This is a genomic window from Moraxella sp. CTOTU46711, from assembly GCF_031975715.1.
Taxonomy (GTDB): domain Bacteria; phylum Pseudomonadota; class Gammaproteobacteria; order Pseudomonadales; family Moraxellaceae; genus Faucicola.
The window spans coordinates 749,729-807,399 of the sequence record NZ_DALYMP010000001.1; the positions used below are offsets into that span (position 1 = coordinate 749,729).

Annotated in this window: 47 protein-coding genes (2 of these 47 running past the window's edge); 24 read left to right on the plus strand and 23 right to left on the minus strand. The window is 42.8% G+C overall.

Features of this window, described 5'->3' with window-relative positions; all coding sequences use genetic code 11:
• Positions 1 to 204 carry the 5' portion of a glycosyltransferase family 4 protein gene (locus tag RTJ53_RS03245; protein ID WP_312275812.1) on the minus strand. It extends 1,323 nt beyond the left edge of the window, so only the first 204 of its 1,527 coding nucleotides appear in the window; the start codon lies at positions 202 to 204; its stop codon lies beyond the left edge, outside the window.
• A 301-nt stretch (positions 205 to 505) separates the two neighbouring features.
• Between RTJ53_RS03245 and tusD the strand changes: the two genes are divergently transcribed.
• From tusD to RTJ53_RS03260, 3 genes are read left to right on the plus strand one after another with little or no spacing between them, the layout of a single operon-like run.
• Positions 506 to 946, plus strand: coding sequence for a sulfurtransferase complex subunit TusD (gene tusD / locus RTJ53_RS03250; RefSeq protein ID WP_409418134.1), 441 nt, complete (start codon positions 506 to 508; stop codon positions 944 to 946).
• A 30-nt stretch (positions 947 to 976) separates the two neighbouring features.
• Positions 977 to 1,309 (plus strand): hypothetical protein, encoded by a 333-nt coding sequence (locus RTJ53_RS03255; RefSeq protein WP_312275814.1) that lies wholly within the window; start codon positions 977 to 979, stop codon positions 1,307 to 1,309.
• Positions 1,310 to 1,314: 5 nt separating this feature from the next.
• Positions 1,315 to 1,635 (plus strand): TusE/DsrC/DsvC family sulfur relay protein, encoded by a 321-nt coding sequence (locus tag RTJ53_RS03260; protein WP_312275815.1) that lies wholly within the window; start codon positions 1,315 to 1,317, stop codon positions 1,633 to 1,635.
• Between the two features lie 9 nt (positions 1,636 to 1,644).
• Here RTJ53_RS03260 and RTJ53_RS03265 read toward each other — a convergent pair whose 3' ends face one another.
• On the minus strand, positions 1,645 to 2,169 hold the full coding sequence (locus tag RTJ53_RS03265) for a tRNA (cytidine(34)-2'-O)-methyltransferase (RefSeq protein WP_203171730.1): 525 nt from the start codon (positions 2,167 to 2,169) through the stop codon (positions 1,645 to 1,647).
• A 290-nt stretch (positions 2,170 to 2,459) separates the two neighbouring features.
• Here RTJ53_RS03265 and RTJ53_RS03270 point away from each other — a divergent pair, with 290 nt between their 5' ends.
• Entirely contained in the window at positions 2,460 to 2,600 is a 141-nt protein-coding gene (locus RTJ53_RS03270) for an entericidin A/B family lipoprotein (RefSeq protein WP_312275816.1), read from the plus strand.
• 87 nt (positions 2,601 to 2,687) lie between these two features.
• Here the strand turns inward: RTJ53_RS03270 and RTJ53_RS03275 are convergent, their stop codons facing one another.
• The 3 genes from RTJ53_RS03275 to glpK form a co-directional block, all read right to left on the minus strand.
• Positions 2,688 to 3,377, minus strand: a complete 690-nt coding sequence (locus tag RTJ53_RS03275) for a TetR/AcrR family transcriptional regulator (protein WP_224053714.1) — start codon at positions 3,375 to 3,377, stop codon at positions 2,688 to 2,690.
• Positions 3,378 to 3,397: 20 nt separating this feature from the next.
• Positions 3,398 to 4,405: an endonuclease/exonuclease/phosphatase family protein gene (locus RTJ53_RS03280; RefSeq protein WP_312275817.1), complete on the minus strand. Its 1,008-nt coding sequence runs from the start codon at positions 4,403 to 4,405 to the stop codon at positions 3,398 to 3,400.
• A gap of 380 nt (positions 4,406 to 4,785) precedes the next feature.
• A complete protein-coding gene (gene glpK, locus RTJ53_RS03285; protein ID WP_312275818.1) occupies positions 4,786 to 6,384 on the minus strand; it encodes a glycerol kinase GlpK in 1,599 nt (532 codons plus the stop codon).
• A gap of 310 nt (positions 6,385 to 6,694) precedes the next feature.
• On the opposite strand from glpK, the gene RTJ53_RS03290 reads away from it, so the two are divergent.
• Positions 6,695 to 9,358, plus strand: a complete 2,664-nt coding sequence (locus tag RTJ53_RS03290) for an AAA family ATPase (protein WP_312275819.1) — start codon at positions 6,695 to 6,697, stop codon at positions 9,356 to 9,358.
• A 19-nt stretch (positions 9,359 to 9,377) separates the two neighbouring features.
• Here the strand turns inward: RTJ53_RS03290 and RTJ53_RS03295 are convergent, their stop codons facing one another.
• From RTJ53_RS03295 to ftsY, 3 genes are read right to left on the minus strand one after another with little or no spacing between them, the layout of a single operon-like run.
• Positions 9,378 to 9,902, minus strand: a complete 525-nt coding sequence (locus tag RTJ53_RS03295; RefSeq protein WP_312275820.1) for a methylated-DNA--[protein]-cysteine S-methyltransferase — start codon at positions 9,900 to 9,902, stop codon at positions 9,378 to 9,380.
• Between the two features lies 1 nt (position 9,903).
• Entirely contained in the window at positions 9,904 to 11,025 is a 1,122-nt protein-coding gene (locus tag RTJ53_RS03300; RefSeq protein ID WP_312275821.1) for a DUF4268 domain-containing protein, read from the minus strand.
• Positions 11,026 to 11,028: 3 nt separating this feature from the next.
• Entirely contained in the window at positions 11,029 to 12,243 is a 1,215-nt protein-coding gene (gene ftsY, locus RTJ53_RS03305) for a signal recognition particle-docking protein FtsY (RefSeq protein ID WP_409418129.1), read from the minus strand.
• A 320-nt stretch (positions 12,244 to 12,563) separates the two neighbouring features.
• On the opposite strand from ftsY, the gene RTJ53_RS03310 reads away from it, so the two are divergent.
• On the plus strand, positions 12,564 to 14,078 hold the full coding sequence (locus RTJ53_RS03310) for a M16 family metallopeptidase (RefSeq protein WP_312275822.1): 1,515 nt from the start codon (positions 12,564 to 12,566) through the stop codon (positions 14,076 to 14,078).
• Between the two features lie 82 nt (positions 14,079 to 14,160).
• On the plus strand, positions 14,161 to 15,633 hold the full coding sequence (locus RTJ53_RS03315; protein WP_312275823.1) for a M16 family metallopeptidase: 1,473 nt from the start codon (positions 14,161 to 14,163) through the stop codon (positions 15,631 to 15,633).
• Between the two features lie 39 nt (positions 15,634 to 15,672).
• Here RTJ53_RS03315 and RTJ53_RS03320 read toward each other — a convergent pair whose 3' ends face one another.
• Positions 15,673 to 16,611, minus strand: coding sequence for a D-Ala-D-Ala carboxypeptidase family metallohydrolase (locus RTJ53_RS03320; RefSeq protein ID WP_312275824.1), 939 nt, complete (start codon positions 16,609 to 16,611; stop codon positions 15,673 to 15,675).
• Between the two features lie 331 nt (positions 16,612 to 16,942).
• On the opposite strand from RTJ53_RS03320, the gene rodA reads away from it, so the two are divergent.
• Both rodA and RTJ53_RS03330 read left to right on the plus strand, forming a co-directional pair.
• On the plus strand, positions 16,943 to 18,088 hold the full coding sequence (gene rodA / locus RTJ53_RS03325) for a rod shape-determining protein RodA (protein ID WP_312275825.1): 1,146 nt from the start codon (positions 16,943 to 16,945) through the stop codon (positions 18,086 to 18,088).
• Between the two features lie 414 nt (positions 18,089 to 18,502).
• Positions 18,503 to 19,087 (plus strand): septal ring lytic transglycosylase RlpA family protein, encoded by a 585-nt coding sequence (locus tag RTJ53_RS03330; RefSeq protein ID WP_312275826.1) that lies wholly within the window; start codon positions 18,503 to 18,505, stop codon positions 19,085 to 19,087.
• A gap of 112 nt (positions 19,088 to 19,199) precedes the next feature.
• On the opposite strand, the gene RTJ53_RS03335 is transcribed toward RTJ53_RS03330, so the two are convergent.
• From RTJ53_RS03335 to leuA, 5 genes are all read right to left on the minus strand, one after another.
• The gene (locus tag RTJ53_RS03335; RefSeq protein ID WP_312275827.1) at positions 19,200 to 20,387 is read right to left on the minus strand and encodes a vWA domain-containing protein; all 1,188 of its coding nucleotides are present in this window, start codon (positions 20,385 to 20,387) and stop codon (positions 19,200 to 19,202) included.
• A 9-nt stretch (positions 20,388 to 20,396) separates the two neighbouring features.
• On the minus strand, positions 20,397 to 21,299 hold the full coding sequence (locus RTJ53_RS03340) for an AAA family ATPase (protein WP_312275828.1): 903 nt from the start codon (positions 21,297 to 21,299) through the stop codon (positions 20,397 to 20,399).
• Positions 21,300 to 21,448: 149 nt separating this feature from the next.
• Positions 21,449 to 21,904 carry a hypothetical protein gene (locus RTJ53_RS03345; RefSeq protein ID WP_036601603.1) on the minus strand — a complete coding sequence of 152 codons (456 nt, stop codon included), beginning with the start codon at positions 21,902 to 21,904 and terminating at the stop codon, positions 21,449 to 21,451.
• A gap of 66 nt (positions 21,905 to 21,970) precedes the next feature.
• Complete coding sequence (locus RTJ53_RS03350; RefSeq protein ID WP_065263882.1) at positions 21,971 to 22,291, minus strand: YcgL domain-containing protein; 321 nt, start codon at positions 22,289 to 22,291, stop codon at positions 21,971 to 21,973.
• A 206-nt stretch (positions 22,292 to 22,497) separates the two neighbouring features.
• Positions 22,498 to 24,228 carry a 2-isopropylmalate synthase gene (gene leuA, locus RTJ53_RS03355; RefSeq protein WP_312275829.1) on the minus strand — a complete coding sequence of 577 codons (1,731 nt, stop codon included), beginning with the start codon at positions 24,226 to 24,228 and terminating at the stop codon, positions 22,498 to 22,500.
• A 164-nt stretch (positions 24,229 to 24,392) separates the two neighbouring features.
• On the opposite strand from leuA, the gene RTJ53_RS03360 reads away from it, so the two are divergent.
• A complete protein-coding gene (locus RTJ53_RS03360; protein ID WP_312275830.1) occupies positions 24,393 to 24,851 on the plus strand; it encodes an Lrp/AsnC family transcriptional regulator in 459 nt (152 codons plus the stop codon).
• Between the two features lie 137 nt (positions 24,852 to 24,988).
• Here RTJ53_RS03360 and RTJ53_RS03365 read toward each other — a convergent pair whose 3' ends face one another.
• Positions 24,989 to 26,446 (minus strand): alanine/glycine:cation symporter family protein, encoded by a 1,458-nt coding sequence (locus RTJ53_RS03365; RefSeq protein ID WP_312275926.1) that lies wholly within the window; start codon positions 26,444 to 26,446, stop codon positions 24,989 to 24,991.
• A gap of 162 nt (positions 26,447 to 26,608) precedes the next feature.
• Complete coding sequence (locus RTJ53_RS03370) at positions 26,609 to 27,418, minus strand: hypothetical protein (protein ID WP_312275831.1); 810 nt, start codon at positions 27,416 to 27,418, stop codon at positions 26,609 to 26,611.
• Between the two features lie 477 nt (positions 27,419 to 27,895).
• On the opposite strand from RTJ53_RS03370, the gene ahcY reads away from it, so the two are divergent.
• Together ahcY and metF are read left to right on the plus strand one after the other, a co-directional pair.
• Entirely contained in the window at positions 27,896 to 29,284 is a 1,389-nt protein-coding gene (gene ahcY, locus RTJ53_RS03375; RefSeq protein WP_312275927.1) for an adenosylhomocysteinase, read from the plus strand.
• Positions 29,285 to 29,450: 166 nt separating this feature from the next.
• The gene (gene metF, locus RTJ53_RS03380) at positions 29,451 to 30,293 is read left to right on the plus strand and encodes a methylenetetrahydrofolate reductase [NAD(P)H] (protein WP_312275928.1); all 843 of its coding nucleotides are present in this window, start codon (positions 29,451 to 29,453) and stop codon (positions 30,291 to 30,293) included.
• Between the two features lie 221 nt (positions 30,294 to 30,514).
• Here the strand turns inward: metF and dld are convergent, their stop codons facing one another.
• The 3 genes from dld to mdh form a co-directional block, all read right to left on the minus strand.
• A complete protein-coding gene (gene dld, locus RTJ53_RS03385) occupies positions 30,515 to 32,218 on the minus strand; it encodes a D-lactate dehydrogenase (RefSeq protein ID WP_312275832.1) in 1,704 nt (567 codons plus the stop codon).
• 27 nt (positions 32,219 to 32,245) lie between these two features.
• The gene (locus RTJ53_RS03390) at positions 32,246 to 32,560 is read right to left on the minus strand and encodes a hypothetical protein (RefSeq protein ID WP_312275833.1); all 315 of its coding nucleotides are present in this window, start codon (positions 32,558 to 32,560) and stop codon (positions 32,246 to 32,248) included.
• Between the two features lie 131 nt (positions 32,561 to 32,691).
• Positions 32,692 to 33,864: an iron-dependent methanol dehydrogenase gene (mdh, locus tag RTJ53_RS03395; protein WP_312275834.1), complete on the minus strand. Its 1,173-nt coding sequence runs from the start codon at positions 33,862 to 33,864 to the stop codon at positions 32,692 to 32,694.
• Between the two features lie 540 nt (positions 33,865 to 34,404).
• On the opposite strand from mdh, the gene lldP reads away from it, so the two are divergent.
• The 3 genes from lldP (at position 34,405) to lldD (ending at position 38,157) form a co-directional block, all read left to right on the plus strand.
• Complete coding sequence (gene lldP, locus RTJ53_RS03400) at positions 34,405 to 36,111, plus strand: L-lactate permease (RefSeq protein WP_312275835.1); 1,707 nt, start codon at positions 34,405 to 34,407, stop codon at positions 36,109 to 36,111.
• Positions 36,112 to 36,124: 13 nt separating this feature from the next.
• Positions 36,125 to 36,898, plus strand: a complete 774-nt coding sequence (locus tag RTJ53_RS03405) for an FCD domain-containing protein (protein ID WP_312275836.1) — start codon at positions 36,125 to 36,127, stop codon at positions 36,896 to 36,898.
• Between the two features lie 110 nt (positions 36,899 to 37,008).
• Entirely contained in the window at positions 37,009 to 38,157 is a 1,149-nt protein-coding gene (lldD, locus tag RTJ53_RS03410; RefSeq protein ID WP_138019086.1) for an FMN-dependent L-lactate dehydrogenase LldD, read from the plus strand.
• A 265-nt stretch (positions 38,158 to 38,422) separates the two neighbouring features.
• On the opposite strand, the gene exaC is transcribed toward lldD, so the two are convergent.
• Positions 38,423 to 39,934 (minus strand): acetaldehyde dehydrogenase ExaC, encoded by a 1,512-nt coding sequence (gene exaC / locus RTJ53_RS03415; protein WP_312113780.1) that lies wholly within the window; start codon positions 39,932 to 39,934, stop codon positions 38,423 to 38,425.
• A 197-nt stretch (positions 39,935 to 40,131) separates the two neighbouring features.
• Between exaC and RTJ53_RS03420 the strand changes: the two genes are divergently transcribed.
• The 6 genes from RTJ53_RS03420 (at position 40,132) to RTJ53_RS03445 (ending at position 49,931) form a co-directional block, all read left to right on the plus strand.
• Positions 40,132 to 41,307, plus strand: a complete 1,176-nt coding sequence (locus RTJ53_RS03420) for a helix-turn-helix domain-containing protein (protein ID WP_312275837.1) — start codon at positions 40,132 to 40,134, stop codon at positions 41,305 to 41,307.
• Between the two features lie 400 nt (positions 41,308 to 41,707).
• Positions 41,708 to 43,075, plus strand: a complete 1,368-nt coding sequence (gene bioA, locus RTJ53_RS03425) for an adenosylmethionine--8-amino-7-oxononanoate transaminase (RefSeq protein ID WP_312275838.1) — start codon at positions 41,708 to 41,710, stop codon at positions 43,073 to 43,075.
• A 275-nt stretch (positions 43,076 to 43,350) separates the two neighbouring features.
• Positions 43,351 to 44,211, plus strand: coding sequence for a 16S rRNA (uracil(1498)-N(3))-methyltransferase (locus tag RTJ53_RS03430; protein WP_312275839.1), 861 nt, complete (start codon positions 43,351 to 43,353; stop codon positions 44,209 to 44,211).
• Positions 44,212 to 44,213: 2 nt separating this feature from the next.
• Positions 44,214 to 46,058: a putative bifunctional diguanylate cyclase/phosphodiesterase gene (locus tag RTJ53_RS03435; RefSeq protein WP_312275840.1), complete on the plus strand. Its 1,845-nt coding sequence runs from the start codon at positions 44,214 to 44,216 to the stop codon at positions 46,056 to 46,058.
• 150 nt (positions 46,059 to 46,208) lie between these two features.
• Complete coding sequence (locus RTJ53_RS03440; protein ID WP_312275841.1) at positions 46,209 to 48,002, plus strand: acyl-CoA dehydrogenase C-terminal domain-containing protein; 1,794 nt, start codon at positions 46,209 to 46,211, stop codon at positions 48,000 to 48,002.
• A gap of 144 nt (positions 48,003 to 48,146) precedes the next feature.
• A complete protein-coding gene (locus tag RTJ53_RS03445; protein WP_312275842.1) occupies positions 48,147 to 49,931 on the plus strand; it encodes an acyl-CoA dehydrogenase C-terminal domain-containing protein in 1,785 nt (594 codons plus the stop codon).
• 59 nt (positions 49,932 to 49,990) lie between these two features.
• Here RTJ53_RS03445 and RTJ53_RS03450 read toward each other — a convergent pair whose 3' ends face one another.
• The 3 genes from RTJ53_RS03450 to clpB form a co-directional block, all read right to left on the minus strand.
• Entirely contained in the window at positions 49,991 to 50,233 is a 243-nt protein-coding gene (locus tag RTJ53_RS03450; protein WP_312275843.1) for a hypothetical protein, read from the minus strand.
• 200 nt (positions 50,234 to 50,433) lie between these two features.
• Positions 50,434 to 51,009 carry a dCTP deaminase gene (dcd, locus tag RTJ53_RS03455; protein WP_007116249.1) on the minus strand — a complete coding sequence of 192 codons (576 nt, stop codon included), beginning with the start codon at positions 51,007 to 51,009 and terminating at the stop codon, positions 50,434 to 50,436.
• A gap of 106 nt (positions 51,010 to 51,115) precedes the next feature.
• The gene (gene clpB / locus RTJ53_RS03460) at positions 51,116 to 53,713 is read right to left on the minus strand and encodes an ATP-dependent chaperone ClpB (RefSeq protein WP_312275844.1); all 2,598 of its coding nucleotides are present in this window, start codon (positions 53,711 to 53,713) and stop codon (positions 51,116 to 51,118) included.
• 673 nt (positions 53,714 to 54,386) lie between these two features.
• Between clpB and RTJ53_RS03465 the strand changes: the two genes are divergently transcribed.
• The 3 genes from RTJ53_RS03465 to RTJ53_RS03475 all read left to right on the plus strand — a co-directional run.
• Entirely contained in the window at positions 54,387 to 55,550 is a 1,164-nt protein-coding gene (locus RTJ53_RS03465; protein WP_036605031.1) for a zinc-dependent alcohol dehydrogenase, read from the plus strand.
• A 166-nt stretch (positions 55,551 to 55,716) separates the two neighbouring features.
• Complete coding sequence (gene otsB, locus RTJ53_RS03470) at positions 55,717 to 56,445, plus strand: trehalose-phosphatase (protein WP_312275845.1); 729 nt, start codon at positions 55,717 to 55,719, stop codon at positions 56,443 to 56,445.
• Positions 56,433 to 57,671: the 5' portion of an alpha,alpha-trehalose-phosphate synthase (UDP-forming) gene (locus tag RTJ53_RS03475; protein ID WP_312275846.1), read on the plus strand. It continues 177 nt past the right edge of the window; only the first 1,239 of its 1,416 coding nucleotides appear in the window; its start codon is at positions 56,433 to 56,435; its stop codon lies off the right edge, out of view. Before otsB ends, RTJ53_RS03475 begins: the two co-directional genes overlap by 13 nt.

Here is a 57,671-nt window from a genome sequence, read left to right on the forward strand (position 1 = left end):
GCGCATGATTTGATAAACGCTTGAGGCTACTCCATTGATATCAGGCAACCACGTTTCAGTCACCAAAGCGATATGCAGTGATGGCCTATTGTCATGAAAAAGCGTGCCTGCAACTTGAGTTGAGAGATTGATGTGATTTGCTGACGTCGTCTGAGTGTCAGACGAAGCCTGGTACAAATTAGTATTTACAGTGTTGTCACTCATAGTATGTTATCAACCATTATAACCGACTGCTTTGTTTGACTACAAAAGCCGTTTCGGTAAATTAAATCAATCCTTTGTATGGGTTAAGCTTATAAGCCGCCATTGACAACCTCATGTCAATTTGATAACAGTTTGATGACAATTGCATCGCACCTATTACAACTGTCACACCTATCGCAGCTATTACAAGTATCGCAAATAGGGGTCGATTTTGCTAAAATAGCGAGCAGATTGCAGCTTTATAGATTAATTTATAGATGGTTAAATGACTGATTTGATAAATACATCGAATAATACCGCTATGCCCAATACTTCGACGTTGGATACACCGATTGTGATGCTGATGACACATGCGCCTAGTCATCCGCTCACCAAACGAGCGCTTGAATGTGCCCAATTGCTATGTGCAAACGATGGTAAAACAACCGATGAGCAAAACCCGTTGACTACTACCGATTTTAAAATTTTCTTATATAGTGATGCGGTGATGTTGGCCAACCGATTAATTTGGCTGCCAGATGATATCGAAAATCTGGCAAAAAACTGGCAACACTTTGCTATGAGTCATGATTTAACCATTCAAGTGTGTGTGAGTGCCGCTTTGGCTCGCGGGGTGACAGATGCTGACAATGCGACTAGACATCAGCTACAAGGTGATAATTTGGCAGATGGCTTTGAATTGGTCGGTTTGGGTGAATTAGCCATGCATCTGCACAGGGCAAAAACGGTTTATCAGTTTTAATTGGGATGGGTTTAGCGATAGCGATTTACTATGAAAATTATCATTAATATTCACGCTGACACGTTTTTGCTTTGTCATGAAGCCTTATCAATGGCGTTCGCGCTAGCGGCGTTTGACCACCAAATTCAGCTGACTATCGGTCATGGCATGCTAAACTTACTACTTGATGCGCCCACAGGCAAGCTTGCCCATATGCTGGCATCCCTTGATATGTATGATATGCCGCCCGCTTGGCTAGCGCTAGCAGATTTTGATAGATTCAAAGCATGGCAAGCGAAGCTATCAGCAGACTTTGATTGGTGTGCTCAAGTAGCGCTACAGCCAACCACAGCGCCTAATTTTGATACCACTTTTGACTTATAAATATTATGACCCAACTTCCCGAACTTGACCAAGACGGTCATTTGATAGCTCATCAAACCTGGACACCAGATATCGCGCAACAATTGGCGAACACGCTGGATGTCACGTTAACCCCTGAGCACTATCTAATCATAGACGCAGTACGTCAATATTATGATTTATACAGCCATCCACCGACGACCCGTCCTTTAATCAAGTTTTTATCTAAGCAATTGCCCTCATTGGCGATTGATAACACCAAACTGCAAGCCATGTTTAACACGGGTCTTGTCGCGCGTCATGTCAACCGCATTGCCGGGTTGCCAAAACCTGCAAATTGCTTATAAATTTTGAGGTTATTTAGGGTCATAAGGGACGAGATTGTCATAACCGATACTGTGACCATTATCACCGCCAAACCCCTGTTGACGCCAAACTTCAAATAATGTAATTGCCACGCTGTTAGACAAATTCAGACTGCGAGAGGTCGGCAACATAGGCAAACGCAACCAGTTATCTTGCCCAATTGCCGCGCGAATTGGCTCGGGTAATCCCGCCGTCTCTGACCCAAATACCAGAGCGATATTTGCCACTTGCGTAAAATCTTCATCATATAAAGGTTTGCTAAGCTTGGTGGTCAAGGCAACAATTCTTTGTACCCCACTTTGGCTTAGACTGTCTTGTGCATCCTGCCAATTGGCATGTACTTTAACATTTGCCCATTCATGATAATCGAGCCCTGCTCGGCGTAATTTTTTATCTTCTAACTCAAACCCTAGTGGCTCAACTAAATGTAGGGTTGCGCCCGTATTGGCGCATAACCGAATAATATTGCCTGTATTGCTTGGCATTTTGGGTTCAACTAATACCACATGAATCATGTCGACATCCTTAACCAGATTAAAATAGAACAGATTGAAATAAAAAAGCGCTAAATGCGAAGATTAATTTACAAAAAACCTATACTTATTGCGTAAATTTAAGTTTTTTTTACAACTTGATAGTTTTGGTTACATTAACGCTATAGCGACGTTAGACTAACCTGCATTACCATGGCTCTACCAAGCATGTTTTACTTTATTTTAACTTTTATAAGTCAATAAAGTCGCATGATTTAACCTGGTAGCTAAGAACTGTTAAAAAATAATGGATATATCTGAGGAAATTTAAAATGAAAAAATTAATCGCTGCATCAATCGCTGTTATGTTTGCTGTCACGGGTTGTAATACAGTCAAAGGTTTTGGTAAAGACGTATCAAAAACAGGTGACGCAGTAACCAATACCGCACAAAAAACTGAAAGCAAAATCTAATCGTAGATTTTCTGTTTAATTAAAAAAACCCATCTCGCTGATGGGTTTTTTATTGGCTATCGATTATAACCCTAGTAGGTTATAAAACTAGCCGTTTTTTGGCAAATTTTCAGGTAAATAACAACGTAGATAAGCAATCACCGCTGTAATCGCTTCTTGGCGATAGGTATCGGTAATTTCTTTTTCTGAGCGATAGGCTAAAATAAAAATACCATTGATAATACCGTATGCGACTAACAATTGCTGATGAATGGTTTCTAAAGCCGGCATTTTATAATGCTCAGACAACTTATCATACACCATTTGGCTCAGGCTTTTTTCGATTTCACTACCAAACGCATTGCCCTCAAAATCTGGGGTATTGGTCTCATAAATCAAACGGGCAACCGTTAAATCGGATTGAATAATATCAACGCCTGTCTCAATCACTGTGGTGATATAGGCCTGCCAGCGACTAAATTGTTTGGCATCGACTTTTTCAAGCTTGTTAAAGATTTCTATCGCATTTAAAAAACGTAATGCCAAAAAAATCGCTTCAACGTTTGGGAAGAAGTGATATGCCGAGGCTCTGGGAATGTCCGCTCGTTCACACACATCAGCCAAACTAATCTCACTGACAGGTCGGGTCGCGCTCAACTCTTTGGCAGCGGCTAATAATTTTTGGCGACGCAAACGACCTTGCTGGCTTGTGAATTTGAATTTGTTAGGGACTAAGCGGCGAGCGAGCTCAGAGTCCACCAACACATCCTCAATTTTTTCATCATAAGCGCTTGACATATTTCCTCTCTATCGACTGATTATGAATAAAGTTTAATTTGTGCCCGTACCAATCCATGATCGGTTGGGCGTTGTTCTACAATAAATTTGAGATGATCGTTAAAATAATCAACTTGTAATACTTCACCGATGTTAAATTTACTATCAGCTAAAAATTGTTCAGATACCAAAATTTGGTCAAGCACTTCTGGCATACCTTGGTGGATATGGGTGTACGCCACATCCTTCAGCCAGTGCATACGGCTTTGTACCGTAGAGGCATCATACAGCACGATATCCCGCATCGACTTATCATAAAATACTTCGCCCGATTCGCTTAAAAGCTGACAAGTGACACTTTGCATCACATCATTCATATCCCCTAACAAAATCAGCGGATGGTTGTTTTGTGACAGTTTTTCGATGACCACTTGGCGAATGCCTGCCGCTTCCGCTGCCCGCATACAAAGACTGCGCAGCTTGGCGCGGACTCGAATTAGCGGATCATTGCGATCTTCTAATGGCTCGCCTTGCGCGTTTTCTAAAAACTCAGGGCGTTTACTTTTTAGATGCGCCACAATCACGGTGACTACCATGCCATTTGGCAATCTGATGTCGGCAATCAGCGGGGGACGATTAAATTGTTGATAAAGCCCAACATCAGGAACGTCTAACAACGCAATCGCAGGCATCTGCGTGAGCAATTGCGTATTAACAATCTCAAAACGTGATACCAAACCTACGCTAGGAGTACCAATTGCGCCTCGCCCTTGGGTTAATGGACTGTCTACTTGATTACTGGCTAACGGCACAGTGACATGATAGTCATTTAGACCAGCTGCATGACATAAGTCAATGAGTGCTTGCTCATCCCAAATTTCTTGGCAACCAATGATATCAGCTTGCAATTGACGAAAAATGGGGGCAAGTGCATTAATCTTTTGTTGATATTGCTGCGGCGTATACGCGTCTTGGTTTCGATAAAAAACCCGATTGGGTAGTGCAAAGTTAAGTAAATTTGCCGTAGCGATAACAAATTGATTGTCCACTGTCGTATCCTTAATGTTTAGTTACCATTTATCCCTGCTTGCTTATACTAACATTGTCCAAAAAAATTTCCTGACTTTCATCTTCGTAACTTTTATCATAGTAACTTTCATTACTGTCAACACAGTGTCGAATTTTGAAGCATTATACATTTTTTTATTCAATTTCTACACAAAAAATCACTATTTTTAGCTAAAATTTGCTGGAATTTTTAAGCAGGGTTTAAAAATTGGGTACATAAAGTGCTTTTTTTTACTTAATGCACTTAATTGCTAACGAAAATCACTCTCGTGTCGAGTCTTTAAAAAAATTTTCAGATATTTAACTATTTGTTTTTACATTATTTTTATTTTTTTAGAGCCATGTTAGTGATTTTCTTGCTTTAATTTTGTTCGTTTAATAGTTGATTAATATAAAACTGCCAACGCTCCACGATGGCTTGGCGCTCAGACAATGCCATCTTAGGCTCAAAGATACGATCTAACTGCCAACTTTCACCAATGCTAGTGTCATCATATAGCCCCACCGCTTGCCCTGCCAATAATGCCACCCCTTTTGCGGTACTCTCAGTGGTCGTCGGTCGCAGCACAGGGACATTGAGTATATCGGCTTGAAATTGCATTAAAATATTGTTATTGGCAGCGCCCCCATCTACGCGCAGTTCATGCAGCGGCACAGGGCTATCTTTTTGCATGGCGATTAACACATCATAAGCTTGTAGCGCAATCGCTTCTAAGGCGGCTCTAGCGATATGCGCTTTGGTAGTGCCGCGTGTCAGCCCGATAAGTCTTGCGGTAGCATCTGCTCGCCAGTAAGGTGCGCCAAGCCCGGTAAAGGCAGGAATCAGGGCCACCCCTTGGCTATCTGGCACTTGTGCTGCCAAGGTTTCAATGTCCTCACTGCGCGCTATCATACCTAAATTATCGCGTAACCACTGCACGATGGCACCTGCCATAAATACACTGCCTTCAAGCGCATATTGTGTTTGCGTGAGACTTGTTTTTTTATTTCGTTGTAAATTTTGTAAAGGTTTTAACAAGTTGGGTAATTTACCTGAAGGTTCATGCCGGTTAGGTTGACGAGTGTGATTCGCCTCTGTGGTTTGCCAAGCGACGGTGGTGAGTAACTGCTGATGACTGACACAGGGCTTATCGCCGGTATTCATTAATAAAAAACAGCCGGTGCCATAGGTGGATTTTGCCATGCCAGCCCGGTTACAGCCTTGCCCATACAATGCCGCTTGCTGATCGCCTAGCACTGCCGTAACTGGGATTTGTTTGCCAAACATCCCTTGTTTGGTGACCCCAAAATCGCCATCCGATGGCTTGATGGTAGGTAACATGGTTTTGGGAATATCAAATAAATCCAATAATTCATCAGACCAGTCGCCTGTTTGCAAAGACATCAGCATGGTACGTGACGCATTAGTGATATCAATGCTATGCTCGCCTGTCATGTTAAACAGTAGCCAACTATCCACGGTACCAAAAGCCAACTCACCTGCTAGTGCTTGTTGGCGAAGCTTAGGGTTTTGGTTTAACAGCCATACGATTTTGCTGGCACTAAAATACGGATCTATACGTAATCCGGTAATTTGCTGGATTTTGGCGTCAAAGCCTTTATCACGCCAGTCTCTGCACCACTGATGGGTACGTCTATCTTGCCAGACAATGGCGGGTGCGACTGGCTTACCCGTCTTTTTATGCCAAATTATGGTGGTCTCACGTTGGTTGGTGATACCGATGGCTGAAATATCTGTCGCCAATAATCCTGCTTTGGCAATCACTTCTTGGGCGGTACTAATTTGGGTTTGCCAGATGTCATTGGCATTTTGCTCGATAAACCCGGCTTTTGGGGTAATTATACCCAGCGGCTTTTGGGCGATGGCGATGGGTGTTAATTGGTTATCAAAGATGATACTGCGGCTTGAGGTAGTGCCCTGATCCAGCGCTAAAATAAATCCGTTTTCTGTTTTAGCCATGTTGTTGTCTCAAACGATTGTGTTAAGCGTCAATATGTTATCTTAGCAAATACTTACCCATCAACTTTTATATTACTGCGGCTGAAACCTTAAGGCAACGATTCGCGAAAAAATAGCCATTGATTTTATCAACAAAAAACCACATCATACTGATACTTTGTTACCACTTACCAAAACCTATCTGTTAACTATAAGTGACCCTAAACTTTAGACTTCAGACCTTATACCCTAAGCACTGTCACTCTAACTGTCACTGTCATTGTTTATCTTTCCCACTACCGCTTTTTAATGCGTTGATGAAACTTGTTTTATGAAAAATACCCTTGCAAAATCTGTTCGTACTACCCCTGTGACTTCAAAATCCTCTTCTATCATTACCGATACCATCAAATCTGACAATTTACAGCCTGTTGCAATCTCGCACTTGCGCCGTTATACCGACCCAGCGACCTTGCCAAAAGATAGCCACCATACCAAAACCCTTGAGATTGGCTTTGGGCAAGAGCGCGCCTGTAAAGCGATTGCCACTGCACTTGACATCAATGCCAATGGTTATCATATCTTTGCTGCAGGTGAAAACGGACTGGGCAAACGCACCTTAATCACTCGCCTGCTACAAGCTCACGCCAAACAAAAACCCACACCCAATGACTGGGTGTATGTGCATAATTTTGTTGATGCGCGCACCCCGATTGCGCTTGACCTGCCTGCTGGCATGGGCAAGCAATTAGCGGAAGATGTCAAAACCTTTTGGCTAACCACCAAGCGTCAGCTCAATCAGCGTTTTCGCAGTGAGCACTATCAAAGTAAGGTAGAAGCCATAAAGAATGAAATTAGCCTTCGAGAAGAACAGGTCTATAATGCGCTGCATGAAGAAGGCAAACAGTATTCACTTGCATTGGCGCTGCGACCTTCGGACAATAAACCGATTTTTATCAAATCTGATTTTAGTGACAACCGAGCCGATGGCAATGACAATGACAGTTACAATGATATTGAGCCAAGCGATGGTTATTTATCAGTCAAACCTGCTAATAAATTGGGTCGCCAAAAATCCAGTGGCAAAGCACCAGTTTTACCACTTAAGGCCAATCAAACGTCTAGCACCACAACTAGCGCCTCTAATAATACCTCGAGCGCAACCAATCAAGCGAGCTTTGGCTTAACCCCAAAGTCGCCGTATGTTGCCAATTATCAAGATAAGAACCATATGCAAAAACGCTTGAGCCAACTGACCGTTGAGCTTGAGCAAATTGAAGATGAAGCCAATCAGACCCTGCAAGCGCTACACCATTCATTGACTCGGCGTACCTTAAAACCTCTGATGGAGCCGTTATTTGACAAGTATGAAGCCTTACCAAAGGTTCGTAAGTATTTGCAAGACGTACATGACGATATCGTCAATCATGTAGAACGAATCATCAATGAAGATGATGAAGAGTTTTTGCCCAGCCATTTCTCGCCATTGCCCGCGCGTTATTTTGTCAATGTGATTGCAAGCCATGCGCCCGATCAAGGCGCACCGATTGTGTTTGAAGACTTACCCACCCATTTAAATTTACTCGGTCATGTCGAGCAAATTACCCATTTGGGTACCGTGTCAACGGATGTCAGTCTGATTCGCGCCGGTTCACTGCACCGTGCGAATGGCGGTTATTTGGTGCTTGAAGCAACTAATTTGCTTGAATATCCGTATGCGTGGCAAGGTCTCAAACGCGCGCTGCAAAGCCGTCAAATCAAGATGTCGAGCCTTGAGCAAATGCTGACACTGACCGGCAGTATCAGCCTTGAGCCACAACCGATTAAACTTGATGTCAAAGTTATTTTACTCGGTGAGCCAGACTTGTATTATGACCTGCTAGATTTTGAGCCTGAATTTAATGCCGTATTCAAAATCCGTGCAGATTTTCATGATCGCGTGGTACGCAGTCACGCCAACGAACAAGCGATGACCGCCAAAATTGCCGATATGATAAGCAAATACCAATTGCTCACGTTTGATAACACCGCGTTAGCGTGTTTATTGGATTATCTCAGCGAGCAAGCAGAAGATCAGCATGAGTTAAGCCTACATGGGGATAGATTGGCGCAGCTCTTACTCGAAGCCAATCGTCATGCAGTCATCAATCAAACAGAGCTTAGCCCTGAAAACACAGTAACCGCTAGCCACGTCCGCCAAGCCATTGAGGATATTCGCCATCGCTCGGGATATTTACGGCAATTGTTCTGGCAAGAACTAGAAAAAGGGCAACAGCTGATTAGCACCCAAGGCAAAGCGATTGGTCAAATCAATGCGCTGACAGTCATCAGCTACGCAGATAGTGAGTTTGGCATGCCTGCCCGATTGACAGCGTCAGTGCATCACAGTGCCGCGCACGCCGATATTGTTGATATCGAGCGCGATGTGGATTTAGGTGGCTCTATCCATGCCAAAGGCGTGCTGATTATGAGCAGTTACCTAAAAGCATTGTTTGCAGAAGACCACACGCTCAACTTTACTGCATCGCTGGCTTTTGAACAAAGTTATGGCGGTATCGATGGCGATAGCGCGACAGTAGCCGAAACCTGCGCGCTACTGTCTGCTCTATCGCAAACTCCCATCAATCAAAGCTTGGCGGTTACAGGATCGATGAACCAATTTGGTCAAGTTCAAGCGGTCGGCGGCGTCAATGCCAAAATCGCCGGGTTTTATGATGCGTGTGTCGAGCAAGGCTTGACGGGTAAACAAGGGGTGATTGTGCCCAAAGCCAATTTGGCGCAATTGATGCTGCGTCAAGATATCATCGATAGCGTGACGGCAGGTAAATTTACCATCTATGCCGTAGAGCATGTCAATGAAGCCATGTATCTATTGACGGGTCTAGCACCGGATGAGATGACCAAAAAAGGCAAGTATCGTAAAAATACCGTTTATGGTCGTATTTATGAACGCTTAGAAACTTGGGAAGAAAAAGACGCAGATGATAAAGAATAACGCCTCATTGGGTTATTGTTTATCGCTGATAACTTGCTTGCTCTATATCAAGCAATGTTTGCTTAATCTCAATACCACCGGTATAACCACCTAATTTGCCATCGCTGGCAATCACGCGATGGCAAGGAATGATGAGACTTAGTGGGTTGCGGCCATTGGCTTGCGCGACTGCGCGAAAGCCTTTGGGATTATCCACTTGTAGCGCAAGCTGTGCATAGCTGATTGTTTGACCGTAAGGAATTTGTCGTAATACTTGCCATACTTTTTGCTGAAAGGGTGTGCCTGTGGCTATGGCGATGGGCATATCAAACACTTGTCGCTGTCCATTAATATATTCGTCAAGTTGACTGATGGTATTTCGTAAGACTTTGGCATCGTCATCCACTGAGTCAGCCAAATCTTTGCTTTGTATATAGTGCGCTTGTGCAGTTAATTGTTGTAGGATTTTTTGGGTTTGCCAATCAAGCGCGATAAGACAACCCTTATGTGCGACAAGGGTAATTGTTGGTAATTTGATTGATAGTTGATAGTTTGTGGTAAGCATTTTATAAGACAAATTTATCTAGAAGTGATTTAAGAATTTTCTGCATTTTATAACTTTCTTCAATCAAAAATTCATTTGCACCCCGCCATTCAGACTTGTCTGAATATCCAACTGCTTCGTTTGTGATAATTATAAAACTATATACAGTTTCAGGATAACGCTCCCAATTAACAGGATATTGAAATTTTGATTCGATTTCTTCTTTATGCTGATATAAATAGTCGAATATTTTTAAAGTGTCTTCTTTATTATTACCTTTTATTTCAACTCTAATTTTTACAGATTCCTTTGTAATTACAACACTTATTCCGACACCATTTCCTAATTTAGTACCTAACCAATTATCTTTACTTGGTGTCCTATTAGCATATAAATTTTCAGCATTTGATAAAGTCGCATTGATAAATTGCGACCAAAAACTTATTAGTACGCTTTGTTTATTATTTTTGATTTGAATGTCTTCTTGTTTTTTCTCCGCAATATCTATCATAAAGCTTTCAACTTCGGGTACAGGAATAATTTGCTGAGTATCAAAGAAAAAGTCATTATTAAATTTAAAAAGTTGGCATTTTATACAACGGATATTAATACCAAAATTCATCAGCCATAATACAGCTGATGTTACTTCTTGACGGAATTCAGCAGCGACTAAAATGATTCGTTGCGAAGTTTCATTGGGATTTAATCCAATATCATCTTCTGTGCTATCGCTAAGAAATTCATTTATTTTTTGTTTAGCGCTTGCAATATAATCATCAGAGTTTTGGCTATCATATTTTCTAAGATAGTCAGCAAAAATATTTATGATTTTCTCATCTGTAAGTCGAGAGCAATAAGATGCATATTTCACAGACTGCCATACAACATCTTTACCAGAACTATCCGTTTTATTTTCAATAATGACTAAATTACCACTTTTATCTAACGCCAATAAATCTAATCTTTCAGACGTATTGTCAAACCCGTTAAATTCTTTTTGAATAATTAATAATGGCTCGCCAAGACATTCTGGATTGCTCACAATCCATTCTTGCAAATCTTGGCGCTCTCTAAAACCCACTTCACTAAATTGAATTTTATCAATATTAGTCATCTGCTTATTAGCAATATTTAAGTGATACATGAGTTACTCATCTTTTTCAAACAGGGCTTTGACAAAATCATCGGCTTGAAATGGGCGCAAATCATCAATTTTTTCACCCACGCCAATAAAACGAATCGGCACATTGGTGTTTTCAGCGATATTAAATACCACGCCGCCTTTTGCCGTACCATCCAATTTGGTGACGGTCACGCCTGTCAGTGGCACTGCCTCATTGAAGATTTCTACTTGATTTAGGGCATTTTGTCCTGTACCCGCGTCAAGCACAATCATGGATTCATGCGGCGCTGTCGGATCGGCTTTTTGCATGACGCGAATCACTTTTTTCAGCTCTTCCATCAAATTGGTTTTATTTTGTAGACGCCCTGCGGTATCGGCAATCAGCACGTCAATGCCACGGGCTTTGGCAGATTGAATGGCGTCAAAAATCACCGAGGCACTGTCTGAGCCATGACCTTGGGCGACAACAGGGATATTATTGCGCTCCCCCCAAACTTGCAATTGCTCGGTGGCTGCCGCACGGAACGTATCACCCGCTGCTAACATCACTGATTTGCCTTCAGCTTGCAGGCGTTTGGCAAGTTTACCGATGGTGGTGGTTTTACCCACGCCATTGACCCCAACGACCAAGATAACAAACGGTTTTGTGCTAGCATCCACCACCAGCGGCGCAACTTTGGGCGTCAAGATATCGGTTAGTTCTTTTTGCAGCGCTTTATACAGTGAATGCGAATAAATCAAATCACCGCGGGCAGTGGCTTCGGTCAAGTTTTTGATAATGCGATTGGTGGCATTCACCCCAATGTCGGCGACCAACAGTTGATCTTCGACTTCTTCAAGTAGCTCATCATCAATTTCTTTACCACCAATCAAAATATTGGTTAAGCCTTCGGTCAAGTTTTTACGACTTTTTGACAAGCCTTGCTTCATGCGGCTAAACCAGCCGCCTTTTTGTTCAGGTTCTGCGGTTGGCTCAGCCGTATTGGCAGATGGCTGCTGTGTGGGTGCAGGCTGCCCTTGATGTTGGCTTTGCGGCATTGGTGACACAGATTGGGATGTCGCAGGTGTTTGTAGCGTTGACGTTTGGGCGGCGGCGTCAGCGATACGCGGCGTTTCAATAATTGGCACATCTTGCACAGGCAGATTGGGCATCGTAGCATCATCAAAATTAGTCGGTTGGTTATTAAAATTAATTACCACCTTATTAGAAGCATTGTTATTAAATTGGTTGCTACTCATATTATCGCCTATGGTTAAATTTGTCATTAAAATATCGAGATGTATAAAATTATAACAGTGTTTGTTCGCAGTTTGAAATAAACATGCTGTCAATCCCTTAAACCCATAGGATGTGTGGTATGGGAAAAAACTGTCCGTTTACAGCTTGTTGCGCTAAAAGCTTGAAGCTCGTATCTAGTCATACTTAATCGTGCAATGGCCTTTCAAATAGCAATCAATGCCAACATCCGTTATCATGGTTTATCTTTTACAATGCCTGCAAACCCCCTTGCACCACAATCAGAAAAACCAGATTAAAGATTAAAAATTAAAGAGAAACTATGTTAAACCGAAACCCTGTGTCAAAGCCTACATTTTTTAACCTTACCATCCTCGCTTCCGCCCTGACCTATACGCTCAGTGTATCAGGTTGCAGCACTGCGCAGACCATCACAGCCAAAACCATGGCGACCAAAACCACCCCGACTGTAGCGAATACGCCTATTAACGCGCACCCAACTGCTAACGCGGTAACTGATACAAACCAGCAAACGCCGAGCCCCACAGATTTTGACAGCGATAGGGCAGCAACGCGCCATGAATATACGCTGGCAAATGGCTTAAAGGTGATTATTAAAGAAGATCACCGCTCCCCTGTGGTGATAAGCCAACTATGGTATCGCGTGGGTGCCGCGGATGAACCCACTAACTTAGGCGGTATGTCGCATTTGCTTGAGCATATGATGTTTAAGGGGACAAAAGACGTGTCCTCAGCAGATTTTGAACGCCTTATTGCCAAATTTGGCGGTAGCAATAATGCCTTTACCAGCTATGACTACACCGCATATTATGAAATTTTCCCTGCCAATCGCTTAGCACTCGCCTTAGAGCTTGAAGCCGATCGGATGACCCATTTACAGCTAAAAGACAGCGACTTTACCGCTGAGCGCCAAGTAGTGATGGAAGAGCGCCGCCAGCGTACCGATGATAACCCAAACGCCCGCGCCTATGAGCAGTTTAGCAAAATGGCTTACCCCAATAGTCCCAAAGGAGAATCTGTCATTGGCCCCATGGCAGAAATCGAATCCATTGGGTTAAACGACCTAACCGATTGGTATAAAACATGGTATGCACCCAACAATGCGACCTTAGTAATCGTGGGCGATGTCAATCCCACAAACGCCATCAATGAAGTCAAAAAATACTTTGACGATAAAAAACCGCAAACTCTGCCAACGCGCCCCAGTGTGATACAGCCAGGCTTTCGTGGTTATCAAGAAAAAACCACCCAATTACCCGTACAAGTGCCTATGGTCATGATGGCGTTTAACGTGCCCACGCTTACCACAGCAAAAGAACCCAAAACCGCCTATAGTCTATCGCTACTAGCCGATGTTCTCGATGGCGGTCTATCTGCACGCCTAGAAAAACGCCTAGTACGGGAAAAACAGCTACTAGCCTCAGTCGGCAGTGGTTACAGTGCCTTTAGTCGGGGGGACGGGCTATTTTTAATCCAAGCCACCCCACGAGATGGCGTTACGCTTGCCCAAGCCAAACAAGCAATCATTGCTGAGATTGACGCGCTCAAAACCCAATCGATTGCACAAAGTGAACTGACCCGTGCCAAAACCAACACCATGACCAGTTTGATATATAGCCAAGATAGTATCAGCGGACAAGCGCAGATGATTGGCAGTCTAAATAGCATTGGGCTTGATGATCGGATGGTGTTTAACCTACCCAAAACCTTAGATAGCATCACAGAAAGTGACTTACACGCTGCCGCTAGCAAATATTTGGTTAACGACAATCTAACCGTGCTCAATGTGGTAAAAGAAAATAAACCCAATAAATAACTATAAAACCAGTAACTTAACTTATCCTGACTTAATTTGCCCTCATTGCTGTCAGACCATCCTTAGAATTTTGAGAAAAAAAATGAAACCACGCTTAGCTAAAATCTTATTACTAATGACCACCATTGCCACGCAAGGAGGCTATGCTGAACCTGCCACCCATAGCGATGCTCACAGTAGTGGCAATGTTGACCCCAATGCACCCATTGCCGCTTTAGATAAATTAACCAGCCTAAAAACCACAGCGCCGTTAAAAGTGACATTACCCGATATCATCCACTTTACGACGGATTCGGGTACCCCAGTCGCTTTGGTACAAACCCATCATTTACCGATTGTGGATGTCAGTGTGTATTTTAATGCAGGCTCAGCTCGCGATGAAGCCATTAAAAAAGGCGGTTTTGGGATTGCCAGTCTCACCGCGAGTATGCTAGATCAGGGCACACGCCATAAAAGCGAAGATGAGATTGCCGAGACCAGTGAGCAGCTTGGGATTGATTTATCTGCCCGTGCTTATAAAGATATGTTTATTGTGAGTTTGCGCAGTCTATCCGATGAGGCGCGTTTATCCCCTGCGCTTGGTTTAATGAGCGATATGATGACCCAGCCTACGTTTCCAAACAAAAATTTTGAACGTACCAAAGCCCAGTATTTAATCAGCCTACAACAAGCCAAAGAAGACCCAGATAGCATCGCAAGCAACGCCTTTGCTGAGGCGCTTTACGGGAATCATCCCTATGCCCACCCCACTCAAGGTACGGAAGACAGCATTGCCAAAATCAATGCCACCGATCTCAAAGCTTTTAGCCAGCAGTTTTTGGTGGCGAAGAACGCGAATATTGCCATTACAGGTGATATCAGTATTGAGCGCGCGCGGGCGCTTGCCAATCAGCTAACCGCTCAAATGCCTGTTGGCACAGCTGCCCCAAAGCTTGCCGATGCCAAGCCTTTGAACGCCGCTAAAACGATTCATATCCCCTTTGATAGCACCCAAACCACCGTCTTAATGGGGCAATTGGGTCAAAAACGCGTGGCGGATAGCTTAGGCTTGCAGTATCAAACCAACTTTGCCATTGCCGATGAAATCGTCGGGGGCGGCAATTTTCAAGCCAGATTGATGGAAGACATCCGTAAAAAACGCGGGCTCACCTATGGCATTTATAGCAGCACCACACCGATGCTTTCCCAAGGTAGCTATACCATTAGTTTTTCTACCCGTAACCAAAAGTCGCAAGAAGCAATTGAGGCGACCAAGCAAGTCATCAACAATACGCTAGAAAAAGGGGTAACGCCAAACGAATTGGCTTTAACCAAAGACAGTCTAATCAACAGTTTCCCCACCAGCTTCGCTAGCAATGCCGCCATGAATGCCACAGTTGGTATGATGGGGTTTTATCAGTTGCCAGATAGTTACTTGACCGATTACGTGACGCGCGTGCAGCGCGCCGACCTTAACGCTGTCAATCAAAGCTATAAAGACCTCATTGACCCTAACAAGTTTTTGATTGTGACAGTTGGTAACGCCACGCCAAACACAACAAAAACCGCTAAATAGCCCATGTTAAAGCTTAACGGGTTAACAGTTGCGACAGGGTTAAAAACGGCAGGGTGATGAGCTTGAGCTATGGCTTGCGCCCCATTTTCGAAAGCCTTGCGTATCAAGATGCACCGAGCCTGTCGGATACAAGCCGAGTCCAAAATTATAGCTTTGCCCGTTGGACTGCCAAAACTGGCAAAGTCCATCAAAGGTGCTTTCTATCGCCCATTTGTTGGCTTCGTTTTCAGGTACCCAAATATCAATTGCGCCATTGGTCATGTGCTTACTCTCGCCTGCACCGCCGGCGCAATCATTTAATGCAGGGTTTCGATACACGGAGCGTATTACTGTCGAATACGGCAAATAACCTTGTTTTTGCAGTTGCTGGAGCATTTGCAGGGTGGGCACGATATTTTGCCATAGTGACGCAGGTGGCACTTCATACGGCTCAAAACCGCAGCGCCGTGCATCTCTGGCACTCGTAATTAACTGATCCATCGGCGGAATGGTACCTAATTGGCTTTGCAAGTAATTTTGATAAGCCAACACTTCTGATTGCTGATAACTGTGGCTAGCCAACCAATCCTTAAAATCTGCATCATTGGTATAGACAACGTTACTATTGTATCGTGTGCTATTTTTGAGCGCGCCATAATCTGTTGTAGGTCGGGTTGTGTTTTGACGGTTGAGAATAAGACCGCGCATGTTGTCAGTCTGCGTGACAGTGGTATTTTTAGGGTTTGGCTGGGTTTGACGAACGATGGTCGTAGTAGGTTTTCGGTTATCGACGGGTGTGACGGGATGATTACAGGCGATAAGCAATGTCATTATCATCCCTGAGCCAACAATGCCTGTTAAAATCTTAGTTTTGGTATTCTGAGTCTTGGTAGTGTTGATATTCTGGGTATTGGCACTCTCGGGCTTGTCATACTTTGCTGTTTGCGCGTTGTCTTCGATAATGCTTGGTTTATTTTTGGTCTTGTTTTGATGTGTCATGGACTGCCTATTCACGTTTCGTCAAAATGGAAAAACACCACGGACTTATGAGCAACTGTCAAAAAAGTCGGCTTGATACGCTTAGGTAATCATGCCTACTTGATAATTATTTTCACTTAACTTAATTTCTACTTAATAGTTATGTTCACTTCATAATTAAGCTTAATTAATAGCTCACTTAATATAGTGACTTATTTCTACGAAACAAGTGTTATAAACTATTACATTATTAAGACTACCAAAATCACATTAAGCCATATAAACTATTGAGCCTATTTTTGTGTCTTTTTACAGACTTATTGTCACCGGGTTAATTCGATGTTTGGTGTGTATGGTAGATAAGATTGGACAGTACCGTTTTTCTAGGCAAGCTCATCACTTTGGTAATGACAGTCTACCCTCCTTTTGGCAGCGCGTGCATTTAGACCCTTGGTTATTGATGCTATTGTTTGTCACCGCTTTGTTTGGTTTAGCGATTTTATATAGTGCCTCTACTCAAGACATGGGAATGGTCATCCGTCAAACCATTAGTTTTACCATCGCGTTTGTGGTAATGATTGTCATGGCACAAATCCCGCCCAGTCTTTACCGTGATTTTACCCCGTTTTTTTATGTGGGTGGCGTGGCGTTACTGATATTGGTCAAAATTATTGGTGAGGTGCGTCTGGGTGCGCAGCGCTGGATTGATATTCCTGGGTTTGGTAGCGTGCAGCCGTCAGAATTTATGAAGCTTGGCATGCCGATGCTCACTGCTTGGTTTTTATCCAAACGCGACTTGCCGCCAAGTTTATCGACAGTGCTTATCACGCTGGTGGCGATTGGTATTCCAGTGCTACTAATTGCTGAACAGCCCGACTTGGGTACCTCTTTATTGGTGGCGTCTAGTGGCTTATTTGTGCTGTTTTTATCGGGTTTACCTTGGTGGATGATTGGCTCTGCGGTGGCGCTGTTTATTCCCTTTGTTTTTGTGGCTTGGGAATACCTGCTACACGACTACCAGCGCAAACGCGTATTAACTTTGCTGGACCCTGAAAGCGATGCCTTGGGGGCTGGATGGAATATCATGCAGTCAAAAACCGCGATTGGCTCAGGGGGACTCACAGGTAAAGGCTACTTGCAAGGCACACAATCTCATCTACACTTTTTACCAGAAGGTCATACCGATTTTATCATTGCAGCTTTTTCTGAGGAGTTTGGCTTAATTGGTGTCAGTTTACTGATGTTCCTGTATTTTTGTATTCTATGCCGTGCCTTATTTATTGCTTACTCCAATACTGCTGTCTATAGCAAATTACTCTCGGGCGCGATTGCCATGTCATTTTTTGTATATGTGTTTGTAAATGCCGGCATGGTGGCAGGCATTTTGCCAGTTGTCGGCGTTCCTTTGCCATTTATCAGCTACGGCGGTACTGCGTTAATTACTTTGATGGCAGGATTTGGTTTAGTGATGTCAATTGCCTCGCATAATGCTAAATAACTCTTAGACTATTTTCGAAACTATTTTGTTTGTAAATAACCTATTTATAAACAATTCTTTATGTAACTGGGTATTTTTAAATGTAAAAAACGTAAAAGAGTTAGCATAAAAGATATCCTTTTTTATGAGTAGTTTTAAACAATTATGATGGTAAAACTTAATAGTTTTACCGTTTATCTATTTTTTTATACCTTTTATCTAAATAAATCGTGATTTTAATCACGTAATTGCTTATTGTGGGTCATCAAGATTGAACAATTACATACCGAAACAAAGTAAAATTTGTAAACTAATTGTTAAATCTAATAAATTTTCTTGGTGCCCTATAAGCGATTTGTATGCATGACTTACAAAGGCTTATGCGCTCCCAAATATGAGGCGCTCATTGTAAAGAGCGATTGTTCAGAGGTCATTATGTCAAAGCGTCAATTGAATTTAGCTAATGTAGCGACGTTACTTTGCTTTTGTGGCGTAACGGCGCTTAGCTCAACTACCCAAGCAGCCACGAGCAATTTAGATCACGTACTTAATGAGTTAACCCGCCAGCACAACAATGCATCAGACTTAGTCAAATCAGCCCGCCAACCTCGTAACCTTGCCTTAGACAGCCAACTTATCAGCCAAGACACTTCACAAGCTAGCAAAGATTCAGACGTGTTAGAGCGTCTTTCTGCTGTTGCATCAAATACGGTCAATCGCTTTAGCCAAACGGGTGTCGCCTCTTGGTATGGTCGTCAATTTCAAGGTCGCAAAACTGCTAGCGGTGATACTTTTGATTCCAATTCATTGACTGCGGCGCATCGCTCATTGCCAATGAACTGTTATATTAAAGTAACCAACAAATCAAACGGCAAAAGCGTTGTGGTAAAAGTCAATGACCGCGGTCCATTTTCAAGCCATCGCGTATTAGATTTATCGTATGCCGCTGCCAAACAAATCGGCTTAGCAAGCACGGGCACAGGCAACGTCGTTATTGAACGTGTGGGCGGCCCAAACTAATGTTAGCTGACTAGCATCTTTTAGCTTGATATCAGCTTTTAGGTGACTATTAGCCGGTCATCACAAAAAAAGCATGAAATTGATTCATGCTTTTTTAATTGCCTTAACAATACTACCGCGCCAAATACTTGGTCATATCTTCAATACCATGCAAGGTCATCGGGTACATATGACCTTGCATGATATCTTTGATTAAGCCGATGGTCTGGGTGTATTGCCAGTAGCTTGGTGTCTCAGGGTTGAGCCATGCGACTTTGTCAAAGTGACCAGTTATACGTCTTAGCCACGCCTGCCCCGTATCTTGGCTCATATACTCAACGCTGCCGCCGACAGATAATAACTCATAAGGCGACATTGCCGCATCACCGACAAAAATCACCCGATAATCACTGCCGTATTTGTGTAGCACATCCAATGTGGGCACGGCACTGGCATTACGGCGGGCATTTTCTGTCCAAACATACTCATACACGCAGTTATGAAAATAAAAAAACTCAAGCGTCTTAAACTCGTTTTTAGCGGCAGCAAATAAGCGCTCACACGCTTCGATATAGCTATCCATGCTACCACCAATATCAAATAGCATGAGCACTTTGACACGATTACGGCGTTCGGGACGCAGTTGCACATCGAGCATCCCTTTTTGCGCGGTTTTCTTGATGGTTGAGCCAATATCCAGCTCATCAGCCGCCCCATCACGGGCGAATTTACGCAGTTTTCGCAGTGCCATCTGCATGGAGCGGGTTTCTAGCTGGTTATCGGTGTCCAAATCTTGATAGCGCCGTTCTTCCCAGACTTTAACGGCACTACGTTTTCGGCTTTCGCCGCCTACTCGTACGCCTTCAGGATGGTCACCATACGCGCCAAATGGCGATGAGCCGCCTGTACCAACCCATTTGTTACCGCCTTGGTGTCGCTCTTTTTGTTCTTTTAGGCGTTCCTCTAGGGCTTGCATGAGTGCTTCAAGCGAACCATATTTTTTGAGTAGGCGCCGCTCGGCTTCCGTAAGATTGTTAGGGTCAAGTTTGAGTTCGAGCCATTCTTTGGGGATACTACCCAATTTTGCCATCAGCTCGTCAATATCGAGTGTATCAATACCTTCAAAATAATCCGCCATCGCACGGTCAAATTTGTCAAAGTATTTTTCGTCTTTGACCATACACAGACGAATCAGCTCGTAGAATTGCTCACGGTCGGCAAACACAATGCCTGTTTCTAGCAAAGCATAAAGATCTAGCAATTCACGGGTGGAAACTGGCACGCCGTAAGTACGTAAGGTATAAAAAAGATTGATAAACACACCAATCCCCTATCGACTACGACGCAGCATAAAGCCCATACGTTCAAGTAAACTCAAGTCATTTTCATTTTTGAGCAACGCCCCCGCCATGGGCGGTAAATTATCGCTTGGGTTTTTCAACCGCTCAATCGCATTTTGACTGCCCGCTTGCAAATCATCGGCCATCAGCAAACTAATCCAATCTACCAATTCAGAGGTGGATGGCGGTTTTTTTAAGCCTTTGACTTCACGCAGACCGTAGAATACCTTGAGCGCTTCATCCACCAAGTCTGCCTGTAGATTGGGGAAATGCACATCCACAATTTCGCGCATGGTTGCTTGGTCAGGAAAATCAATATAATGAAAAAAGCAACGACGCAAGAAGGCATCAGGCAGTTCTTTTTCATTGTTTGACGTGATAATGACAACGGGACGATGATCGGCGGTAATCGTTTCGCCAGTTTCATACACATAAAACGACATTTTATCGAGCTCATGCAGCAAGTCGTTGGGGAACTCAATATCCGCTTTATCAATCTCATCAATGAGCAGTACCACACGCTCAGGACTGGTAAATGCTTGCCATAGCTTGCCCGCCTTGATGTAGTTGGCAATATCATACACGCGGTCATCGCCCAATTGACTATCGCGCAGTCGTGATACTGCATCATACTCATACAAGCCTTGTTCGGCTTTGGTGGTTGATTTGATGTGCCAAGTTAACAGTGGCATACCTAAACTTTTTGCCACTTCTTCAGCCAGTAGCGTTTTACCCGTGCCAGGTTCCCCTTTGATTAGTAACGGTTTTTGCAATCGAATCGCAGCGTTGACGGCAAGCTTTAGGTTGTCAGTGGCGATATAACTATCCGTGCTTTTAAAACTGCTTTGGGTCACGCTATTTTGGATGGCAGCATTTGGCTGATGGTCAGACATAAAAAAAACCTATGATAATCGTCAAAAATGGGTTTCAGACTATCATAAGTTTTAGGGAAAGTTAAGCTATAAGTAAAAGGTTAAGCTGTAAAAGATTAAGCTATAAAAAGTTAAGCCGTAACAGCTTGTTGGCTTATGACCATCATAACTTAGCGGCTAGGCTGACTGATATTGGCGTTATTTAGCGCATGTTTTTTGTTGGTTTTATCAATGCCCATTCGAAGAATTTGCCAAATAAAACCCAAGATACAGCCCACTGTAATCACAACCATAATTGGTAGCAACCCATTAAAGATAATTGCTGGATCTTTGAGCAAAATCCCATAAACCACTGAAATACTCGCTGGTGCGATGTCAGGCGGGGTGCCAAGGGAAGTGGTTGGCGTGAGCAAAATCGCAAATAGAATAATCCAACTTAAACCTGCAAGCGTTTTTGGCAAAATCCGTACCACTAAAATCCAAAGCAGTAATACGACAATTGAAAATCCCACATAGGCATATAAGGGTAATTTGTCTGGCGGCACACCTTGAACCAGCTGCGCCCACCAAATGATGATTTCGCCTAGCACATTACCGATTTGGTCGAGTGATAAAAATGCAAACATAATTTTGCCTTGCCAAAAATAGATAGATTATTTTAGCATGATTCAAATCATTTGGTTAAAATTTTGCTACTGCCACTTGTTCTGCTGTGCTTCTGCCATATTCAATTTTGCTTGGCGTAACAACACATCTTCAGGCGGCATTTGCACAAAATACCCTTGGCTTTGCAGTTTTTCTAACACTTCTGCTTTATTGACCCGTGCAAGTTTTGGCGTATTCGCCAAATCCAAATGCATCACAAAGGTTTCGCGCCCAATCGCTTGACGAAAATCCTTGGGCAACACTGACAACCAGTCACGAATCTCGTCCGTGTCATTGGGATAATCTGGGCGAGCAATGTACACATACAGGTCATCTTTTTTGCTAAATTTATAAATATCGCAATGCATCATACAACTCTATTCTTACTGTAAAATTTAAAGTGCCTCTATCATACCATAAAATAGTATGTCTGGAATTGTACCCGTTTTGCTATCAGTCGCTTTTACCATTAGCTTGGGCATGTTACATCTTAGGTCATAAAAAAAGAGCAACTAGGGCAATTGCTCTTTTGGTGATAAAAGCTACTGATAAATTTGCTATTTATAAAAGCTAATTAATGATGCTCAGTATCGGCAATCTGCGCTTGTGCCAACGCAGACAAGGCGGCTTTTAACATCGCTGATACGGTGCTTGAGCAAGTGCCGATACCTGAATAAATCTCACCTTCAATATTTAACTGTAAGTAAGCAACGGCATTGGCATCACTGTTGTTTTGGGTAAGCGGGCTTTGACTTTCCACCGTTAACGCATGCTCTGCATAGTTGATAACGTGAATATTTTTGTTCAATTTGGCAGAGATGGCATTGATAAAGGCAGACAACGGACCATTACCATTACCGACGACGTCTATGATATCATCCCCCATGCGCACAGAGCCTGTAAAGCTTACTGAGCCAGCCGTGTTTTTGATTTCATAATCTTGCAACGCCAAAGTAGATTGGTTTAAATAGGTGTTTTCAAACACGCTAATAACATCATCTGAGGTCAACTCTGTCTGGCGATTTTCGGCTTCTTGCTGAATGACACGGCTAAAGTCAATTTGCGTCCATCGCGGCAAATCAAAACCAAAGTCACGTTGCAAGATATAAGCAACACCGCCTTTCCCTGACTGGCTATTGATACGCACGACATCCTGATAGCCGCGTCCAATATGAGCAGGGTCAATCGGCAAGTACGCCACATCCCATAAGCCTTGGGTGGTTTCGGCATTTTTCTCGTTATAATCTAGCGATTTTTTAATGGCATCTTGGTGCGAGCCACTAAAAGCGGTAAATACCAATTCGCCCACATAAGGATGGCGTGGATGAATCGGTAACTGATTGCACTCACTTACCACTTGGGCGATTTCGCTCATGTTACTAAAATCAAGCTGTGGGTCTACGCCTTGGCTGTACATATTCATCGCCATAACCATGATGTCCATGTTGCCTGTGCGCTCGCCATTGCCAAAAAGCGTGCCTTCAATCCGGTCAGCCCCTGCCATCAAACCCAACTCACTAGCAGCCACAGCACAGCCACGGTCATTGTGGGTGTGAAGGCTCACAATCACATGCTCACGCATGGGTAAGTTTTGGCAAAAATATTCAATCTGATCGGCATAAATATTAGGCGTTGAGCTCTCTACTGTTGATGGCAAGTTAAAGATTACTTTCTGACCTAAGTCCGGGCGCCAAACTTTACACACCTCATCACAGATTTTGACCGAAAAATCGACCTCGGTTTGTGAGAAACTCTCAGGAGAATATTCAAAAATCCATTCGGTTTCAGGGTATTCTTTCGCCAACTCACGCAACAATGTCGCGCCCTCAACCGCAATCGCAATGATGTCATCATAATCTTTTTGATACACTTTTTCGCGCTGCACTTTTGAGGTTGAGTTATACACGTGGACGATGGCACGTTTGGCACCCTTCAACGACTCAAAGGTACGGCGAATCAAATGTTCGCGTGCCTGCACCAATACTTGCAAGGTCACATCGTCGGGTACGTGTCCGCCTTCGATTAATTTGCGGGTAAAGTCATACTCAACTTGCGCCGCTGAGGGGAAACCAATCTCAATTTCTTTAAAACCCACTTGCACCAACAAGTCAAAGAAGCGCATTTTTTGTTCAATGCTCATCGGCTCAATCAAGGCTTGGTTACCATCTCGCAAATCCACCGACGTCCATATGGGCGCTTTGGTGATCGTTTTATCGGGCCAAGTACGCTGGGTCATCTTTGGTGCAAACGCAAAGGGTTGGTATTTTTTATGATTAAAAGCCGCGTTTTTGGGTTGTATTGACATGCTAATTCTCCACATTTAATTGTGCTTAAAATTTTATGATGAAATTATACCCATTTTTTTGTAGTTGAAGTAACCAAATTTTGCTATAAAATATATAGAATTTGATATTTATGGCTAATATAATCATATTATGTAGCCAAAACCACTAAATTTGAGAATTTACCATGGCTTCATTAGATAAAATAGACAGACAAATTTTAGCGCTATTACGAGAAAATGCGCGCATAAGTAACCTTGAATTGGCAGAAAGCGTAAACTTAAGTCCTACCCCCTGTGCGCGCAGAGTCAAACAATTAGAGGATTCAGGTGTTATCACGGGTTATAGTGTCACCACCGACCCTATAAAATTAGGTTATCAACTGTCAGTCTATATTGCCATTAGCATGGATAAACATACGGCAGAACACTTTAGAAATTTTGAAAAAAAACTACGAGAATTTCCTGAAGTGGTCAGCTGTAGTATTGTGACAGGGCGCAGCGAAGACTATCTTATCAAAGCTTTGGTCAAAGATATGGCGCATTATGAAGAATTTTTATTGCATCGTCTAAACCGTATCGAAGGTATCGCACAAGTGCATACCAGTTTTGAATTACGGCAAGTGTTTGAAAAATCCATCATCTAATTGGGTACTAAGGCCTGTTTTAAACCCTGTTTTAAAAACCTATAAAGAAACGCATTATTTGTTGGTATCACTTATGATACCGAGCCAAACAATAAAAAAGCCATTGATAACCAACGGCTTTTTTTATTGTCTAATGGTTATTTTTCCCAAATTCCCGATGTGATTTTGGCTTTCATGGCGGGGTATTTATTGATGTTAAAAACAGGATGCTTAACACCTAATTTGATTTGAGCGGAATAATCTTTTGCCAAAATAAACACATATTTTGACAACAGAACGATACTGACAAGATTAATGTACGCCATAATCGCCATCATCAAATCCCCCATATCCCACACCATAGGCACTTCAGCCACAGAACCAAAATACACAAAGGCGAGCACTAACATACGAAATATATTTAAAATCATTGGATGATTCTTAAGATATTGCACATTGGTTTCAGCGTAGGCGTAGTTGCCAATAATACTCGAAAAAGCGAACATAAACAGCACTACCGCTAGGAAAATTTGTGCCCATGAACCCACATGACTTTCTAATGCAGCTTGGGTCAATTGAATCCCTGTCAAATCAGCGGTGGGTAATTTTGACAATAAAATAATAAACGCAGTACAAGAGCAGACAATAATGGTATCCACAAAAACGCCCAAACTTTGAATAAGCCCTTGTGTGGCGGGGTGAGGTACATCCGCAGCAGCAGCGGCATTGGGGGCAGAGCCTTGACCTGCTTCGTTAGAATACAAACCCCGCTTAATCCCAAGCATCATCGATTGCGATACCAAACCGCCTAACGCCCCACCCGCTGCCGCATTAAAAGTAAAGGCATCGGTCAGAATCAAATTAAAGACCTGCGGAATCATGGTGATATTGGTCACAATAATATACAACGCCATTAGCAGATACACCCCCGCCATCACAGGTACTAGCATTTCTGAAATGGTGGCAACGCGTTTTATCCCACCAAAGATAATCGGTGCAGAAATAATAACCAACAATAGCGCTACCACATGTTTACCCGTTCCCCATGAAGCACAGGTATTATCGCCCGTACAACCGACGGCTGATTGTACGGCTTGGGCGATGGTATTGGCTTGAATGGCATTATATACCAAGCCAAAACACAAAATCAGACTCACTGCAAAAGCCACACCTAGCCAACCTTGCCCTAAACCCTGACGGATATAGTAAGCAGGTCCACCCCGAAAATGCCCATTGGCATCTCGCACTTTAAATAATTGTGCCAATGACGACTCAGCAAACGCCGATGCCATCCCAATCAAGGCAATAAACCACATCCAAAATACCGCACCCGGTCCGCCAACACTCACGGCAATAGCAACCCCTGCGATATTCCCCGTACCGACACGACTCGCCAGTCCTGTCATAAACGCTTGAAACGATGAGATACTCTCACTATGCTCGTGATGTTCGGTGCTTCGACTAGCCAGCAAATTCTTGACACTATGTCCAAATAAACGAAATTGAACAAACCCTGTCATGACGGTAAAGAACACACCAATACAAATCAAAATCCACACCAACCAATCCCACATGGGTGAACTAACAAGATTGACACTACAATGAATGCTATCCATCACGCTTGCTTGCGCCAAGCAAGCTAAATCTTTGTTATACATCAACAAATCTCGCCTCAAAAATTGATAGCGGATAGTATCAATAAAGCAAACTTTTGGCAATGATTCAGCAAAAAAAAACGACACCAAAAGTGTCGTTTTTCTAAAGCTTACGCTAACAAATTAGAAACGGTAAGTTGCACCGATTTTAGCGATTGGATACCATTTTGAGTAATTTGAATCATCCAAATCATCTTGTAAGTCAGATTTTAAACGATTATTGTCAAATTTTGTAATTTCTTCACCATTGGCATCTAGAACTCGTGTGTTAGCATCAGTAACTTTTAAGCCACCAGTATAAGCCGCACCGATTTCACCAAATACACCAAAGTTGTTAGTGATATTAGGACGGAAACCAATAGTTAAGTATGGGTTCATGGTGTTTTTGTTTTCAGCTGACGCTTCAATGTTACCATAGTAAGAGTTACCATTGATTTTAACTGGTTTGGTTTCAGTCGCTTGTTTTTTCAAGGTGATTTCATTGTCACCAAAAATGGTACCAACACCAACAGTAAACCAATTTCCAGCTGGACGTAAATTCACACCAATATACGGATTGCTTGAATCTGTTTCTAAGTCATATTCAACATCTTCAATTTCGATGGTGTCTTTTAAATCACCAATATCACCGCCAGCCCAACCAGCTACAAGTTCAGTTTTATCATTTAAAGCCCAACCAATATTAGCACCATAACCTAAGGTACCTACTTCGGCACTGATAGCAGCAGGATGTGTTACGGTATCAAAAAACGTTCTAGTACCAGAAACCAATTGAGTTGTTGTGTTTTTTACTACACCTGCGTTTGGATCGTAAGTGGTAGTAGACACGGCAACAGGCTCTGCAACAACTTGTTGATCAACAACTACAGTTTCAGCAAAAGCAGAAGTTGCGATTAAAGCAGCAGGAATAGCAGCTAATTTCAAAACTTTCATATAAATCTCCTAAGGACAGGATAAGGTAAATTTACCATTTCTCTTAAAAATCTAAAAGACTTTCAAGCGATGAATGACATATAAAGAAAAAGTAAATTAGTTGACATATTTTGTTACGTTTCTCTTAGGTATATTAAAACGTAATTTTTCAGCAATGTCTTTTAATTTTGTATAACTTTTCTATATGTTTATGTAATTACATAGGATGAAGTGTAATATTTTATCAAAAATGTTGCTTTTTTAAAAGACTTAAGTTGATGTTGCAATTAAGAGAATGACTTTTATGTTAATTTTTTTTACAATACGCCTATCGAGAGATGCTGCAGCTTAAGGTTCGCTTAATTTATCTATGCTTGCCTGCGCTAGGCTCGTTTTTTGTATTTTAACCAAAATAAATACAAAATAAATAACGGCATCTGCGTTTTTACTTTAACTTTTTTTACTGGTTATTAAGGAGTGGACGCAGTGTCCCTGTCTATCAATTCTACCGATTCAAATTTTTCTGATTATAAAGTTGCCGATATGAGCCTTGCCGACTATGGTCGCAAAGAAATCAAACTGGCTGAAACTGAAATGCCTGCTTTGATGGGTCTACGCCAACGCTACCAAGCCGAGCAGCCTTTAAAAGGCGCCAAGATTGTGGGCTGTATCCACATGACCATCCAAACTGCTGTACTCATTGAAACGCTCGTGGCGCTGGGTGCTGAAGTACGCTGGACTTCTTGTAATATTTTTTCAACCCAAGACCATGCCGCTGCCGCCATCGCAGCAGCCGGTATTCCTGTGTTTGCTTGGAAAGGCGAAACTGAGGAAGAATACGAATGGTGTCTTCGCCAGCAGATTTTTGAAGGCGGTGAAGCCACGGGCAAGCTGTGGGATGCCAATATTATTTTAGATGATGGCGGTGACTTGACGGCGCTGATTCATAACGACTACCCGCAAATGCTCGACAACATTCACGGTATCTCAGAAGAGACAACAACAGGGGTACATCGTCTAATTGAAATGCTCAATGCAGGCACGTTAAAAGTACCCGCCATTAATGTCAATGACGCAGTGACCAAATCAAAAAATGACAACAAATATGGCTGTCGTCATAGCCTAAACGATGCCATCAAACGTGGTACCGATATGCTTTTAGCAGGTCGTCGTGCGCTTGTTGTCGGTTATGGCGATGTGGGTAAAGGTTCTGCTCAAAGCCTACGTCAAGAAGGTATGATAGTACGAGTAACGGAAGCCGATCCGATTTGTGGTATGCAAGCTTGTATGGATGGCTATGAATTGGTCTCGCCATTTGTGGAAGGTGACCCTGCCAAAGGTGTCAACAACACTCTTATGCAAGATACTGACTTAGTGGTCACTACCACTGGTAATTACCATGTCTGTAATAGCGATATGTTAAAAGCCTTAAAAGCCACCGCAGTGGTTTGTAATATTGGTCACTTTGATACTGAGATTGATACCCAGTTTATGCGTGACAACTGGAAATGGGTGGAAGTAAAGCCTCAAGTACACCAAGTTTATCGATCAGACGATGAAAACGATTACTTGCTTTTATTGTCGGAAGGTCGTTTGGTCAATTTGGGCAATGCCACAGGTCACCCATCACGTATTATGGATGGCTCTTTTGCTAACCAAGTATTGGCGCAAATGCACTTATTCAAAGAAAAATTTGCCGATTTGCCTGCGGACAAAAAAGCGGACAATCTATATGTCAAAGTGTTGCCAAAAAAACTCGATGAAGAAGTGGCAGCGGCGATGGTCGCGGGTTTTAATGGGGTACTGACTAAATTGACGCAGCAACAAGCCGATTATATCGGTGTGCCAGTTGAAGGTCCGTTCAAACCTGATAGCTATAAATACTAATAGCTAAAAATACTATTTGTTAAAGGTTCAATCAAAGTCATGCCAATGAGCATGACTTTTTTATGCAGTTTAACTCAATATTTATGCCAAAAAATTCAATTTTTTTACTGTTATACCCGTTATAATGGTGGTATTTTTTATCATTTTGGATACTTTCATGACCACCATGACAACGCCATTTTCTTTTGAGTTTTTCCCCACCAAGACCGATGACGGTCAAACCAAATTATTGACAACCTTTGATGAATTAAATGCTTTAAAACCTCAATATTTTAGCGTCACTTATGGCGCAGGTGGGTCAACCCGTGAGCGCACCTTAGGTATCGTTAAGGCACTGAGTGAAGAAAGTGACACGCCTATCACCCCGCATTTATCCTGTATTGGCGATGATAAAGCCAAAATTGGCGAGTTATTGGATTATTATAAATCGTTAGGTATTAATCGTTTGGTGGCGCTGCGCGGTGATTTGCCATCGGGTATGGTGGGTCTTGGCGAGCTGCCGTTTGCTGTCGATTTGGTTAAATACATACGTGAGCATAGCGGTGATTATTTTCGTATCAAAGTCGCTGCTTATCCAGAAATGCACCCGCAAGCCAAAAGCTTTGATGCCGATATCCAAAACTTACTGAATAAATACCACGCAGGCGCGACTGAAGCGATTACCCAGTTTTTCTACAACGCTGACAGCTATCTATATCTGCGTGATGCTCTTGCCAAAAAAGGGGTGACACAAGATGAGTTCCCGATCATCGCAGGCATTATGCCAATCACCAATGCGTCAAATTTGATTCGGTTTGCCGATGGATGTGGGGCAGATATTCCACGTTTTATCCGTAAACAGCTTGCCGATTATGGCGATGACAAAAAAGCCATTCGTCAATTTGGGTTTGAAGTGGTGGTCAATCTATGTGAGCGTTTGATTGCCGAAGGCGTACCGTCAATGCATTTTTACAGCATGAACCAAGTCAACCCAAATAAACAATTGATTGAAGCGCTCGGATTGGTTTAAGTGCGTATAGAACTTACGCACTATCTGACAGTAAACAAAAAATGATAATGGCGATGTTAAACTGTCTGTTCAACATCGTAAAATCGGGGCATCGCAAAATAATGCTTATCTTAAAAACTTTATCTGGAACAGTTTATCTTGAGCAGCTACTGTTTGATAAAATTTTATAGTGCGATAGTGCGATTGCCCTGATGGTCGGATGCTTACCTAGTTAAATGTCGTCATACGTTAGGTTTGCGCCAATATTTTAACTTTGAAGTGTGACCAATCCCCACATTAAAGGTGTTGGTAGGATCTAGCTTTCGATAAAAACTGGCCAATGCTGGCTTAGCAACATATAAATGACCTACATTGTGTTCTGCGGGATATTCTGCCCTACGCTCGTCTAGCAGCTGCCACATCTGATGTTCAATATCCAGTGGATTAGTGCCTTTTTTGACAATGTAATCTTGGTGAAATACATGACAAAAAAAGTGCCCATAATATAATTTATGTAACATATGTTGTTCGAGATCTGCGGGGATTTTTTCTACCCATTCTCTATCGTTACGTCGTAACGCAATATCTAATGCCACAATATCCTCAACCTCTGCTCGATGGGTATCACGATATCGTATCGCCGCCCCGGCAACAGCAAAACGGTGTAAGAAAGCTTTGCGACCTTCTTCCTCCGTACAGGCAAAATACGAGCCAGTATAATGAACGGCAAAATACTCATTTAAAAACTGCTGTGTCTGTTCTGCGCTTTGCTCATCCACTCGTAGAATCAAATGATGCTCAAAACGCTGATGAAACGCTAGCATGCGCTGCGGTAAATGACTGGGTAAGAAAAAGGTGATAGCTTGTAAAATTTGATCAGTCAGACCCCGTATTTTTATTTTCTCCAACCACCCGTCAATGCGATCTTTGAGGGCTAATGCTCTGGGTATATTAACCGTGCCAAAACGTTCAATAAACAAGAAAGTGTCTTTGCCATACTTTGCACCAATACTAAAGGCATCACGATGAATATATTCCCCAGCAATCGGCAAGCTTGGTAGTGAGGTCAGCAAATAACGACGTATCGCCGTTAAGTCATCATGGTCATTTGAGCCGATATAAAAAACCTTACTTTCAACTTTTTCAAAGGTGTCGAGTCGCACTGCAAACACACAGACTTTACCCGCTGAACCCGATGCTTCATATAATCGTGTCGGATCTGCATTAAATCTAGCAGGACTGTCTGCATCGACTTGTTTAACGTCATGCGCGTAACGATTGTCTGATGCCAGCTGAGTGGTTTGCGTGGTTATCTGACCGGTTTCATAGTCTTGTGTTTGCAGTCTGGTGAGTATTTCTTCGGCCGTGTTGCCTAAATCAATACCTAAATGATTAATCAATTCTAACTCACCCGATTCATTGACACGGGCATACAACGCCATTTCAGTATAAGCAGGTCCACGACGTACCAGCGCGCCCCCTGAGTTGTTGCACACCCCACCTAGAACTGAAGCGCCAATACATGATGACCCAATCACAGAATGCGGTTCACGATTATAAGGCTTTAAAGTACGCTCAAGATTATCCAAAGTTGCGCCTGGTAAACACACGACTTGTTTGCCATCTAAAATCACTTGGATACCTTGTAGGCGCCGAGTACTCATAATGATGACTGGACGATCGTAGTCATCCCCATAAGGTGTAGAGCCGCCTGTCAGTCCTGTATTGGCAGCTTGCATAATTACCACACAATCTGCCTCAATAATTGTTTGTAGTGCCTGCCATTGTTCAAGTAAAGTACCTGGACATACCACAGCCAACACTTTTCCCTCACCAAAACGTATGCCTTGTCGATAATGACGGGTATCTTGTTCATCGATGAGTACATAAGACTTCCCTACGATCTTCGTTAACTTATCGAGTGTCGGCTTATACTGTTTTAACATGATAAATATCCTTATTGATTAAATGGTTCATGAGGTTTTATTGACGATTGTATTGTATTGACTTGTTGATAGTTGAACCGGTCTGGTTTTATCAAAGATAGGATTGTGTTCGATAGTATGGCTGGGCATGGCGTTAAAATGGTCAAGTGTGCGTTTACCATCGGTGGCTCGATTATAGATGCGGTTATCACTGATTTGTGGTATTAGATTTTTTATTAGGAGATTTTTTGCTACCAGATTTTGTGCTAGATGAGGCTTGGCATATTGCCTAGGTGGGTAGTTTACTTGGGTTACCCGTAAGTATTGGCAGTGGTCTAAGCGAGTGATGAGTTTTTGTTTCATCCCTTTATGCTACTATATTTTAATGAATTTACGCAAAAATTTATGAGCTTTGTATCAGCGCTCAATGTAAAAGGAGACTATTAAAGTCCCCTTTTTTACTGCTGTGAGTATGTTTTAGTTTGATGTTACATTTACATGGCAGCTGCGAAGATTGCTACGACCTGTTCATGATTTGCCTTGCGTGGGTTGGTGAGCATACAAGCATCGTTTTGGGCATTGGTTGCCATGATGGCAAGGTCTTCTTGTTTAACACCAAGCTCAGTGAGTCCTGTAGGAATACCTACCGATTGGGATAGCTCACGAATTGCATTGATGCCTGCTTTACCTGCTTCTGCTCGAGTCATGTCTTTGATGTCGATGCCCATAAATTGTGCAATATCTGCATAACGCTCAGGTGTTGAAATCAGGTTAAATTCACAGACGTGCGGTAACAAAATCGCATTACAGACACCGTGCGGCAGATTGTAGAATCCACCTAGCTGATGCGCCATGGCATGTACATAACCTAGCGAGGCATTATTAAACGCCATGCCTGCTAAGTATTGAGCATAGCTCATAGCCTCACGCGCTTCAATGTTTTCGCCATTCGCTACAGCTTGACGCAGCCACTGTTGAATCATTCGAATGGCTTTTTCAGCACAAGCATCTGTAATCGGATTTGCAGCAGTCGATACATACGCCTCTACCGCATGGGTTAACGCATCCATACCTGTTGCCGCAGTTAAAGATGCGGGTTTAGCAGTCATCAGTCGAGGGTCATCAATAGCAATGAGTGGGGTACAACGCCAATCTACAATCGCCATTTTGACGTGGGTATCGGTATTGGTGATAATACAAAAACGTGTCATCTCTGATGCCGTGCCTGCCGTGGTATTGATAGCAATCAATGGCGTCATTGGCACTTTACTTTTATCAATGCCTTCATAGTCACGGATATGACCACCGCCTGCGGTCACTAGACCAATCCCTTTTGCACAGTCATGTGACGAACCACCACCCAATGAGATGATAAAATCACAGCCGTTATCCTGATACGCTGTGACGCCATCGTGGACATTTTTGTCAGTTGGATTTGGCTCTGCGCCTGCAAATACGTAGCTATCAATACCTTGTTCGCTTAAATGTTTAATGATAATGTCTGGAACACCTGCTTTGTTCAGCCCTTGGTCAGTTACAATAAGCGCCTTTTTAGTACCTAGATCTTTGGCTTTTGAGCCTACTTCTTTGACACAGCCAGGTCCAAATAATGATACGCAGGGAATAAAAAAGCCACTGGTTTGATCGGAGATTTGCTTATAAGCCATGATTAAATTCCTTTTAATCTTTTATGTTAGGGGTCTATAGTAATTTTATTCGTAAGCCTAGTTTTTTGTCATCATTACAACTAGATAAGATGTACTAATATATTTTTATAAAATATATTCTTATAAAATCACTATGACTTGATTTTAGTTCAGTCATCCAATGCGCTCTACCTACTATTAACCTACCTTAGTCAAAAAGTTATTCTAGTTGATGTTTTTTGAAAAAATAAAGCACGCTACTTGTGCTAAGTCCCTCATGACTTATGCTGTCAAATATACAGCAAAATACTGGGTAGCTTTCATCACACCTTGACAGCAAAAGTCTTGAGCCGCTGCTCACTTCAATACCAAGCTTTTTTTGTACCCGTTTACACAAGGATTCATATTACCATCAATATTGGTATTACCAATTTACAAAAAACCTTATAATTATCGCTGTTTTTTTGAAATTTAATTGAATTAAAGCGTAATATTCTTTATTATTTAACCAATTATTGATACTCAGACTATTTTGGTAATACCAATTATTTCATGGAGGAAATGATGCAACATTGGCAACAGATTTATGATCCCATGGGCAATATTTGGCTTTCAAGTGCCATTGCCCTCATCCCAATTATCTTCTTTTTTCTAGCCTTGGCGGTATTTCGTTTAAAAGGTAGTGTCGCAGGCACCATTACCGTTATTTTGGCGCTGCTTGTTGCCCTATTTTTATATCAAATGCCGGTGACATTAGCGTTATCATCAGCTATTTATGGATTCTTCTACGGGCTTTGGCCCATCGCCTGGATTATTATCGGTGCAGTATTTTTATACAAAGTCACGGTAAAAACAGGGCAATTTGATATTATTCGCTCCAGTATTTTATCGCTCACCCAAGACCAACGGTTACAGATGTTACTGGTCGGGTTTGCTTTTGGTACTTTTTTGGAAGGCGCAGCAGGTTTTGGTGCACCCGTAGCTATCACGGCAGCGTTATTGGTGGGATTAGGGTTTAAGCCTTTGTATGCGGCTGGACTTTGCCTCATCGTCAATACGGCTCCTGTTGCCTTTGGTGCGATGGGGATTCCTATCATCGTGGCAGGACAAGTATCTGGGGTAGAAACCCATGCCATCAGCCAAATGGTCGGACGTCAGTTGCCTTTTATTGTGCCCATTGTGTTAGTGTGGATTATGGCAATTATGGACGGGTGGCGAGGGGTTCGTGAAACCTTCCCAGCGATTGTGGTCGGTGGTGGGTCATTTGCTATTGCGCAGTTTTTGACCTCAAACTACATTGGACCTGAGTTGCCTGATATTACCGCTGCTATCGCCTCGTTAGTCAGTTTGACGTTGCTATTTAAAGTGTGGCAGCCCAAGCATGTGTTCCGTTTTGAAAATCAAGTCGATGGCAAAAATCAGATGGGTGATAACACAAGCGTATCAGCACCGTTGCCAACCACCCATTACTCACCCGCTCAAATCATCAAAGCTTGGATGCCGTTTGCCATTTTGACGGCAATGGTGTCGTTGTGGAGTATTAAGCCGTTTAAAGATTTGTTTGTCAAAGGCAAAGATGGTCATCCTGATGGGGCGTTGGTCGATATGGTGATGAGTATCAATGTGCCGTATTTGCACAATGCAGTACAAAAATTGCCCCCAGTCGTCACCAAAATTACCGACTATGCGGCCATTTATAAATTTGATTGGTTCTCGGCAACGGGTACTGCTATCGTGCTCGCGGCGATTATCTCCATCGTGATGCTAAAAATGCGTCCTAAAGAAGCGTTATCGACGTTTGGCGAGACCGTTAAAGAACTACGCACGCCCATTTATTCCATTGGTATGGTGTTGGCGTTTGCGTTTATCGCCAATTATTCGGGGTTATCTGCTACATTAGCGTTAGCATTGGCACACACGGGCAAAGCCTTTACCTTCTTTTCACCATTTTTGGGTTGGTTAGGGGTATTTTTGACAGGCTCAGACACTTCAGCCAATGCGTTATTTGCCGCCCTTCAAGCCACTACCGCTCAGCAAATTGGTGTGCCTGAGGTGTTGTTAGTGGCAGCGAATACCTCGGGTGGTGTGACTGGTAAAATGATTTCCCCGCAATCCATTGCCATTGCCTGTGCCGCCACAGGCTTGGTGGGTAAAGAGTCAGATTTGTTTAGATTTACCGTCAAACATAGTATTATTTTTACTATTATGATGGGCGCGCTCATTACGCTACAAGCGTATGTCGTGCCTTGGATGATTCCACACGGATAATGATGGGTAAGGTATGAAGGTTGCAACGCAGGTTATTGAACAATTAATTTCGCTAATAGACCGTGAAGGGCTAAAAAATGGCGATAGATTGCCTGCCGAGCGCCATTTGTGTGAGCGATTAGGCGTATCTCGTACCGCACTGCGTGAAGCCATACAGCAGATGAATAGTGTCGGTATTACCGAAAGTCGTATTGGGTCGGGAACGTTTGTCAAAGATGTGCAAAAAACCAAACAGAACCAACCCCTTGTGGCGCTGTCTGATAATCTGATATTACAGACACTAACCCCGCTATTGGATGCTGATCCCCTGTATCGACTTGATGTGCAAGAAGCAAGAATTGTACTAGAAGGCGGTACAGCCTGGTACGCTGCCCAAAGAGCTACAAAACAAGACATTGAAAAAATCCGCTTTTACTACGAGCAGTTAGCAAACAGTCAGGCGCATGGCGACACCGAACAAGCCGCTATTGCCGATGCCAATTTTCATTTAGCGATTGCTGAAGCCTCCCAAAATGCGGTATTGTTGCAGATGATGAAAAATGTTTTTCATCTAATGCGACATAACGTGGTATTAGCTAGGCGCAAAATTTACACCGAGCATTATGGCTTTGAAACCTTACATACGCAGCACATGGCAATGATGAATGCGATTATCGCGCGTGATAGTGAATTAGCTCGCAAAGCCGTGGGTGAGCATATTGAGTTTGTGATAAAACAGGTTGCCAAAATTGATGAGGCAACGGCTCGCAGACAGCGAGTTTCCCGGTTAGCCACTGATGTTTTTTAATACAGATGCCTGTTAATGCAGGCGCATTTTATAAACGTATTTTAGTGTAAACAGTTTTGAGTGCCAGTGGCTATTTCTACCATTAATAACATAGTTAAGATAGGGATATTATGATTATTTCTTCTGCCAATGATTACCGAGAAGCGGCGCGCCGTCGTTTACCCCCCTTTTTATTCCACTACATTGATGGTGGCGCGTATGCAGAATACACCCTAAAACGTAATGTTGAAGACTTATCAAGTATTGCCTTACGTCAGCGGGTACTCAAAGACATGACGCAGCTTGATTTATCCACCGAGATTTTTGGTGAGCAGCTGTCATTACCTGTGGCACTTTCTCCAGTGGGTTTGACAGGGATGTATGCTCGCCGTGGTGAAGTCCAAGCAGCCATGGCTGCCGACAAAAAAGGCATTCCATTTACCATGTCAACGGTATCAGTCTGCCCTATCGAAGAAGTCACCCCAAAAATCAATCGCCCTATGTGGTTTCAGCTGTATGTGTTGCGTGACCGTAAGTTTATGCAAAATGTGCTAGAGCGTGCCAAAGCGGCAGGCTGCTCAACGCTGGTGTTTACCGTCGATATGCCTGTCCCAGGGGCGAGATATCGCGATGCGCACTCGGGCATGAGTGGGCCCAATGCCGCGATGCGTCGCTATCTACAAGCGTGCACCCATCCGCACTGGGCAATGAACGTGGGATTACTGGGTAGACCCCATGACTTGGGTAATGTTTCTAAATATCTTGGTAAAGCAATCGGCTTGGAAGATTATATCGGTTGGCTCGGTAATAACTTTGATCCCTCGATTTCTTGGAAAGACTTAGAATGGATTCGTGATTTTTGGGATGGCGCTATGGTCATCAAAGGTATTCTTGACCCACAAGACGCCAAAGATGCGGTACGTTTTGGCGCTGATGGTATCGTGGTTTCCAATCATGGTGGGCGTCAGCTTGATGGGGTGATGTCAACCGCCACTGCCCTACCCAAAATTGCCGATGCTGTTAAAGGTGATATCAAAATCTTGGTCGATTCGGGTATCCGTAATGGCTTAGACGTGGTGAGAATGCTGGCATTGGGGGCAGATTTATGTATGTTAGGACGTGCATTTATCTATGCGTTAGCCGCCGATGGTGAGGCTGGAGTGACCAATTTACTCAACTTGATAGACAAAGAAATGCGCGTGGCAATGACATTGACCAGTGCAAACCGAATTCAAGATATCAATCGAGACTGTTTAGTAGATTTTAGTACTTTGACTTGATAGACTGACAGTGACTAGTCAACCTTAGCGTCTCTATGATATTTCTTTATTCTGGTAAATGCTAAGATTTTATGGCTAAACTACAAGTTTTTTAAACTAAGTACGCCACTAAGTGCACTAAATTTATAAACTTCATGGCGTAATAATCGCTTATTGTGAGTGGTTGATTGTGCAAGTGTAAATGAATTTAATATTGATATTTTTTATTTTCGATAAAAAAACCGCTCTCTGAGAGCGGTTTTTGTTGCTTATGACATATCAAATTCTAGAAGAAGCCCATCGGTTTTTCAGAATAGCTGACCAGTAAATTTTTGGTATTTTGGTAATGCTCTAGCATCATTTTGTGGTTTTCACGCCCGATGCCTGATTTTTTGTAACCACCAAATGCAGCATGGGCTGGATAAATGTGGTAACAGTTTGTCCATACTCGCCCAGCTTCAATGCCACGCCCCGCACGGTACGCAGTATTGCCACTACGTGCCCACACGCCAGCACCTAGCCCAAACATAGTATCATTGGCAATACGCATGGCATCGTCAAAGTCTTTGAAGGTTGTCACAGACAATACTGGGCCAAAAATCTCTTCTTGGAAGATTTTCATATCATTATTGCCCTTAAAAATCGTCGGCTCGATATAATAACCTTCACCCACCTCATGTCTTGCATTACCACCGGTTAAAAGCTCGGCGCCTTCTTGTTTACCTGTAGCAATACAGCCTAAGATTTTGTCTTGTTGTTCCTGAGAGGCTTGCGCACCAATCATCGTTTCCGTATCCAATGGATGACCTGTCTTAATACGTTTTACCCGTTCTACGGCTTTCGCCAAAAAGGCATCGGCGATACTTTCATGCACTAAGGCTCTCGAAGGACAGGTACATATTTCACCTTGATTGAGCGCAAACATAGTAAAACCTTCAAGCGCTTTTTCTAGGTAATCATCTTCTTTATCCATGACATCGGCAAAGAAGATATTGGGTGATTTACCGCCTAGTTCTAAAGTAACTGGAATAATATTCTCTGTCGCATACTTCATAATAAGCTGACCGACAGGGGTTGAGCCAGTAAAGGCAATTTTTGAGATACGTGGGCTTCTAGCTAAATGACTACCCACCTCTTCGCCATACCCATTCACGATATTTAAAATACCGGCTGGTAGCAAATCTTGAATCAATTCAACAAGCACCAATAAGCTTACAGGCGTCTGTTCGGCGGGTTTTAAGACGATGCAGTTACCCGCGGCTAGTGCAGGCGCTATTTTCCAAGTAGCCATTAAAATTGGAAAGTTCCAAGGAATGATTTGTCCAACCACACCTAAAGGTTCATGAAAGTGATAAGCGACAGTGTCATCATCAATCGGTGAAACACCGCCTTCTTGCGCGCGTATTGCGCCCGCAAAGTAGCGAAAATGGTCAATGGCAAGTGGTATATCCGCAGCCAAGGTTTCACGGATGGGTTTACCGTTTTCCCATGTTTCAGCGACCGCTAATAACTCAATATTTTGCTCAAGGCGATCGGCTATTTTTAATAATAGATTAGAGCGCTCTGTGGGTGAAGCCGCATTCCACTTAGTTTTAGCGGCATGGGCGGCATCAAGTGCAAGTTCAATGTCTTCTGGACTTGATTTGGCGACTTTGGCGAAGGGCTTGCCGTTGACGGGTGAGATGTTATCAAAGTACTCACCTTTAACCGGCGCAACCCATTGGCCGCCAATAAAGTTGTCATACTTTTCTTTAAAATTGATTTTAGCACCGTCAGTATTAGGGTCAGCATAACGCATAATGACATTTCCTTTTGTCAGTTGGTAGATAAACTGCTTCGTGCAGTTGGGGTTTACAAATTCATATTATTACAGAAACGGTAGGTAAAAGGTAGGTGTTTAATTATCCTTTACAATAAGGGATGGACACTATACTATTTAGGATAGCTTATTTTAAAAAACCAAGGATTGGTTAGTGAATTAGGATATTTTAAAATATGAATAAAAATAGACTGTTAGAGCTAAGGCATCGGATTGATAAGAGGCGTTTTAACATTACCTTTACTGATAATAATGCAGACCTTATCCAACAAAGTATTGTTCAGTCATGGCATCGCTCAGACAGTGCTAACATTCCAACTGAGCGCCAACAAGCACCCATTAACGCCACCAAAAGCGATCAATCGTATTATCTAAAAAAAGCCTTAGACTACTGTCAAAATCAATTACAACATATCACGTTGCAATCCTCCATGGTGATGGCTGTGGCTGATATCGGTAGTACGATTATCTGGACGACTGCCAGCAAGTCTATGCAAAAAGCGGCAGAAGCGGTTAACTTCATCGAAGGCGGATGCTGGGGGGAAAGCCAAGTTGGCACAAATGCGCTTGCTTTATCACTAAAAACGCAGCAATCAACTTGTGTTTTTTCTAATGAACATTATATGCCTTCGGTTCATGAATGGGTCTGTTACGCCACGCCTATTATTGAACCGCATACCAAACAGGTCATTGGCGTACTGGATTTATCGACCACTTGGCAGAATCACAATAATTTTGGCATATTTGCTGCTGAACGCTGTGCCAGTATTTTACAATCCGCTTTGAATGAGTGCCAAAGACACTATCTGTATATTCAAGGATTTAATGAACCCAGCGTTATATTCAATGGCAAAACCTTGCGGCTGACCCCTCGGCAAGTCGAGATATTGACAGTGTTAGCACTTTGTCCCCAAGGTCTGAGCTTAGATGCCTTACACCAAGCGATCTATGGTGAGCGTAAAGTGTCACAAGGTACGCTAAAGACTGAAATGTCGCAGTTACGTGATACACTTACTGGTTTATTGGGTTCTCGTCCGTACCGCCTATTAATGCCTATTGATGGTGATTTTTTACGGGTTGAACAATCATTAAATGCAGGTTATTTAGAAGCCGCCATCAAATTGTATACTGGTATATTTTTTAGCAAAACTGAAAGCCCTTTTTTATGCACTTGGCGCACCTGTTTAGAAGCTCGCTTAAGCCAAGCCATTTATCATTCAGATCAGGTTGACTTATTACTCATGCATTTGTCAAATTGCCCCGATGCTAGCGACGCGATAGAAAGGTTGATTGAATTAATGCCAGATAACCTCTCGATTCACCAACATTTAGAGGTACTGTCTAATAGGTAACTATCCATTTTTGCTTCACCATTAATTTCCCTCTAATCATAAATTTTCCGTTGAAAAAGCCGTTGCAAGGCTTTTTCGATATGGGTGAGACCCCACCAAACCGTTGGTTGTATGTGTTATTGACTTCCCGCCCTTACTACCCTGTCTAGCGCTGTCTGTGCAAGCATTGCTGTGCAATACCATCGATCTGTCAAAATAAAAATAGATGATGCCTCTATGCACTTTTGGGTGGTAATGCTTTTGTATTTTTTATCGAAAATTTATAGTACGTAAATTCTGTGATAATTATCGTTCGTATTATTATTATCATTATCACTCATAGCATTAGAAGACTTGCGATTTCAAGCGTTTTTTCTTGGGTCAAAAGTGCTACAATGTGACAAAAAATTTTGAGACCCTTATGAATAACGCGTTATGGCTTCCTTGCACACAGATGCAAGCCCTTGAAAACAATCCTCCACTCCACCTCGTCAAAGCTCAAGGCAATCAATTATATGATCAGGACGGTAACGCCTATTACGATATGATTAGCTCATGGTGGGTCAATTTACATGGACATTGCCATCCCTTTATCAACGAAAAAATAAAACAGCAGCTCGATACGCTTGAGCATACTTTAATCGCTAGTGTCACTCACCCGCCGATTTTGACGCTTGCAGAAAAATTGGTTGCCATCACGCCCAAATCACTAACCAAAGCTTTTTTTGCCGACAGTGGCTCAGGGGCGGTGGAAGTCGCGCTTAAGATGAGTTTGCAGTACTGGCAGCAATCAGGGCAAACGCAAAAAACCAAATTTATCTCATTGGAACACGGTTATCACGGTGAAACCGTTGGCAGCCTTGCGGTGACAGATATCCCGTTGTTTAGTGAGCAATACAAAGATTTGATTGTCAGTCAAATTCGTATTCCTTCTCCCGCGCATATTTTCAATACTGACGCTATCGCAGCGCAGCTGCATGAGCAAAAAAGCTTGGATGCACTAGAACGCATCTTGGCAGAAAAATCCCGCGATATCTGTGCGATTATCCTTGAACCTTTGGTACAAGGGGCGGCTGGCATGGCGATGTATTCTGCTAATTATTTGCTTGGCGTTGCCAAACTTGCGCACCATTATCACATCCACGTGATATATGATGAGATTGCCGTGGGTTTTGGTCGTACAGGTACTATGTTTGCGGTAGAGCAAATGCTAGCCTTGGCAGATGCGGATAAACAAGACGATTATTGCCCTAACTTTATCTGTCTGTCAAAAGGTCTAACGGCAGGCTATTTGCCAATGTCTTGCGTCATGACAACCGATGATGTTTATCAAGCTTTTTATGATGACAAAGTGGAAAAAGGGTTTCTACATTCGCATAGTTTTACTGGCAACCCATTGGCTTGTAGCGCGGCTTTGGCGTCGCTTGAACTGTTTGAACGCGATAATGTCTTGCTACACAACCAATCCCTTATCCAAGCGATGGCGCATGGCTTGCAGCAATTAGCTGACGCTAATTTACCCATAAAGTTTGTACGTCAAACCGGCATGATTGCAGCTTTTACCTTGGATTTTTCTCAAAATTTGGGCAAAGCTTTTGCCAATTTATGCCTTGAACAAGGCGTGATGATTCGCCCGATTGGCAACCATGTTTATCTTATTCCGCCTTATTGCACCACCCCGGCAGAGCTTGGGCACATTTTTGGCATATTAAATCATTGTTTGCAAAAGCTTTGTGACAATCTCCCAAAAATACCTAAAGGCTCGTCTCAGGCCATTGATTTGCCTTAAGCCTTTGCTAAGGCTTCATGAAATTTACTGACTAATTAACCAATTAATTGTAAATAAATGTTTGTTATTATCATCCATCGTCAAAAGCTAGGAATTGTTACAAACGTTCAATTCTTACAGTATTCTAAAAAATTGTATTAGAATTCACAGCTTATGCCTACATTGCTAATATTTAACGTATAATCCATGAGATTATCGTCAAAAAAATATTTAACTTTTGTAGGTATTTTAACCAACTTAGCTTAACTTAATCGTGAAACTGACCTAGATGATTTATGCGTAGATTTTTTTATAACCAACTAAATTCGCTACAAGTTGGCAGCACTGTGCCTTTGACCGAAGAGATTTTTCATCATTGGTGTAAAGTGTTAAGAGCAAGTATCGGCGAACAAGCGTTGTTTTTTGATGGTCAAGGTGGTGAATATACCGTCACTTTAACGGATATCACTAAAAAACAAGCACTCGTTACCATTAACGATTTTAATCCGATCAATCGAGCTTTGCCATTTACTGTCAACATTGCCTTGGTTATGAGCCGTGGCGAGCGCATGGATTATGCCATTCAAAAAGCCACAGAGCTTGGGGTGTCATCGATTCAACTGCTCACAAGCCAACATGGCGAAGTACGCCTAAAAGCAGACCAAGCTGATAAAAAGCTCGCCCACTGGCAGCAGGTTGCGGTATCGGCATGTGAACAATGTGGGCTTAATATTGTGCCAACATTGCTGGCACCAAAAGCTTTTAGCGACTGGATTGATGAGCCAGCAGGCGTGTCCACTTCTGCCAACGTGACCAAATTAATTTTAGCCGTTCCTGCTGATGACAGTGGCGTGGCGACACTTTGTCATGACATTGAGCGTAGCGATATTGAACGTAATGAGATTGAACCCATCACGCCCTATACCAACCCACTATCTCAGATAACAAAGCATTTTAGACAGTGTTCTTTAGCCCAATTTTGGTTACTCATTGGGGCAGAAGGTGGGTTTTCAGAGCAAGAAGTAACGCAAGCTATTGAGCGAGGTTTTATGCCTTGGCAAATTGGCGAGCGTGTGCTACGAACTGAGACAGCCCCTGTTGTCGCATTGTCTTCATTGTTGACGCTACATCAAACTTTGACCCTTGCACAGGAATAATCATGTCACTGAATAACAAATCAGTCATGCCAAAAGACCATCGTGATTGCTTTACAGGAGCTAACAAGTTTCGTCATGATGAGTTAAGTGAGTATGGGTTTATTGTCGATAGCCATTTTTTTGACAAACAAATTTCGCCTGAACATCAAAATGCGATGTTTGCCTCGGTTTTTTCAAAAATCCATGATGGCATTTTTATGCTTGATGAACAGCTACGTTTTATCTGTGTCAATCAGCAATTTTTAAATATTACTGCCTTGCCACGCGATCAGGTGATAGGTAGCCCGTTTTATTTTTATGCGTATAAGACCTACGCCCCACACTTACAGCAAGCGATTGCCGCCATCATTACCAAACTGGACAATCGACAATCAATTTCGACCAATTTAGTGCTTTCTTATCAAAATTCACCTGAAGTGGCGGTTTGGCTAGATATCTCCGTGTGTGAAGTCGATGATAATCGGGTGGTGTATGTCGGGTTACTCACCAATTTAACCAAAAAAGATGCGCAGCTTAGCCACACCTTACATCTCTACAATTATGATGAATTAACGGGTCTGCCCAATTACGATACTTTTTATGACAAGTTAAAAAGCTGTATTGACTACTACCAGGCAGCCGATAATCAGCGCGGGTGTATGGGGGTATTGCTACGCATCAATATTGATAAATTGCAGTCTTTTAACATCAGCCTTGGCATTGAAAATACCAATACGCTGATTCAAGGTTTTGTCAAACGGGTAAAATCCTTAAAAATTTCGGGTGCCAGTTTAGTCACTTTTTCGCGGTTTGGGGGTGATAGTTTTGCTGCAATGATTTCGGTACAATACCTTGATGCCGCGCATCACTACGTGGCAGCGCTCAAACAGTTATTTGACTTACCTTTTAGCATTGACAACCAATCAATTTATTTAAGGCTGTCGATTGGCGCCTCGATTTTCCCCACTCATACCCAAGATGCTCAGACATTGCTATTGCAAGCAGACACGGCGTTAAAACATGCGCGGCTTATCAGTGATGAAGATTGTGTTTGGTATGATGACAACCAGCAAAAAGGCAATTTTAAAGACATTCATTTGCTAAGCGCCTTTAAAAATGCGTTATTAAAACAGCAAATTTTGCCTCACTTTCAGCCCAAGCTAAAGTTTGCACAACCTGACTTGCCGATGTTTGAAGCGCTGGTGCGCTGGGAGCATCCCACCCTTGGACTCCTCTATCCCAACGATTTTTTGGCGGAGGTGCTCGATAAGTCATCGCAGCCGCTATTTGAAAAAATCGTGTTAGCTTGTATTGAGCAGATTTTGACATGGCGTGAGATGGGCTATAACTGCCTCATCTGTATCAATATTGATACTCGCCAATTGATTAGTGACAAATTTATTGAGTTTATTGAAGGGACAACACAGCAGTATAGTTGGCTTGCCCAATTAATCAGTTTTGAAATCACGGAAGTCTGCAAAATCCATGATGAATTAAAAGCGCAGGTGATGCTAGCAAAACTGCGCCAGTATGGTTTTAGTATATCGATTGATGACTTTGGTACAGGCTTTGCTGCGATGCAATATTTGATTAAATATCCGATTGATGTGCTCAAAATTGATCGCTTATTTATCACAGATATTCTACAAGACCCAAAAAAACAAGTGATTGTCAAATCAGTGATTGATATGGCGCATTCGCTATCTATGAAAGCCTTGGCTGAGGGTGTCTCTAACTGTGAAGAAATTGAATATTTGCGTAGCCTTGGTTGTGATTTGATTCAAGGCTTTGGTTTTGGTGTACCCATGTCTAGTAAAGATACCACCGATTGGCTCAAAGCCAACTATAAACCAAACTATTTGCTATAAGTTTTAATTAGACCAATTAGATTTTTTTATGACCCTATAGTCATGTTAGCACCTTGTCACCTTTGCCAAATTTTCCTATCTTAGAGATATAAAACCTTAGTAATGGGGTAGGTTTTTTTGTCTTTTTAAAACACTAATCAAGGATATCGTATGCAATATAAAGCACCGCTTCGTGATATGAAATTTGTCATGCATGAATTATTAAAATTTGAAGATCACTACAAAACCATTCCTAGCTATGCCCATACGGATAAAGAAACGATTGATAGTTTCATAGAAGCAGGTGCAAGCTTCTCTGAAGCAGAATTATCACCCCTCAATCGTTCAGGCGATGAAGAAGGCTGTCGTTTTGAAAATGGTAATGTATATACGCCAAAAGGCTTTAAAGAAGCGTATAAACAATACTGTGAATTAGGCTTTCCTTCTTTATGTGCCGATGAAGAATTTGGCGGTCAAGGTATGCCATTGTCATTGGGTTCAGCAGTCAATGAAATGGTAGGTACGGCTAACTGGTCTTTCTCAATGTACCCAGGTCTCTCTGAAGGTGCCATCCGTACGCTAGAACACCACGGTACCGATGAACAAAAACAAAAATATTTATTAAAACTCGTCAGCGGTGAGTGGACGGGTACCATGTGTCTGACCGAAGCGCATGCAGGTTCTGATTTAGGTATTATCCGCAGCAAAGCTGAACCCAATGAAGACGGTTCATACGCTATCACCGGTCAAAAAATCTTTATCTCAGCGGGCGAACACGACATGGCAGACAACATTGTCCATATCGTACTAGCGCGTTTACCGGGTGCACCAGCAGGTACCAAAGGTATCTCATTGTTCATCGTACCAAAATTCAATGTCAACGAAGATGGCTCTATCGGTGAGCGTAACCCTGTTACCTGTGGTTCGATTGAACACAAAATGGGTATTAAAGCCTCTGCAACTGCGGTACTAAACTTTGATAAAGCTAAAGGTTACTTGATTGGACCTGAAAACAAAGGTCTAAACTGTATGTTTACCTTCATGAATACTGCCCGTATTGGTACTGCGATTCAAGGTTTAACTGCGGCTGAATTGGCTTTCCAAGGTGGTTTAAGCTACGCTAAAGAACGTCTTGCGATGCGCGCATTAAGCGGTGCAAAAGCCCCAGAACAAGCGGCTGACCCAATCATCGTCCATCCAGCCGTGCGCAACATGGTATTAACTTGTAAAGCGTTTGCTGAAGGTGGCCGTGCGCTAGTCTACTATCTATCACAATTCTCTGATGTGGTAACTAAAGGTGAAGGCGAAACACAAGCCTACGCTGACCAGATGTTGTCTTTTTTAACACCAATTGCCAAAGCCTTCTTAACTGAAACGGGTTATGAAGCAGCCAATCACGGTGTGCAAGTGTATGGTGGTCACGGCTTTATCCGTGAATGGGGCATGGAACAAAACGTACGTGATACGCGTATTGCTTGTTTATATGAAGGTACCACTGAAATCCAATCACTTGACTTGTTAGGCCGTAAAGTATTGGGTTCACAAGGTAAAATGCTAGCTAACTTTAGCAAAGTCATTTATCAATTCTGTGAAGAAAACAAAGACAACGATGCGATGGGTGAATTCATTCGTCCACTAGCCCGTTTGAATAAAGAATGGGGCGATTTGACCGCTCGCATTGGTATGCAAGCCACTGAAAATCCTGATGCAGTGGGTGCAGCGGCTGTTGACTACATGTACTATAGTGGCTATATCACCCTAGCTTACCTATGGGCGCGTATGGCGTTAGTCGCTCAGCAAGCGCTCGAAGGCGACACCACTGAGACTAAATTCTATCAAGCGAAAATCAAAACCGCTCAGTTCTACTTTGCAAAACTATTGCCTCGCACCTTAACTTACGTCAAACGTATTGATACAGGGCTTGAGCCATACATGACTATGGAAGTTGACGAATTCCAATTCTAATTTTTTACTAAGCTATCCAGTGTAGTAATAAAATTATGATAGAATCATTGATAGTTTAATTCTTTATTCAATCCTTAGGTAGCAAAAGCTGTCTAAGGATTTGTCTCATTTCGAATTACGAGCTAACCCATAAAAGGAAATAATATGCCTATTTATAATGCGCCAATTCAAGACATGAAATTCATTTTAAATGATGTATTCAATGCAGCTGATTTTTGGCAAAAAAATGAACAGTTAGCCCATGTTGACAGTGATACGGTCAATATGATTTTAGAAGAAATGTCAAAATTTGCTAAAAACACGTTACTGCCCATCAACCGCTCAGGCGATGAAGAAGGGGCACAATATCTGGGTGAAGGCAAAGTAAAAACACCCACTGGCTTTAAAGCAGCATTTGACGAATACGCACAAGGCGGCTGGATTGGTCTAGGCGGCGATCCAAATCATGGCGGTCAAGGTATGCCAAAAATGGTTACGATGCTCGCTGAAGAGATGGTATTTACCGCCAACCAATCATTCGCGCTCTATCCAAACCTATCAGGTGGCGCGTGCATGTGTATCTATAACGCAGGCTCGGAAGAACAAAAACAAACCTACCTAGAAAAAATCTACTCAGGTGAGTGGACAGGTACGATGTGTTTGACCGAACCGCACGCAGGTACGGATTTGGGTATCATCAAAACCAAAGCCGTGCCAAACCAAGATGGTAGCTACAATATTACAGGTACCAAAATTTTTATCACCGCAGGTGAACATGACTTAGCGGACAACATCATCCATTTGGTATTGGCAAAAACCCCAGATGCCCCAGCAGGCTCAAAAGGGATTTCATTGTTTATCGTACCCAAATTCCATGTGAATGCGGATGGCTCATTGGGCGAGCGTAACGCGGTAAGCTGCGGCTCTATCGAGCACAAAATGGGTATCAAAGCGTCAGCCACTTGCGTCATGAACTTTGATGGTGCCAAAGGCTTTATGGTAGGCGCGGAAAATACCGGTCTTGCTTCCATGTTTATCATGATGAACTATGAGCGTTTGACGATGGGGTTGCAAGGTATCGGTGGCGCTGAGTTAGCGTATCAAAACGCCACAGCTTATACCCTTGACCGTATCCAAGGTCGCGCCGATAGCGGTATCCAAGAGCCAAACAAAGCCGCTGACCCAATCGTATTTCATGCCGACGTTCGCCGTATGCTGTTAAATGCCAAAACCATCAGTGAAGCGTCACGTTGCTTTGCGATGTATGTCGCCAAAGAACTCGATACCAACAAATATACCGATGATGCTGAAGCAAGAAAAGCTGCTGATGACCGCGTTGCTCTTTTGACGCCAGTTGCTAAAGCATTCTTAACAGACCGTGGGCTTGAGGCATCAATTGATGCACAGCAATGCTTTGGTGGTCATGGCTATATCCGTGAATGGGGAATGGAACAAATCGTACGTGATACCCGTATCTCGCAAATTTATGAAGGGACCAATGGTATCCAATCACTTGACTTGTTGGGTCGTAAAGTGGTGAAAAACGGCGGTGCGTTTGTGACAACGTATGTGCAAGAAATGCGTGATTTTGCCAATAACATGAACGCAGACCATGCCATCAAACAAGCAATTTTAACATCAGCGGATAAACTCGAAGACTTAACCAAAGCGGTGGTAGCAGCGGCAGCGGTCAACAAAGACGAAATCAATGGCTGTGCGGTTGATTATTTACAAGCCTTTGGTTATGTCAGCTTTACTTATATGTTTGGCTTGATGGTTGAAGCGGCAAATGGCAAAGAAGGCGACTTTTATGCCAATAAAGCAAAATTAGCAGATTACTATGTCGGTCGTATGTTGCCACGCTTAGATGCGCATATTGCGATGGTAAAAGCAACAAGCCAACCCATCACAGCGTTTGACCGCGATTATTTTGCGGCAACCATTGCTTAATCCCTACTTAAACATAAAAAAATCGGCCACTTGAGCCGATTTTTTTATAGATTAACATGTTAGCGAAGCATATCGTCATCGTCATCTACTAACGATTCATCTTCATCAAAATCAAAGTCTTCATATTCATAATCCGCTGAGTCGTTTTCTTCAACGACAGCAACGCACTCTTCATATAATTCAAAAATATATTCTTTGATATCACTTTCTTGCTTGTGTTTATTTGGCGTGAGTTTGGCTTCTTCTTCATAGATGAATTTTGCCAAATTTAGCGCGACATAGTTATTACTTAGTTCAATCATGATGTTATCCTTATTATGTGCGGTATTATTATTTTAAAACGGTAGCGATAACGCATCGTTAGTATGACATATTCAAAACTAGAAAGCTTAAAGCAGTTGTAAGCTCGTGTAAAATTTTAGCGTTTAGCAATTTGTCGCCATAAAATATAAAACCCACCGAAGTGGGTCTATATTACTGCTTAATGCTTATCTTTTGCCATTTACGCTTTGGGTAAAGTCACGCCCATTTGACCTTGGTACTTACCGCCACGGTCTTTGTATGAAGTTTCGCACACATCATCGGCATCACTTTGGAAAAATAGCATTTGCGCCACGCCTTCGCCTGCATAGATACGCGCCGGCAAGTTGGTGGTATTACTAAATTCAAGCGTCACATGCCCTTCCCATTCTGGCTCAAGCGGCGTGACATTGACAATAATACCGCAGCGCGCATAGGTAGATTTCCCCAAACAAATGGTCAATACATCGCGGGGAATACGAAAATACTCGACAGTACGAGCCAAGGCAAATGAGTTGGGCGGGATGATACATTCATCGCCCACGATATCAATAAAGCTACGCTCATCAAAGTTTTTTGGGTCAACGATGGCAGAATGGACATTGGTAAACACTTTAAATTCGCGCGCACAGCGGACATCATAACCATAGCTTGAGGTGCCATAGCTGACCAATTTTTGTCCCTGCTCGCCCACACGTACTTGACCTGCTTCAAATGGCTCAATCATGCCATGCTCTTGTGCCATTTGGCGTATCCAGCGGTCGGATTTGATCGACATTTTGTTTCCTCAAATTTTAAATTTAGGCAGAATTATACTGTAATTTGCTACACATAGGCGAAAAAAAACGGCTTTCAAGTGAGAGCCGTTTTTTTTGGTGAGAAAATTAACTCATACGCAATTTATCAAAGGTCAATTTATCTTGGGCATCGACATCCACTTTGATGGTATCACCCGCCACAAACTCACCCGATAGCAATTTGACTGATAGCGGATTCTCGATTTCTTGCTGGATGGCGCGTTTTAGTGGTCTTGCACCATACACAGGGTCATAACCCACAGCGACCAATTGATTCATGGCTTCATCTGACAACACAATATTCATGTCACGCTCTTGAAGACGTTTGCGTAAGCGTGAGAGTTGAATATCTGCAATACCCGCCATTTGCTCTTGCCCAAGTGGATGGAATACTACGATTTCATCAATACGGTTGACAAATTCTGGGCGAAAATGCTGATTGACTGAATTCATCACTGCCGCTTTGATTTCTTCGTAGCTATCGCCTGCCATTTCTTGGATTTTATGCGAGCCAAGGTTTGAGGTCATGATAATGACGGTGTTTTTAAAGTCCACAACGCGACCTTGGCTGTCGGTCAAGCGACCATCGTCTAGCACTTGTAGTAGGATATTAAACACATCCGGATGCGCTTTTTCTACTTCATCAAACAATACCACACTGTAGGGTCGGCGGCGTACCGCTTCAGTCAACACCCCACCTTCTTCATAACCCACGTAGCCTGGGGGTGCGCCGACAAGACGGCTGACACTGTGTTTTTCCATAAATTCAGACATATCAATACGAATCATGGCGTTTTCATCATCAAACAAGAAACTTGCCAATGATTTGGTCAATTCAGTTTTACCCACCCCTGTCGGACCTAGGAACAAGAACGAACCACTGGGACGATTGGGGTCAGACAGCCCTGCACGACTACGGCGCACCGCATTGGCGACTGCTTGTACCGCTTCATCTTGACCGACTACACGCTCGTGCAGTTTTTCTTCCATGTGCAGCATTTTTTCACGTTCGCCTTGCATCATTTTGGTAACAGGAATGCCTGTTGCAGCAGCAACGACTTCAGCGATTTCGTTTTCGGTGACTTTGTTACGTAGCAGTTTGACGCTTGGCGCTTCCCCTGCTTGCTCTTTTTGCTCAGCCAAGTCAGAGTCTTTAATACGTTTTTCCAGTTGTGGAATGGTTTCGTATTGCAGTTTTGACATGGTCTCGTAGTCACCTTCACGCTGGGCTTTTTCATAGGCGATACGTGCTTTATCAAGCTCGTCTTTGAGCTGCTGGCTACCTTTAACGAGGGCTTTTTCTGCTTGCCAAATTTCATTTAAATCTGCGTATTCTTTTTCAAGCTCGCTGATTTGGGTGTCGAGCAGTTTTAGCTGTGATTTCGCGCCTTCGTCATCTTCATGCTTTAAGGTTTCACGTTGCATTTTAAGCTGAATCAAACGGCTGTCTAATTTACCCAAGGCTTCTGGTTTACTATCAAGTTCCATTTTTAGACGGCTAGCCGCTTCATCCACCAAGTCAATGGCTTTGTCAGGTAGCATACGGTCGGTGATGTAACGGTTACTCATCCGCGCGGCGGCAATAATCGCACTGTCTTGGATATCAACCCCATGATGCAGTTCATAACGCTCTTTTAGACCACGCAAAATGGCAATGGTATCTTCCACGGTAGGCTCATCAACCAATACTTTTTGAAAACGACGCTCAAGGGCGGCATCTTTTTCGATATATTGGCGGTATTCATCAAGGGTAGTCGCACCCACGCAGTGAAGCTCACCACGCGCTAACGCAGGTTTGAGCATATTACCTGCATCCATCGCGCCATCGGCTTTACCCGCACCGACCATGGTATGAATTTCATCAATGAATAAAATGACTTGCCCTTCGCTTTTTGCTAGGTCGTTCAGTACCGCTTTTAGGCGTTCTTCAAACTCACCACGGAATTTTGCCCCCGCAATCAGTGCGCCCAAATCAAGCGATAATACGCGTTTGTTGCGCAAGCCTTCTGGCACGTCACCATTTACGATTTTTTGTGCCAATCCTTCGACAATGGCCGTTTTACCTACCCCCGGCTCACCAATGAGCACAGGGTTGTTTTTGGTACGGCGTGACAACACTTGAATGGTACGGCGGATTTCGTCATCACGCCCAATCACGGGGTCAAGTTTGCCCGATTCGGCACGTGCGGTTAAATCGATGGTATATTTGTTTAAGGCATCACGTTGGTCTTCGCTATTTTGTGTATCCACTTTATCACCCCCACGAATAAAATTAATGACTTGTCTTAGTTTTGGCTCATTGACCCCTGCTTTTGTGAGCAGTTTTGCGGTATCGCCCGTCTCTGCTAGGGCAACCAGCACCCAGTCAGTAGATAAGAACTGATCGCCCGCTTTTTGCGCGTGGCGCTCGGCTAGATTTAAAATCTTAACCGTATTTGGGCTGAGATTGACATCACCTGTGGGTGTACCAATCACCGCTTGGTTGTTGAGCGATTGTTGTACTTCGGTTTTTAACTGGCTTAAGTTTGCGCCTGCCTGTTCATACACATTGGCATTACTCGGTTCATTGAGTAGCACTGACAATAAATGAATCGGCTCAATCGCGGTATGATCACGAGTGACAGCGAGCGTTTGTGCCTGCTGAACCGCGTTTTGTAAGGCATTAGTAAATTTATCAAATTGCATTATTATTTTTCCTTTTAGCTTTGAACTAATTAGCTTTGAACTAAAATTGATATGGTGTTTTGATAAATCGTTTCAATATCCACCTTTAAATTTTTTTAATTGTCAATGTTTTTTTTGATGATTGATGATGGCTGTATTTTCAATTATCACTTGGGTCAATAGCTTGCAAAATTTATCGTGTTACCTATTAAAAATTGTCAATAAAAATGTCAATAAAGTCATGGATAACCAAAGCTTGGCTTATCGTATAACTTCCAAAGGGATATACCTAATCAGTTTTACTGGCTGAATTTTCGGTGTTGGCTGATATGCGTTTACTTTATTAGCAAATTAGTAGCGTAGTAGCACCTTGATTTTTTATCAGCCGCCTTGACCGTTATTTTTTAGAAAACTTACGCGAACTAAAGTTTAAGCCATAGCTAAAAATTCATACTAAAATTTTATGGACAATTATTAAAATTATATAATATTTTCAATGGTTTATTTTAGGATTGCTTACATTACATTAACCTATCTACTACATGAATAGACAACAACCATGCATGGCGCATGTTACTCTGCAAAACGTCAAATGATAACGCCCCATAAAATATTAGTTCAGTGGCGCTGCTTTATTTGGTCAAATAACAGTCAAAAAACAATAACAGCAAAACAACAACTAGGAGTTATACCCATGCGCGCATTAACCTACCATGGTGCCAAAGATGTTCGAGTCGACAATGTTCCCGACCCACAGTTACAAGCCAAAGATGATATTATCTTAAAAGTTACCGCTACCGCCATTTGTGGTTCGGACTTACATCTATACCGTGGCAAAATCCCTGCAACTGAAGAAGGCGATATTTTTGGTCATGAATTTATGGGGGTTGTCGAAGAAGTGGGCGCCGATGTCACAGCGGTAAAAAAAGGCGATCGCGTGGTGATACCATTTGTAATTGCCTGTGGTAGCTGCTTTTTTTGTCAAAATGATTTAATGGCAGCCTGTGAGACCACCAATGAGGGTCCAGGCGCGGCGATGAACAAAAAGCTTATTCCGCCACCTTCGGCATTGTTCGGTTTTAGCCATTTATATGGCGGTGTGCCGGGTGGACAAGCGGAATATGTTCGCGTACCAAAAGCCAATTTTGGTCCTTTTAAAGTCCCAGGTTCATTGCCTGATGAGAAAGTGTTATTCTTATCGGATATTTTGCCGACTGCATGGCAGGCGGTGACGAATGCCAATGTTACCAAAGGTTCGACTTTGGCTATCTATGGTGCAGGACCTGTGGGCTTGTTATCAGCTGCCTGTGCTAAAATGTTAGGCGCTGCACAAATATTTATCGTTGACCACAATGACTATCGCCTGCAATACGCACAAGATACGTATGGCGCAATTCCTGTCAATTTTGACAAAGTTGATGCCGCAGAAGCCATTATTGAGCAAACTGCGGGGCATCGTGGTGTCGATGCAGTGATTGATGCCGTCGGTTTTGAATCAAAAGGTAGCATAGTTGAAACGGTATTAACGACGCTCAAACTTGAAGGCTCAAGTGGCGCGGCGTTACGTCAGTGTATGGCAGCGGTACGCCGTGGTGGTACAGTCAGTATTCCTGGGGTGTATGCAGGTCCGATTCATGGTTTCTTGATGGGTGATGCGTTTGACAAAGGATTAACCTTTAAAATGGGTCAAACCCATGTACATAAATACTTGCCACAGCTGCTTGAACATATTGAAAATGGGGATTTATCACCTGAAGCGATTATTACCCATCGTATGAATCTATCGGATGCGGCAAAAGGCTATGAAATCTTTGAAAAACGTGAAGAAGAGTGTCGAAAAGTGATTTTGACACCGTAATTTTACCTTGTCATGGATTTAGCATGATTAATTTAGAATGATAAAATGATAAAAATATAAGATGAGTGTTAGTCACCTTCATACCATTATTAATCATTCAGTCACTAGCCCCTCACAACTTTTAGCTAATAATTTAGCTAAAGTTGTTCAAGGAGTTGGTGATTTTTTGCTATTGTTAGATATTGATGGGACGCTTAGTGAATTTCACCCCGATCCCCAGAAAAGTTTTATCAGCAATGATAATTTAGCAATTTTAGCGCAGTTACAAAATCATTTACCTATTTGGCTAGTGACAGGGCGATCGGTTGCTGATGCTAGACGTTTGACAGCGCCGTTAAAACTGCCGGTGATTGGTAGTCATGGTTTGCAATGTGATACTCTAATTGATGGCTATTCTTTGGTGGACATCGATTTAGCACAGCTACAACAAATTAATCAAAGCGTCATTAACGCTACTGGTAATCATCCACACTGGCGCATTGAGCAAAAACCTTTTGGTGTGGCACTGCATTTTCGTGAGCATCCCGAACTTGCCGCTAGCGCTTTAACCATCATGCAAGCTATTGGGCATGATTTTAATGATTGGCAACTTAAAGCGGGCAAATGTGTGTATGAGCTATTGCCGCAAGGTGTCGATAAAGGCAGTGCCATTAACCATGTCTTAAACCACTATCACCCTCATTGCCGTCCGATATTTATCGGCGATGATGTGACTGATGAAGCAGGATTTATTGCCGTACAAAGTTATGGCGATACATCAAATAAGAAAGGTAGTGATATCAAAGGAATTGGTGTAAAAGTCGGTTGTGAGCCCACCCATGCTCATTATTATGTGAGCGACGTCTCAGCCGTTACCGCATTACTTCAAGGATTATTGACCCTATGTCAAAGTTGATTGTGTTATCGAATCGGGTTAATTTACCTAGTAAACAGTCACCTAAAGCCGTAGCAGGAGGGTTGGCAGTAGCGCTTCAAGAAGCCCTTGCCAAAGATGGCGGTATTTGGGTCGGTTGGAACGGTCAAGTAGTGACAAATATCAGCGATATGCCCGATACTGTCAATCAATTTGCGACTAAGCAGCATGACAAAGTCACCTATGTCACGACGGCTTTTTCACCCATACAATATGAAAAGTATTATTGTGGTTACGCCAATAATCGACTTTGGGCGGGGATGCATGACCGCACGGATTTGATTGTATCAAGTAGTGAAGATTTTAGCGTTTATCAAGCTGTCAATCGTATGTTTGCCAAACAGCTACAGCAAATTGCTCAGCCTGACGATATGATTTGGATACAAGATTATCATTTTTTTGCGGTAGCAAGGCATTGCCGCGACTTAGGCATGAAACAGCGCATTGGCTTTTTTTTGCATATTCCATTTCCCCAGTTATGGGTGTGGGATTTTTTGACCTATGGTCAAACGTTAATCCATCAATTACTCGATTATGATGTGGTTGGATTACAAACCCAACAAGACGCTCAAAATTGTGTCGCGGTGATTGAGCAGCTACTCCCCCACGCCATCCAATTTACTCAAACAAATGCGCGTACACTGATTACCCATGGCAATCACACCACCTTAATACAAGCCTATCCGATTGGTATCAATCCTGTTTATATTCATAAGCTTGCCAAACAACCGCTGTCAGACCAAGCTGTGTTAAAAAATCTCACTTCAACCATCACCACGATTTTAGCGGTGGAACGACTGGATTACACCAAAGGCATTCCCGAACGCTTACAAGCTTTTGCCGCCTTTTTGCAGCGTTATCCGCAATATCTTGAACAGATTCAGCTGTATCAAATTGCTTGCCCGTCCCGTCTTGACATACAGACCTATCAACAGTTACGACAACAAGTGCACACCCTAGTTGAGCAAATTAATAGCCAATTTGCTACTCCCAGTTGGCAACCGATTATCTATCAAGAAGACCCAGTCAGTCATGACAATTTAATGCCTTTATTTAGGCAATGCCAAATTTGTTGGGTTAACTCGCTAAAAGATGGCATGAATTTGGTGGCAAAAGAATATATTGCTGCCCAAGATGAACAAAACGCAGGGATTTTGATTTTGTCTAAAAATGCGGGGGCAGCGCACCAACTTCAGCAAGCTATCTTG

What these genes read in the sequence shown, in the direction of transcription:
- tusD (WP_409418134.1), top strand. Translation starts at nt 506, where the DNA reads ATGCCCAATACTTCGACGTTGGATACACCGATTGTGATGCTGATGACA.
- RTJ53_RS03255 (WP_312275814.1), top strand. Translation starts at nt 977, where the DNA reads ATGAAAATTATCATTAATATTCACGCTGACACGTTTTTGCTTTGTCAT.
- RTJ53_RS03260 (WP_312275815.1), top strand. Translation starts at nt 1,315, where the DNA reads ATGACCCAACTTCCCGAACTTGACCAAGACGGTCATTTGATAGCTCAT.
- RTJ53_RS03265 (WP_203171730.1), bottom strand. Translation starts at nt 2,169, where the DNA reads ATGATTCATGTGGTATTAGTTGAACCCAAAATGCCAAGCAATACAGGC.
- RTJ53_RS03270 (WP_312275816.1), top strand. Translation starts at nt 2,460, where the DNA reads ATGAAAAAATTAATCGCTGCATCAATCGCTGTTATGTTTGCTGTCACG.
- RTJ53_RS03275 (WP_224053714.1), bottom strand. Translation starts at nt 3,377, where the DNA reads ATGTCAAGCGCTTATGATGAAAAAATTGAGGATGTGTTGGTGGACTCT.
- glpK (WP_312275818.1), bottom strand. Translation starts at nt 6,384, where the DNA reads ATGGCTAAAACAGAAAACGGATTTATTTTAGCGCTGGATCAGGGCACT.
- RTJ53_RS03290 (WP_312275819.1), top strand. Translation starts at nt 6,695, where the DNA reads ATGAAAAATACCCTTGCAAAATCTGTTCGTACTACCCCTGTGACTTCA.
- RTJ53_RS03295 (WP_312275820.1), bottom strand. Translation starts at nt 9,902, where the DNA reads ATGCTTACCACAAACTATCAACTATCAATCAAATTACCAACAATTACC.
- RTJ53_RS03300 (WP_312275821.1), bottom strand. Translation starts at nt 11,025, where the DNA reads ATGTATCACTTAAATATTGCTAATAAGCAGATGACTAATATTGATAAA.
- ftsY (WP_409418129.1), bottom strand. Translation starts at nt 12,243, where the DNA reads ATGAGTAGCAACCAATTTAATAACAATGCTTCTAATAAGGTGGTAATT.
- RTJ53_RS03310 (WP_312275822.1), top strand. Translation starts at nt 12,564, where the DNA reads ATGTTAAACCGAAACCCTGTGTCAAAGCCTACATTTTTTAACCTTACC.
- RTJ53_RS03315 (WP_312275823.1), top strand. Translation starts at nt 14,161, where the DNA reads ATGAAACCACGCTTAGCTAAAATCTTATTACTAATGACCACCATTGCC.
- RTJ53_RS03320 (WP_312275824.1), bottom strand. Translation starts at nt 16,611, where the DNA reads ATGACACATCAAAACAAGACCAAAAATAAACCAAGCATTATCGAAGAC.
- rodA (WP_312275825.1), top strand. Translation starts at nt 16,943, where the DNA reads ATGGTAGATAAGATTGGACAGTACCGTTTTTCTAGGCAAGCTCATCAC.
- RTJ53_RS03330 (WP_312275826.1), top strand. Translation starts at nt 18,503, where the DNA reads ATGTCAAAGCGTCAATTGAATTTAGCTAATGTAGCGACGTTACTTTGC.
- RTJ53_RS03340 (WP_312275828.1), bottom strand. Translation starts at nt 21,299, where the DNA reads ATGTCTGACCATCAGCCAAATGCTGCCATCCAAAATAGCGTGACCCAA.
- RTJ53_RS03345 (WP_036601603.1), bottom strand. Translation starts at nt 21,904, where the DNA reads ATGTTTGCATTTTTATCACTCGACCAAATCGGTAATGTGCTAGGCGAA.
- RTJ53_RS03350 (WP_065263882.1), bottom strand. Translation starts at nt 22,291, where the DNA reads ATGCATTGCGATATTTATAAATTTAGCAAAAAAGATGACCTGTATGTG.
- leuA (WP_312275829.1), bottom strand. Translation starts at nt 24,228, where the DNA reads ATGTCAATACAACCCAAAAACGCGGCTTTTAATCATAAAAAATACCAA.
- RTJ53_RS03360 (WP_312275830.1), top strand. Translation starts at nt 24,393, where the DNA reads ATGGCTTCATTAGATAAAATAGACAGACAAATTTTAGCGCTATTACGA.
- RTJ53_RS03365 (WP_312275926.1), bottom strand. Translation starts at nt 26,446, where the DNA reads ATGGATAGCATTCATTGTAGTGTCAATCTTGTTAGTTCACCCATGTGG.
- RTJ53_RS03370 (WP_312275831.1), bottom strand. Translation starts at nt 27,418, where the DNA reads ATGAAAGTTTTGAAATTAGCTGCTATTCCTGCTGCTTTAATCGCAACT.
- metF (WP_312275928.1), top strand. Translation starts at nt 29,451, where the DNA reads ATGACAACGCCATTTTCTTTTGAGTTTTTCCCCACCAAGACCGATGAC.
- dld (WP_312275832.1), bottom strand. Translation starts at nt 32,218, where the DNA reads ATGTTAAAACAGTATAAGCCGACACTCGATAAGTTAACGAAGATCGTA.
- RTJ53_RS03390 (WP_312275833.1), bottom strand. Translation starts at nt 32,560, where the DNA reads ATGAAACAAAAACTCATCACTCGCTTAGACCACTGCCAATACTTACGG.
- mdh (WP_312275834.1), bottom strand. Translation starts at nt 33,864, where the DNA reads ATGGCTTATAAGCAAATCTCCGATCAAACCAGTGGCTTTTTTATTCCC.
- lldP (WP_312275835.1), top strand. Translation starts at nt 34,405, where the DNA reads ATGATGCAACATTGGCAACAGATTTATGATCCCATGGGCAATATTTGG.
- RTJ53_RS03405 (WP_312275836.1), top strand. Translation starts at nt 36,125, where the DNA reads ATGAAGGTTGCAACGCAGGTTATTGAACAATTAATTTCGCTAATAGAC.
- lldD (WP_138019086.1), top strand. Translation starts at nt 37,009, where the DNA reads ATGATTATTTCTTCTGCCAATGATTACCGAGAAGCGGCGCGCCGTCGT.
- exaC (WP_312113780.1), bottom strand. Translation starts at nt 39,934, where the DNA reads ATGCGTTATGCTGACCCTAATACTGACGGTGCTAAAATCAATTTTAAA.
- RTJ53_RS03420 (WP_312275837.1), top strand. Translation starts at nt 40,132, where the DNA reads ATGAATAAAAATAGACTGTTAGAGCTAAGGCATCGGATTGATAAGAGG.
- bioA (WP_312275838.1), top strand. Translation starts at nt 41,708, where the DNA reads ATGAATAACGCGTTATGGCTTCCTTGCACACAGATGCAAGCCCTTGAA.
- RTJ53_RS03430 (WP_312275839.1), top strand. Translation starts at nt 43,351, where the DNA reads ATGCGTAGATTTTTTTATAACCAACTAAATTCGCTACAAGTTGGCAGC.
- RTJ53_RS03435 (WP_312275840.1), top strand. Translation starts at nt 44,214, where the DNA reads ATGTCACTGAATAACAAATCAGTCATGCCAAAAGACCATCGTGATTGC.
- RTJ53_RS03440 (WP_312275841.1), top strand. Translation starts at nt 46,209, where the DNA reads ATGCAATATAAAGCACCGCTTCGTGATATGAAATTTGTCATGCATGAA.
- RTJ53_RS03445 (WP_312275842.1), top strand. Translation starts at nt 48,147, where the DNA reads ATGCCTATTTATAATGCGCCAATTCAAGACATGAAATTCATTTTAAAT.
- RTJ53_RS03450 (WP_312275843.1), bottom strand. Translation starts at nt 50,233, where the DNA reads ATGATTGAACTAAGTAATAACTATGTCGCGCTAAATTTGGCAAAATTC.
- dcd (WP_007116249.1), bottom strand. Translation starts at nt 51,009, where the DNA reads ATGTCGATCAAATCCGACCGCTGGATACGCCAAATGGCACAAGAGCAT.
- clpB (WP_312275844.1), bottom strand. Translation starts at nt 53,713, where the DNA reads ATGCAATTTGATAAATTTACTAATGCCTTACAAAACGCGGTTCAGCAG.
- RTJ53_RS03465 (WP_036605031.1), top strand. Translation starts at nt 54,387, where the DNA reads ATGCGCGCATTAACCTACCATGGTGCCAAAGATGTTCGAGTCGACAAT.